We start from the raw sequence: 57,671 nt of genomic DNA, 5'->3' as shown, positions 1-57,671 counted from the left end.
ATTCAATAATTTGGAGGCTAATGGGCTATCTACCAAGGAGGGTGCTATTACATTAACACGAATTTTTGGCGCGTATTCAGCTGCAAGTGACCTTGCAAAACCTTCTATGGCTCCTTTGGATGCTGCGATACTGGTATGAAAAGGCATGCCCTTCTTTACGGCTACGGTACTAAAAAATACCATACTAGAATTTTCTGCCATCCTCGGCATAATCTGTTGAACTACCTTAACCATAGCAAAGAAATTGATATGCATATCCTCCTTAAAACCTTCTAGGTCTATTCTTTTAAAGGGCTTTAAGCTTATGCTTCCTGGTAAATAGGCAAACCCGTGTAACTCTTGGGGCAATAAACCTAGGTCTAAGGTGTCCGCAGTGGCATCAAAAGGAATATGCACCAATTGCAGGCTCCCTAAATCCCCTTTTGTCCTAGAGGCAACGTACATAGTAAAATCTGGCACCAAGCTTTTGGCCAAGTATTGCCCAATTCCATAAGACCCTCCAATAAGTAGCATGTTCTTTTTCATGGATATTATATTTTGTTAACTGCAATAATTTTAGATCTCATCTTTGAGTGATTTTCTGGACCCAAGGGTTAAAATGATTTAAATTCTACAAACGATGCTTGGTTTTCAACTTCCCCAAACAGGGTAATTAATTTATTCTTTCTATAATCAAAGATTTTCTTTAATTGATTTTTCACCAAAAATGGATGGACCATTCTTCCGAAAATTCCCAAAGGGAGTTTGTAATCAATGATATCTTCCATTACCACTCCTTGGGGGACAGCCCTTAAAAAGTGTTTGTGATGCCAAAGGGCATAAGGACCCGCCCGTTGCTCATCCACAAAGTATTCACCTTCCTGTACGTGGGTTATTTCTGTAAGCCAATGGGTGGTATACCCTGGAAATGGAGAAACGGTATACAGTATTATTTTTCCGGGAAACATTGGGGATTCCCCTCCTGTTAAGATATGAAATCCCATGCTATCTGGAGTTATAATGCTGAGATTTTTTGGGTCTGTAAGGAATTTCCAAGCCTTTTCCTGGGAAATGGGAAGGGTTTGTTTGGAACGGAGTTGATAGTGCATTGATAATTTATTTATGTAAAGTTATAAAAATTGTTTAATGAAAAGGTAAATAAGTTAAACAAATTTAATTAGACTTGAAATGGAAAGAAATTTTTTGTTTAAAAGGGTAGGGGGAGTGTCTTGTGAGAACACACTAAGTTTGGGGATTGTTCTGTGATATCTGCTTAAATAATGTTAAATTAGCCAGAACTCAATAAATAAGATTAACATGAAAAAGTATTTAATTTTAACATTAGTATTAGCCATGGGCATGGGCATGCAAGCACAACTCGCTACTCCACAGCCCAGCCCTTCGGCAACAATTGTACAGAAGGTAGGGCTTACCGATGTTTCCTTGGAATATTCCAGGCCTTCCATGAGAGGAAGAACAATTTTTGGGGATTTGGTGCCCTACGACAAATTATGGAGGACAGGAGCCAATGCACGAACAAAAATTAGTTTTACTGATAACGTTATGATAGGGAACCAGGAGCTAAAAGCAGGTTCTTATGCCATCCTAACCAAACCCGGTGTTTCCAATTGGGAGGTTATCTTCTATTCTGAGGCCGATGGCAACGGTGCGCCCGCTACCTTGGATCAAAATAAGGTAGTTGCTAAAGTGAACGCAGCGGTACAATCAATGCCCATGCCTATAGAAACCTTTACCATAAGTTTTGATGATTTATCGGATAACTCGGCCACTTTGGGCATACTTTGGGAGAAGACCTATGTAGGTGTTAAAATTGAGGTGCCTACAGAGCGGAAGGTAATGAAGAATATAGATATGGTGCTTAATGGCCCTAGTGCAGGGGATTACTATGCAGCGGCTGTGTATTACCTAAATTCGGATAAAGATATCAATCAGGCTAAGGCATGGATGGAAAAGGCATTGTCCATGACCAAGGAGCCTGCTTTTTGGCAGTTAAGGCAGCAATCCCTTATCTATGCCAAGGCTGGTGATAAACAAAAAGCTATAGAAACAGCAAAGAAATCCTTGACTGCCTCCAAAGCGGCGGGCAATGCAGATTACGTTAAGATGAATGAAGATTCCCTAAAAGAGTGGGGAGCCAACTAACTGATACAAAGTGTAGTAAATAAAAGCCCGTCCCTTGGCGGGCTTTTATTAGATCAAGAATTTTGGAAGGAGGATAGACAGGAGGTATTATAGGTAATTCCCTTACGATATCTTAAATAGTCGGTCCAAGCTCTCAAGGATAAAGGATAGTAAAATAACGAGGCTACATCCAAAGGCATTGAGCCATAAATAGGACATCCAATCATTATCAAACCCTATAATAACTACCACCTGGGTAATGATAGCAGCTATAAAAACGGCATTTCCCCTTATATATTTAAAGAAGAAAGCAATTAGAAATATGCCCAGTACGTTGCCGTAAAATATGGATCCTATAATATTTACCAACTGAATTAAATTCTCAAAAAGATTGGCATAAAATGCAATCAATATGGCAATTACCCCCCATAAAAGTGTAAAATACTTAGACGCTTTTACATAATGTTGTGGGGAGGCTTCCTTCCGTTTATTTCGTTTATAAATATCCAAAGCCGTAATAGTCCCTAATGCATTTAGCTCTGAGGCAGTAGAGGACATGGCAGCCGATAAAATAACAGCTAACAAGAGTCCAATTAATCCCTTTGGAAGATAGTTAAGAATGAAATGGATAAAAACGTAATCCTTGTCTGTGGGCTCTGCCTTATCATCTGCCTTGGAAATTAGGGCCCTAGCCGCTTCCCGGTTCATTTTTTCCTTTTTGTTGATATTGATGATCTGTTGCTTAGCATCCTGGGTGCTGTCATATTCATGTAAGTCCAAAGCGACCGCAAATTTGTTTTGGGCTATTCTCTTTTCTGTCTCCAACCTAAGGTGCTCTTTTTCCAAGAGCTGGTATTCCTTGGCGTAGGGAGAATTCATCACTGCTTTGGTAGCTGCGGGATTAAAATTTAAGGGAGAATGGTTGTATTGAAAGAAAACAAATACCATCACCCCCACCAAAAGAATAAAGAATTGCATGGGAATTTTTAGAATTCCGTTGAATATTAGCCCTAGCTGGCTTTCTCGTACAGATTTACCTGAAAGATAGCGTTGTACCTGACTTTGATCTGTGCCAAAATAGGCGAGAGCAAGGAACAACCCTCCCGTTATACCACTCCAGAAAGTATATCTACTAGAAGTGTTAAAACTGAAATCCAATATGTTTAGTTTATCGCTTGCCCCAGCAACTTTCAAGGCTTTGCTAAAGGTGATATTATCTGGTAAATAGCTCAAAATAAAGAAGAATGCAATAAACATTCCGGTCATTATGATAAACATTTGTTGTTTTTGGGTGATGCTTACCGCTTTTGTTCCCCCAGATACGGTATAAATAATCACTAAAATACCGATAATGACATTTAGGGTATGAAGATTCCACCCTAACACAGCAGATAGGACAATGGAAGGTGCGTATATGGTAATACCTGCGGCAAGACCACGCTGTATTAGGAAGAGAATGGCAGCCAAAGACCGGGTCTTTAAATCGAATCGACTCTCCAAAAATTCATAGGCAGTGTAAACTTTAAGTCGGTGGTAAAGCGGGATAAATACAATACAAATAATAATCATGGCCAATGGAAGCCCAAAATAGAACTGTACAAAGCCCATTCCATCGTGATATGCTTGCCCAGGGGTGGATAAGAATGTGATGGCACTCGCTTGTGTGGCCATAACGGATAATCCAATGGTCCACCATTTTGCAGATTTGCCGCCTAGCACGTAATCGTTTACATTTTTACTACCCTGTGTTTTCCAAACCCCAAAACCAACAATAAAAAGTAAGGTTCCACCGAGTATAATCCAATCTATGGTTGCCATGCTATTGGTTTGCGGTCATTAATAAATAAAATAAGATAATATATAGTGCATTGAGTACAATGACCAATGTGTACGCTTTTTTCCAAATAAATTTATCCTGCATCCTTAACTTATTTTTTTGATTTTTCCTGCTTCAGGGATAGCATGTTGGTAAATAGTCGGTACGCACCGGGCACACCTGCCGGAAGCTCCCTGAAAAAACTTAGTCCGGTATAAACATAATATCCTTCCCCGTAAGGAGCAACCAAAAGACTGCCTTTCAAAGGTGACTCGTCCTTGTCCCACATGGAAAGGATTGGGGTAAACTCCTTAGACCACTGGCCTGGAAAATAAAGTCCTCGTTCTTGTACCCAACCTTTAAAGTCTTCCTGGGTTATTTTGTTTGGGTAGTTTACAATCGGATGATTTTTATCTAAGATTTCAACATCAGATTCCTCATCGGTTACCCTATTTCTGGAAAGGGTCAAAGGATAAGGGGCCAGATTTTCCATGGAGGTTACCTGCCGGTCGGCAGTATTGTATTGAATAATCAGGTTGCCTCCATTCCTAACATACTCTAATAAGAAACGCTGTTTAAACTTTAATTCTTCTACTACATTATAGGCTCTAATCCCTACTACAATGGCATCATAATGTTGTAATGACTGGGAGCGAATGGAGGCGGGGTCTATGATAGAAACATCATACCCAATTTGCTGTAAGCTGCTGGGAATTTCATCGCCCGCACCCCTAATATATCCTATTTTGTTTCCATTTTTAATAATGTTTAAACGGACCACCTTGGCTTCGGCGGGTAATAAAACGGATTGTTTGGGGATATGGTCATAATCTATTTCTACCAATTCTTTGGAGACTTCCTTTCCATCTAAATGAATTATAGGTGTTATATAGCTTTCACTCTTGGTAGTAGGAGGACTTAAAAGGAAGCGCACAATTTGCTGATCCCCTTTGTTGGAGATTTTAAAAGGTTTACTTTCTTGGTCTACCTGCCAGCCTTTTCCTAGTTGAAGCTGTACCTTCCCTTCAATATGATCCTTGTGGGCTTTTACGGAAATCGCAATTTCCTTTGGTTGGCTATCCGCGAAGATGATTACCTTATCCTTGAAACTAGCCGTGGCCTTTGGTAAAATACTGAATGGCTGGTAAATCTCTCCCTTATCGGGTCTAGAGTATCGGTATACCAGTGGTTTTACTATGCGCACTGGGTATCCATTAAACTCCAGATCAAAGTTTATATTGATGGCTGCGGGGGTTTCCGGTTTGCCAATAAGGTCTTGGTCTTTAACTTGGTACATTCCTAAGTCCCACTTTTCATTTAACCAGTAGGGATTGGTAATAGGGGCCTCGTTGGATATTGGTAAACCAATTTCAATTAGCTCTTTTTTATTTTCCTTCAAAGGAATATTTTTAGCAATGGAGGGCTGGTTGGGCATGGCAATGCTCTTAAGGACGATATCGGAATTACTTCTGTTAAGTGCTTCAATAGAAACGGTAATCTTCCCACCTTGGTACGAGCTAGCCTCCGAGGCAGTAGCTTCCAAAAAAAATCCGCTTACAGAAAGTATGATTTCCTCCAGTTCCTTTAGTTTTATGTTCCTCCAATGATCATCTTTAACATTTTTCAATGCGCTATGGGCTTCTAAAAGCTGAGGTAAATGTGTGGATGGATCCTTAAAATTGAAGTTTTGTTCTAGATCATAGAGGATTTTCCCCACCGCATCACCGCCTTCTACCCTAGACCAAGTGGTATTTATGCCCTCAAAAATGTCGGACTCCTTACTGGGCATCTCACCTTTTAATAGCTCTAAATACTCCATTTCGCTTCCGCGGGTGCGCAATCTTCCAAATCCTTGGCAAAGGTGTTGACTGCTGGCAAGCGCCGCAATCTCATTATTTGATAATCCGCTTAAAGGGTAGTAGGTGCCAACATCTACTTGGAGCATATTGGACTTATCGGCACTTTTAAATCGCTCTTCACTTCCGTAAAACCACCAAGAGGTATTGAAAAATAATCTTGAGGGCTGCCAAATGCTGGTTTTGTTTAGTTGTTCTGGGTAGTGGGCTGCGTTACCAGCCATGTCAAAGGCCGAGACACTCAACATGGCCGAGGAGGTATGGTGTCCGTGGGTTGTTCCAGGGCTGCGATGGTCAAAGCGATTAATAATTACGTCTGGCTTAAAAGTCCGAATAACCCAAATAATATCGCTCAGTACCTCGTCCTTGTTCCATACCTCGAGGGTTTCATTGGGATGTTTGGAATATCCAAAATCGTTGGCTCTGGTAAAAAACTGTTTACCTCCATCTATTCGCCTTGCAGCCAATAACTCTTCGGTACGTAGTACCCCCAATAGCTCACGTAATTCCGGTCCTATTAAATTCTGGCCACCATCTCCACGGGTAAGGGAAAGGTAAGCGGTATTCGCCTTTATTTCGTTAGACAGGTAAGATATTAGCCTGGTGTTTTCGTCGTCGGGATGCGCAGCAACATAGAGGGCCGATCCTAAAAAATTTAGTTTTTGAAGCGCCTGGTAAATGTCAGACGAACTATGGGATGGTGGAGTCTGGGAATAAACAAGCTTGTATGATAGTATTATTAAAGTGAATAATAGCCAGAAAGAGCGCATTTATTATTGTTTTTGAAGTTGGTTCAATATTAAATTTAAACTTGGTATAAAATTGTTTAACAACTATTTTGAGGATTAAAGCTCGCTGCTACTATCAAAGTCGTCCTCATAGGTCCCTACAAGTCCCACTGCTTTTTGAAGCATCAGGTTATTGGGATAGGTATAGAGTTCGCCATTTTTACTTCTTAGGTGAATATGGAAAGCCCTTATATCCTCAATAATAAAAATTTCATCCGGTAATTCCATTTCCTTATCCTTCACACGAATCCTATCCCCAATTTTAAATGGAAAAGAAAAGAACAGTATAATCCCTGCTGTAATATTGCTTAAAATTGACCATTGAGCAAATAGTGCGACTCCGATTACTGCAAAGGCAGAGGAAAAAACAATCCCTATTTGCTCAAAATCCACCCCCCAGATCAGCGTAAGGGCAAGCAGACCCACCCCAGTTATACCAATAGTGACATATTTTATGATTAAACGAGTTCTTATCTCATTGATATCGCTCATTTTGCCAATCTTGCGAATGGTTTTGGCACCAAAATATTTTAATATCATTAATACTATTAGGCATAAAATGGTGCCCAATATTTGATTCATGTACTTCAGGTAAAAGGTCTCCTCCATATTTGCTATAATCCTAAACTATCGCGAAAAATTACGTCTTTATTTTTATTTTCTTGCCAATATGCCCGTTTTAGGGTCTTTATTTTAGTGGCTGTAGACCTAGCTGTTTTTGCATTGTCCCCAGTTCCACTTTTATAAGTTTCAGTCCAACCTTCAACCGTATAGGGGAAATTACTGGAAAATTGGATGGCTAGGGTCCTTTCCAAGGAAGGGTAGGTAATGGTATATGTACTTATACCATCCAATGTTTTCAGACTGCCTTGGGCCTCGTAGGCCTTGAGCTGCTTATGGGCCAATCTTACATATTCCAATGAAGGAATCATCTCCATCTTTCCCGTGGGCAGGTTTTCTGGATTTATTCGGATTTTATTCCATACTTCATTCTCCAAATGTTTTTTTTCCAATTTTAAGAATTGATCCCCATCAGATTCAAAATAGGAAAAGGAATTCACCTCATAATGTAACCTGTTATTTAATTGAGTAAAGACCTGTCCGCACCATTCCTGAATGGAAGAAGTTAACTTTATTGCATGCTGATTGTCGTGCACCGGATAAAAGCTGCTGTTCATAATGGAGTAGGGGTAAATGCCCGTTAGAAACTTTTTGGTGCTGTTTAATTTTAAAACGGAAATTTGGTCGTCCTGGGGAAGATCTGGTTTAACCTGCTTGTCTTTCAAAAAAGGCTCGGTTACATAGATTAGCACCGCTTTGCCATCCCTTAATTCCCCATAACGAGCCTGCTCTAATTTATAGGAGGTAATTTCTGCCTTTCCGGCATACCAGTATTCCTTAAACTCCTGGGAAAGTGGTCTTTTGGTTTCAGTGCTTTGTGAAGGGGTAGTGTTAGCTTTACCAACAAAACCTTCTTCTGCAGATGAACCTTCTCCCTTACAGGAGGATAGGGAAACCATTACAAGGAGTGTAGCTGCCCAGCAAGAAATGGGTGTGGATAATAATCTCATGGCAATAGGATTTGTTATAAAAATATTCAAAATAAGCTAACCTACCATGGTCATTAACGTTTTAAAGACTAAATGGGTGGGCAAGCCAACGACATTGGAGTAGGAGCCCTGAATCTCTTCTATACCAATTAATCCGATCCATTCTTGTATGCCATACCCGCCGGCCTTGTCAAAAGGTTTGTAGTGATCCACGTAATGATGGATTTCCTCCTCGGCTAGCTTTCTAAACTTGACTTTCGTCTTATACGTTGCTGTTTTTTGCGTGCTGCAGGTAGTAAAACAGACCGAGGTAATCACCTGGTGCCAATCATTGGATAGAGTCTGTAACATGCGTATTGCCTCTTCTCGGTCTTGGGGTTTGGCCAGGGAGACTCCCCTATGCCAAACTACCGTGTCCGAAGTGATTACGATTGTTTTATCCCTTAGTTGATCTTTAAACTGCGAAGCTTTTAGGACGGCCAGGTATTCGGAAATCTCTTCTCCTTGAAGGTGCGGGGGGTAAACCTCTTCCACGGGAAGTGTCTGTACCTTAAAAGGTATTCCCATTTCTTTGAAATACTGTTGTCTTCTGGGAGAGGCAGATGCTAAAACTATAGAATGACCCTTTAATTTGTCGGCTATCATAAAATTAGTCGTTTTTGGCGCTAAAGTTATCGGCCCAATGGCCCCTTACCTTTAATACTTGCTCTATAACATCTCGTACGCAACCATCACCACCATTTTTATAGGAAATGTATTTGGAAACAGCCTTTACCTCTGGAACGGCATTTTGAGGGCAACATGGAAGCCCGGCTTCCATTAAAGGGGGAATGTCTGGGATATCATCCCCCATATACAATACATTTTTTGGGTCGATACCGTAAATGTCCAGGTACTCCTCAAAAGGGTCTATTTTATGATGCGCTCCCATGTGGATGTCCGTGACCCCCAACCCCTTTAGTCGTACTCGCACTCCTTCATTAGTACCTCCAGAAATAATGCATACATTATAACCTTGCTCTATGGCTACTTTTAAAGCATACCCATCTTTTACGCTCATGGTCCGTAATAGTTCCCCCTCAGAGGTAATAACAACTTTACCATCGGTAAAGACACCGTCCACGTCAAATATAAAGGTAGTTATGTTGTGTAATAATTCCTTATAGCTCTTTTCCATATTTCTTACTGATCGATTTGCTTAACAAGCTGTAAATATCCTTATTATTTTTGTTTTTTAGTTGATTAAGGTGGTTTTCAATGGTGGTCATGTCATTTCTTCGTGCGGGACCCGTTTGGGCTTTATGGGGAGTCATATAATCTAGCTTTTGCACCGTCTCCCTAATTAATGGGAGTAAAATATGAAAAGGAATATTGTGATCGTTGCAAATCTCATTGCCTATATCATATAGGTGATTAGTGAAATTATTGACGAAAACAGCTGCCAAATGGAGTGTTTTCCGTTGGTCCGAGGATAATTCCTGTACCTGGTCACTAATAGTGTTCCCTAGTTTTTTCAGCAACTCTAAATCGCCCTCGCTCTCTGCCTCCAAACATAGGGGAATCGACTTAAAATCAATTTTTCTTCCTACACTAAAGCTTTGAAGCGGATAAAAAACGCCTCTTCTATTTCTTGGATCCAAAGCCGTTAAGGGTGCGCTTCCAGAACAATGCGCAACTAGCCCACTTTTGTTAATGAGATATTTGGCTACTTCAGGAACGGCATCATCGCTAACTGCAATCAAATATAGGTCTGCATCTACAATGTTATGGAAATCGGTACCTATGGCACCTGCTTTTTTAAAGTAAGCAAGTTGCTCCTTGTTTCGCGCAACTACTTGGCGAATTTCAACGTCTTCCACATCCATAAAAGTATCGAACATATGTTTGGCTACATTGCCCGACCCCAGTATTACTAAAGAAATCATGATCAAAAGTAACCAATCTGTGAAAACTTCTCCGCTTTGCCCTAAAAGAATTGTTGTAACCGCCATTTTTTGAGAAATTGAACCCTTACTAAAAGGTGGGCTAGGGTTTAAAATGTAACCTTGGGGTGAATAATCTATCTAATGGATAACGGCATTTCCAAAAGGGTAATTTTAACTTTCTTAGCTAGGAGTGAGGTCCCGTTGGGATCCATTGTTAATTTTATAGGGTTCCCTTAGTTCTATGTTTTGGAATCCATAAGTATATGGGAGTTTTATGCTGATTTTGGGAATTTTAAATAGGGAGTCAATTAACATAACATTCACTTATTTAACTTATAGAAATATGTATTTTTGCGATTTCAAATCAAACCTTATCTTTCCAAGATGACCGAATTTTTAAAGAAGTTTTTCTTTTCCACTCGATTGATGTCCATTTTATTTATTGTTTTTGCCACTGCCATGGGGATCGGAACCTTTGTCGAAAGCAAATATAGCACCGATACTGCGAGGATCTATATTTACAACGCTACGTGGTTTGAGGCAATAATGGGGTTTTTTGTAATCAACTTTATTGGCAACATAGCCCGATATAGATTGTTGAGAAAAGAAAAATGGGCGGTTTTAATGTTGCACCTTTCTTGGATATTGATTATTGTAGGAGCTTTTGTTACAAGATATATCAGTTACGAAGGAATGATGCCCATCAGGGAAGGAGAGACCGAGAATGTGTTTTATTCGGACAAAACATATTTAACCGTTTATGTAGACGGGGAAATTAACCAAGAACGGAAACGTAAGGTTTTGCAAGATGCCATTCTAGTAACGGCACAGGGAAAAAAATCTAACCTACCATGGAATTCCGATTTTAATGGACAGCCTTTTACCATTTCTTATGCAGGTTTTATTGAGGGTGCAAAGGAAGGTCTGATTGAAGATCCCAACGGAAAGGAATATCTGAAAATAGTGGAATCTGGTGAGGGGCAGCGACATGAACACTATTTGGAGAATGGGACTGTAGCCAGTATTCATAATGTGTTATTTGCCCTTAATAAACATACCCCTGGAGCTATCAATATTTCTACTACCGGGGATGAATATACCATAGAATCCCCGTTTGAAGGTCAGTTTATGCGAATGGCCGATCAGATGGAGGGAGAGGTTGCCAAGGACAGCGTGCAGAAATTTCAGCTCAGATCCTTGTACAATATGGCGGGAATGCAATTTGTAATCCCCGATCCTTTAGTGAAAGGAGAAGAAGGGATTGTACCAATTCCTGAAGAAGATAGAACAGAGAACGATTTAGATGCCTTGGTATTGGATATTACCAGTAATGGGGAGACCGTTCGCAAGAAATTATTGGGAAGTAAAGGGACGTCTAACTTTTCTGGTAAGTTTGAGGTTGGCGGACTGGAATTTCATATGAGTTACGGGTCCAAGGTATACGAATTGCCATTTGGTATTAAATTGAATGATTTTATTGCAGAAAGATATCCTGGGACGGAAAATAGCTACTCTTCATTTATGAGTAAGGTAACCGTTGTAGACGATAGACCATTTGATTACGATATATACATGAACCATATTTTAGACCATAGGGGATATCGCTTTTTCCAAGCTAGTTTCCATCCAGACGAAAAGGGAACCGTACTGTCCGTGAACCACGATTTCTGGGGAACATGGATTACCTATATAGGGTATTTTTTACTGTATACGGGTCTAATGGGGATTATGTTCTTTGGGAAAACAAGGTTTAAGGACCTTGGGGTGGCCTTGGAAAAATTGAAAAATAAACAGGCGAAACTGACAACCGTCTTGTTGCTTGGAGCAGCATTGACCATGACGGCACAGGATGCCGATGGTGTAACCATCCATGCTCATAGCAATACTCCAACGGCCGAGCAGATAGACTCGCTGCTACATGCTATTACGCCTTCTAAGGAACATGCAGCAAAGTTTGCCAGATTGGTTATACAAGATGAGGGAGGGCGCATGAAGCCTATTAACACCTTCTCCTCAGAATTATTGCGAAAGTTAAGCCTACGCGATAAGTACACCGACTTTAACTCGGACCAGGTATTTCTTTCGATGATGTTAAACGCACCGGCTTGGTATAACGCAGAGTTCATTGCATTAGATAAGAAGGGGCAAAATGATAGCCTTAGGAATATTATTGGGGTTCCCCATGATCAGAAGTATGTAAAGGCAACCGATTTTTTTGATGCACAAGGACGTTATAAATTGGCACCTTACTTAAAAGATGCCTATAGTACCAATACGCCAAACCAGTTTCAAAAAGACTTTAAGAGTATAGATGAGCGACTAATTTTATTGAATAGGGCGCTGGGAGGCGATATTGTAAAGATTTTCCCGCTCTTAAACCATGAAAATAATAAGTGGATATCGGCCGTGGAATATAGGGGAGGGCAATACCCAATTGCAGATTCCCTCTATGCTAACTTTGTAAAAAATGCCGTTCCCTTCTATTTAATGAGCCTAGAAAAGGCCGTGCAGACGGGAGATTACACTGAGGCAGATAAATTATTGGCGGCCTTTAAGAAGAATCAGGAGAATCACGGTAGCGAAGTGTTGCCTAGCAAGAGTAAAATAAAAGCGGAAATCTTTTATAATAAAGCGGATATATACAATAGACTTTATAAGTACTATGCGTTGGTAGGACTAGTGATGTTCACCTTGTTGGTATTCCAAATTATTAAGGATAGAAAGGTACTTCGTTATAGTGTTAAAGGCTTAAAGTGGATTGTGTATTTGTTTTTCATTGTCCACACCATTGGCTTGGGCCTACGTTGGTATATTTCAGGACATGCCCCGTGGAGTGATGCCTATGAGAGTATATTATATGTATCCTGGGCAACGGTAGGAATGGGACTGTTATTCACCAAAAAGAGTAATATGACCGTGGCCGCTTCTACCTTTGTAACGGCTATGCTATTATGGATTGCCCATCAGAGTTGGGTAGACCCATCTATTGCCAACCTACAACCGGTACTGGATAGCTATTGGTTAATGGTGCATGTTGCGGTAATTGTTGGAAGCTATGGACCCTTGACCGTAGGTATGATTCTAGGGGTGGTGAGTTTGATACTTATGACCGTTACCAACGAAAGAAATTTGGAACGAATGAAATTGAACATTCAAGAGTTGACCATTATCAATGAGCTTTGCCTTACCGTTGGATTGGCCATGTTGACAATTGGTAACTTCTTGGGCGGACAATGGGCTAACGAAAGTTGGGGCCGTTATTGGGGATGGGATCCAAAAGAGACCTGGGCTCTGATTTCCATTATGGTATATGCCTTTGTTCTACACGTACGCTTGGTTCCGGGACTACGCGGGAGATGGACCTACAACTTTTTAAGCGTTGTTGCCTTTGCCAGTATTATGATGACCTATTTTGGAGTGAACTTTTATTTGGTGGGCTTGCATAGTTATGCCAGTGGAGCACAGGTGATTACGCCTACCTTTATTTACTATACCGTATTTGGAGTATTTGTTTTGGGAGCTGTTAGTTACTGGCGTTATAAGAAGTTTTACGTGAAGTAATAGTTGCCGGACCGAATATGGTTGTGAAAGGAGCGATGCCTAAAGCCGGTTAGTATTTACAGGTATAGTTGAATATTTCTTGGGAATTGGCTATCTATGGTGGATTATATGTGCCATTAGTAATTTTTGTGGGAGTTTGGAAAATAGATTCCCATGAAATGGTATGTAAGCAATTTTTGTAACTTTAAGGACTTAAATCCCTAAAAACAAAAAATGAATCAACATAAAAACGGCTTAAATACGATATGTACACATACAGGGGAATTGGAAGACCTTACTTATAAGGGGGCCATTTCCCCTTTGTATATGGCTACCTCCTATGCCTTTGAAGATGTAGATGTAAAGCGTTATCCTCGGTATTTTAATACGCCCAATCAACAAGGATTGGCAAAGAAAATTGCGGCCTTGGAAAACGCCGAGGGAGCTTTAATATTCGGTAGTGGCATGGCGGCCATCAGTACGTCCCTATTAGCTTTTTTAAGGGCCGGTGACCATATTGTTCTGCAAAACACCTTATACGGTGGGACTTACAACTTGGTTACAGAGGAATTTGAAAAATTCGGTATCTCCTATTCCTTTACGGATGGTTGGAAAGCGAGCGACTTTGAAGCTAAAATTCAAACGAATACCAAGGTGTTGTATATAGAGACTCCTTCCAATCCTTTGTTGACCATCACAGATATCGCAGCGGTGGCGGAGACGGCCAAAAAGCATGGAATTGTATCTATGATAGATAATACTTTTGCCAGTCCAGTAAATCAGAATCCCATAGACTTTGGAATTGATATCGTAATCCATAGTGCTACTAAATACATGGGAGGGCATTCCGATATTTGTGCAGGGGCAGTGGCCGCTTCTGAAGAAAATATGAAACGAATCTTCCATTTGGCAAAAAACTTGGGCGGAAGTCTAAGCGATTACACGGTATGGTTGCTAGAAAGGAGTATTAAAACAATGGGTATAAGGGTGCGGGCGCAAAACGACAATGCTCAGCAAATGGCTCAGTATCTGTTAAACCATGAGGCAGTGGATGCCGTTTACTACCCGGGATTACCATCCCATCCAGACCATGAAATAGCCAAATTGCAGATGAAAGGTTTTGGCGGAATGCTTTCTTTTGAGCTTAAAACTGGATATTGTGCCTCCCAATTTCAAAAATCTTTAAAATTGATAAAACCCTCTATGAGTCTGGCAGGGGTAGAAAGTACTACACTATCGCCAGCACTCACCTCACATTCCCTGTTAAGTGCGGAAGAACGTAAGAGACAGGGTATTTCCGATGGCTTAATCCGTTTTTCAGTGGGAATAGAGGAAACAGCCGATTTAATACAGGATATGGAGCAAGCTTTTAAAACTGCCAAAGCATAGAATGAACTACCCATTACGTCGCACTGCGATAGCAAGTTGATGTTTTTAATTGGGAATCGTTCCATGGTTACAAGAGGTAGTTATCATTGAATAATTGGGAAACTGTTTTTGCTCAGTAGCATATATTTTCCAAGACATAGGATTAGAATAAGAAGTAATGAAATTAGACATATTAGTGTTCGGAGCACATCCGGATGATGCAGAATTAGGCGCTGGTGCTACCATTGCAAAAGAGGTTGCCAACGGTAAAAAAGTAGGATTAATAGATTTAACACGTGGAGAATTGGGAACACGTGGTTCTGCGGAAATTAGGGATAAGGAAGCTGCTGAAGCTGCTAAAATATTGGGGGTTAGCGTTCGGGAAAATTTGGGTTTTGCCGATGGCTTTTTTACCAACGATAAAGAACATCAGCTAGAGGTTATTAAAATGATCCGAAAATATCGTCCAGATACGGTATTGTGCAATGCCATTGAGGATCGCCATATAGATCACGCCAAAGGGAGTAAATTGGTAAGTGATGCCTGTTTTTTAAGCGGATTGCCCAAAGTGGTGACTTCTATGGCGGGTGATTCCAAGTCCCAGGATGCTTGGCGACCAAAATGGGTGTACCATTATATACAATGGAAAAATTTGGAACCAGATTTTATCGTGGATGTATCCGGATTTTTAGACATAAAAATGAAAGCCATTATGGCCTATGGTTCTCAGTTCTATAATCCCAACAGCAAGGAGCCAGAAACACCAATCAGTAGTAAAAACTTTACCGATAGTGTGGAGTACAGGGCACGAGACTTGGGTAGATTAATAGGAGTGGAATACGGGGAAGGATTTACCGCAGAAAGACATTTAGCAGTTAGAAACCTGGATAGTCTAATCTAAGCCGATTTTTTCTGTTGCTGTCTACCACGGGGTACGGTAAAGTAAAAGATGGAGCCTTTCTCCACTTCGCTTTGTACCCACAACTTTCCACCATTATTTAATATCATTTCCTTACATAAAGACAGTCCTAAACCGGTTCCTTTCTCATTATTGGTGCCATAGGTGGTGTAATTGGAATTCTTTTGAAGGATTTTCTCTTGAATATCTTTTGGGATTCCCTGACCGGTATCCTTAACAAATACTTCTATATAATCCTTATTTTCCACGGCCCCAAAGGTAATACAGCCTTGGTTGGGTGTAAACTTTATAGCATTGCTCAATAAATTGCGCAACACTACACTCATTTGGTTTTCATCGGCATAAATCCAGATATCATCAGAAACTGAATTTTTTACTTCGATAGATTTTTTAGAGCTTATTTCATTTAAGAGGTTAATGTTTCGTTGAACCAGATTGGAAAGCATAACATTGGATGGTGTAGTGGTAGACACCTTCATTTGCGACTGACCCCAGCTAAGTAAGTTATTTAAGGTGAAGGATAGGTTGTTTACATCATTCTTTAACTTTGGGACAAAAGCCATAAAGTCTTCCCGTTCCATCTGTCCACTATTTAGCATTGTCAACACACTTTCCAAAGCCCCAATAGGCCCGCGTAGGTCGTGCGCAATGATGGAAAATAGTTTGTTCTTTGTTTCATTGGATGCCTGTAACTCCAATTTTCCTTGCTCTAAAACTACCTTTTGCTGTTGAAGCTTATGATTTAAGTTTTTCTGAATTTTCTGGGCCCTTGCCACAAAGAATCCAACTATTCCCATGATGGCAATTATCAATAGGGAAATGTAGATATAATATTGTTGCCTAGCCAAGGCTTTTTCGTTCGCTTCAATTAAAGCCTCTTGCTGATCTTTATGGGCAATTTCGGTTTTTAATAGGGTTAAACTGTTTCTATTCTCATCCCTAGCTAAGGTGTCCGATATTTTTTGAAATATTTCATGGTACTCCAAAGCTTTCGCATAGTCATTTTCGTCCTTGTATATTTTATAAAGTGTTTTGGATCCGCTTTTTATGCCCTCCATGGATTTTATTTTAGAGGCTATATCATAGGATTTTTGGGCGTACTTTAAAGCTGCGTCGTCATTATTGAGTGCTAAATACGCCTCTGCCATTCCATTATATAAGTCTATGCTGCCTCTTGGATCCTGGAGTTCATTATGTAATTCATTACTTTTATTATACCAAAATAGCGCCAAGGAATGCCTTTTTTGCATTAGGTAAATCCTGCCTTTTACCATATACGAATAGGCAAGCCAATCTTGAACCTTATTTTGTTTAAAGATGGCGATGCTTTTATCAATATGTGTGAGTGCATTTTCATATTGTTGTGTTTCCGTATAGATATTCGCCAAATTGCTCATGGTTTGGGCAGAGTTAATTGGATCTCCAACAATTTTATTGAGGTTTTCTACCTTTTGAAAAAAGTATAAAGCCTGTTCGTAGTCCTTATGGTAGACATATATACTGGCTAAATTTTCGTTGATAACAGCTTCTATTAATTTGTCTCCATGGGCCTGAGCCAGTTGTAAACTTTCCAAATATCTTTTTAAGGCAAGGGAGTAGTTTCCGGTATAGACATATTCGGAGGCCAAATTGTTGGTAATTCTCAGAATTAAATCCGTGTTATCATCGGATTTTGCCAATACCAAGGCTCTTCGGAAATAGGAGATGGACTCGGTGTGTTTACCTCTATCGGAATAGTAGTCTCCTATATTCTTTAGTGCTTCGCCTTGGCCTGATTTATAATTAATTTCTTTGCTCAACAATTCGGCCTCCTTGGCCAGCAGTAACAAGCTGTCTGGATTAACAAACCGCAATTCAAGCGCCAAGTCGTTTAAAAGTCCGATATATAGTTCTTCATCCTTTACTATTTTACCGTCCTCCTTAATTTTCTTAATGGATGCCTTTAGATGGGCAACAATGTTTTCCTGCCCATATAGTAACCCTCCATTAAAATTAAAAAATAGAAACAGAACGATGAACACTACATTTCGTCTCTGCTTTATGTGATTTAATGGCTGGGTATACATGGGGGTATTTTCTTGTTTCAATGCTGGATAAAACTACTTTTCTTTCAATGTACTAGGTAAAAAATGTTGTGAATGATAGCTTTCTTGTTGTTTCAACCATAAAAATACACCTTTTATCGAGGATTTATAAGTAAATAGCTAAGTTTAAACACTAAAGGTAAGATTATTCAACATATCTGAAAAATAAGGTCGATTTTATTTTGTCTGATGAAACAAAAAATCTATCTTTGCCACCGCTTACAAATGGTGGTTGTAGCTCAGCTGGTTAGAGCGCTGGATTGTGGTTCCAGAGGTCGCCGGTTCGAACCCGGTCTTCCACCCAAAAATAACAAGCCTTATTCTTAATGAATAGGGCTTTTTTTGTGGCCTAAAGTGAAGTAGTCCTAAGGAATGCTTAGCGAGAAAATTTCATTATTTAAAGTCTCAAGAGTGGTATTAGTTAATTACTCCTAGACCCAGACTTTGAGATTGATCCTCAATAAGTCAAAGGTAGAGGGATAGTGAGCAGGAAGTATGTTTCCTACTTCAAGGTAATCCGCGTAGGGAATAAGAGATCGTTGGAAGATCCCCTGATGTTAACTAATATAATTCCAAATATTCTTATGTTTTACAATCTGGGCATAGGCTTGTCTAATAACCTGATGCCGTTCTAGGTGAGCATCCTCTTTTAAGAGGGCTTGGGCATAACTCCTAGCGATCTTTAAAATCTCATTATCCTTAACAATATCCGCGATCTTTAAGTTTAAAACCCCACTTTGCTGAGTACCCATAAGATCTCCGGGGCCCCTTAGCTTTAAGTCTACCTCGGCAATTTCGAAACCGTCGGCGGTTCTTACCATAGTTTCCAACCGGGTTTTGGAATCTGCGGATAATTTATGTCCGGTCATCAATATACAAAAACTTTGATCTGCACCACGGCCAACCCTTCCCCTTAACTGATGAAGCTGAGACAAACCAAATCGCTCTGCGCTCTCTATGATCATAACAGAGGCATTGGGAACATTTACGCCTACCTCTATTACCGTGGTAGCTACCATTATTTGGGTTTCACCCCGTACAAATCTGTCCATTTCATAATCTTTGTCGGCGGGTTTCATTTGTCCATGAACAATGGAGATTTGGTATTTCGGCATAGGAAAATCACGTACAATACTTTCATAGCCATCCATGAGGTCCTTATAATCCAACGCTTCGGATTCCTGAATCAACGGGTATACTACATATATTTGCCGGCCTTTTTCAATCTCATCCCTTATAAATCTAAACACCTTTAATCGGTTGGCATCGTAGCGGTGAACCGTCTTGATGGGTTTTCTCCCTGGGGGTAGTTCATCAATAGTGGAAATATCTAAATCCCCATATAAGCTCATAGCAAGGGTTCTGGGAATGGGGGTAGCGGTCATGACCAAAATATGCGGCGGTATCTCGTTCTTATGCCATAATTTGGCTCGTTGGGCAACGCCAAACCGATGTTGTTCATCTACAATGGCTAATCCTAGGTTCTTAAATTGAACCTTATCTTCCAACAGTGCGTGCGTTCCTATCAAAATATGAAGGTCTCCACTTTCTAGCTGTTCATGGATTATTTTTCGATCCTTTTTCTTGACCGAACCGGTTAATAGAGCAATGTTGACCCCTATATCGCTTAAAAGCTCTTTAATTCCCATATAATGCTGATTAGCCAGTATTTCTGTTGGAGCCATTAAACAGGCTTGAAAGCCGTTGTCTATAGCTAATAACATGGTCATTAACGCTACAATAGTTTTTCCAGAGCCTACGTCGCCTTGCAATAACCTATTCATTTGGGCATTGCTCCCTAGGTCTGCCCTAATTTCTTTGATAACCCGTTTTTGGGCATTGGTGAGGTCAAATGGAAGGTGGTTTTTGTAGAATTCATTAAACAGTGTTCCTACCTTGTCAAATGTAAAACCTTTAATTCGTTTCTTGTGGCTAAGGTTCTTGGCAATTAGCTGTAATTGGATGTAGAACAATTCTTCAAACTTCAATCTAAACTGCGCCTTTCCCAATAAATCTTGATTTTTTGGAAAGTGTATATTGAATAGGGCTTCATTTTTTGCAAGTAGTTTTAACCTGTCTAAAATCTCAGGGGATAGTGTTTCCGAAAACCTTCCCTTGGTTTCAATAAATAATTGTTGCACCATTTTTCCAATTACCCTGTTGGTTATTCCAGAATTGGATAATTTTTCTGTGGAAGGGTAAATCGGTTGCATGCCTATTTTAAACCCCTTTTTATGTTCTTCCAGTAATTCCATTTCAGGATGAGGCATGGAAAAGACGCCATTAAACCAATTTAACTTACCAAAAATCACATAGGGCACATTTATTTTAAGATTTTCCCGGATCCACTTATGTCCACGGAACCATACCAATTCCATTTCCCCATGTCCATCGGTAAATTTGGCAACCAATCTTTTACCCCTTTTTTGCTCTACAGTTTTTATAGATACAATTTTACCAACTATCTGTACCTCGGCACTGGTTCGTTGTAGTTGGTTTATTTTATAATATTGTGTCTTGTCTATATATCTATTAGGGAATAAATGCAGCAAGTCTTGGCAAGTTTCTATCCCAAGTTCCGACTTTAAGGTGGCTGCCCTACTAGGGCCCACACCTTTCAAATAGGCTATTGGGGATTGAAGTATGTTGGGGTTCATTGGATTAAATTAATTATTTTGCCAGGGATTGTATCTACAGGTCCGGTATTAGCCGTGCTATTTTATATATTGGACTAAAATAGGACTTACTATAATTAACTGCAATAAACTAAAATGCTAAATTTAGGAAGACTTGGAGCTGCATCTATAAGCCGTATCATTATTTCTTTCTTCCTGCTGTTTGTTTATGTGGGTGACGCCCAACATCAGGATAAGGTGAATTTCACAGAGGCAGCGGTAGAATTGTATCCCGATGCTTACAATAAAAGTATTGCTGGGGATGTAGACTATAAGTTCCGTATCCTTCAAGATGTGGATAGCATTTTTCTAGATGCCCAAAACTTGGATATATCCACCGTGCTTCTCAACAATAAAAAGGTGAAATACAGGAACAACGGAAAAACCTTAACCGTTTATAAACCGTATCGTAAAAACCGCACCTACAACTTAATAATCTCCTATACCGCCAAACCTAAGCAAACCGTATATTTTATAGGATGGGACAGTTTGTCTACCACCCATCAGATATGGACACAGGGACAGGGGAAATATACCAGTCATTGGCTTCCTAGTTTTGATGATATGCAAGAAAAGGTGATTTTTAACCTTAATATTTACTTTGATAAGGATTACCAGGTTCTAGCTAATGGGAAGCTGATGGGGGTCTATACGAAAGGGGAGCTTAATAAATGGGTCTTTACTATGGATCGGCCCATGAGTAGCTATCTCTTGGCCTTTGCCATAGGGGAATTTGATAAAAAAGAACTTAGGTCGTCTAGCGGAATCCCACTTCATCTTTACTACCATCCGAGAGATTCACTCTTAGTAGAACCCACCTATAGGTATACTCGGGAGATTTTTCAATTTCTAGAACATGAGATCGGACTGGGGTTTCCATGGAGAAAATACGATCAAGTGCCAGTGCGCGACTTTCTTCATGCTGGAATGGAAAATACGGGACTCACCATATTTTCCGAGGGATTTCTATCGGACTCCATTGCATTTAATGATAGGAACTATGTGAATGTAAACGCTCATGAAATGGCCCATCAATGGTTTGGAAACCTAGTGACTCAAACAGATAGTAGATCCCATTGGTTACACGAAGGCTTTGCAACCTACTATGCCCTTTTGGCGGAAAAGGAAATCTTTGGTGAGGCTTATTTCCACTGGAAGCTATATGAAACTGCACAAAAGTTAAAACAAGACTCCTTACTCAATGGGGGAGAAGCCTTAACAGATCCTAAGGCCAGTGGTCTTACTTTTTATGATAAAGGAGCCTGGGCAGTTCACATGCTGCGTCAAGAACTGGGAGATTTAGTATACAAGGCCGGTGTGAAACAATTTTTGGAGCGGTATAAATATCAAAATGCGGATATAGAACAATTTTTACGTGAAATGGAGCTGGTTAGTGGGGCTAATCTTAATTGGTTTAAAAAGAAATGGCTTTCTGGTACAACTTTTCCCTATCAGGACGTAAAGGATATTTTAGTAAGTGAATCCACAGAAGTGGCACAATTCTACCATTTGCAGGATGCGTTGATCTCCACTAAAGAAGAACGACAATCGATTATAGAAAATTATTGGAATAAAACGGTGTCGGAGTACCTAAGGGCCAAAATAATTGAAACCTATTTTGAAGATTTGTCCCAGGCATTTCTAAAAAAAGCACTAGAAACCAATAATCTAAAAATTCGTCAAGCCATCGCAATTAACGCTAAAAAAATTCCGTTGGAATTGAAAGCTGATTTTGAATCGCTCCTGAATGATGAAAGTTACCTAACCCAAGAGCATATATTATATAAATTATGGATATATTTCCCTGAAGCAAGGGAAAAGTATTTAAACCATACCATAAATACTATTGGATTTCCGGATAGAAATATGCGGATTTTGTGGTTAACCTTAGCGTTGGTTACCAAGGATTATAATCCTAAAAACCGTACGTCCTATTATGAGGAACTCAATGGATATACAGACCCTAGCTACCCCTTTGAGGTGAGGCAGAATGCTTTTGGGATGTTAATGGAGGTGATTGGTTTATCCGATAAGAACTTGCTAGACCTTATCCAGGCAGCACAACATCATTCCTGGCAGTTTAGACAATTTTCCAGGAAGATGATAGATCACCTTTTGGAAGAAGAAGGGATGCCAAAAAGAATAGAAAATTTAATGGGAAAACTAAATGACGAAGAAAGGCGTTATATGTATACTAAATTAAAGAAGAGATGAGAGCAATGGTAATATCTGGGGGAGGTAGTAAAGGTGCCTTTGCGGGTGGTGTTGCCCAGTACCTTATAGAGGAAATGAACCACAACTATGATATGTTTTTGGGTACTTCTACCGGCAGCTTGTTAATCTCACATCTTGCCCTCAATAAAATTGAAAAAATAAAAAAAGTATATACCTCCGTAGATAAGGATCAGATTTTTAGTAACTGTCCATTTGTTACCACTAAGAAACATGGGATAGATACCATTGCTATAAATCATATGAACGTATTGAAAAACTTTTACAAGGGAAGTAAAACGTTTGGAGAAAGTTACAACCTTCTTAAATTGATTAAAAAAACGCTTACACAAAAAGAATTTGACCAATTAAAATTGGAACGGTCCGATATTATTGTCACGGTTTCCAATCTATCCTTGAATCAGGTAGAATATAAATCCATTAAAGATTGTACCTATGAGGAGTTTTGCGATTGGATTTGGATTTCTTGTAACTATACCCCCTTTATGAGCTTGGCATATAGAAATGGTTGTGAATATGCCGATGGGGGACTGGGTAGTATGGTCCCTATAGAGGAGGCTATCAAAAGAGGAGCTACGGAAGTGGATGCAATTATTCTAAAAACCGAGGTGACTCAGCTAAATAGATTGCCTTCTAAGAATGTATTTTCATTACTTACCAATATGTTTTCCTTTATGCTGGATAGAATAGAGCATCAAAACATACGAATTGGGAAGTATGCTGCTACCCATAACAACGCAATCATTAATTTTTATTACACACCTACAGTTTTAACAACCAACTCGCTTATTTTTGAAAAGGAAAAAATGTCCCTCTGGTGGGAAAGTGGCTTTAATTTTGCCAAATATAAAAATGCAGAAACCAATCAAATAGAAACCGCAGTTGTATGAGAGCATTGGTAATTAGTGGTGGGGGTAGTAAAGGTGCTTTTGCCGGGGGCGTAGCACAGTACCTCATGGAAGTGGAAAAACGTGAATATGATATTTTTGTGGGTACCTCTACCGGCAGTCTTTTGATTCCACAATTGGCCTTGAACAAAATTGATAAACTTCATGAGATATACACCAATGTTAATCAACATGCTATTTTTAGCCTAAACCCATTCGTGGTACGGAAAAAGGAAGGAAGGGAATATGTATCTATTAATTTTCTAACATCAATTCTCCAATTCATTAAAAGGAAACGAACCTTTGGTGAGAGTAAATCCTTACGACGAACTATTAAGAAAAACTTCTCCGTACAAGATTTTAACGAGATTAGAGAATCTGGCAAGGAAGTGGTGGTCACCGTTTCTAATCTGTCTAAAAACATGGTGGAATATAAATCGATAAAAGATTTTACCTATGCCGAATTCTGTGATTGGATATGGATATCTTGCAATTACATCCCCTTTATGTCTTTGGTGAAAAAAGATGGGTTTGAATACGGGGATGGGGGACTAGGCTGCGTAGTGCCCATTAGGGAAGCCATTAAGCGGGGAGCAACCGAAGTAGATGCTATTGTTTTGGAATCGGAGAAAATGGAACGCAATAAGGTGCTGGGTAAAAACCCATTCTCACTAATGCTTAGTATTTACGGGTTTGTGTTGGATCAGATAGAATACCACGATATTTCGGAAGGGGTCTTGGCAGCAAAACATCGTGGTGTTCAATTAAACTTATATTATACACCTACTAGATTAACGGAAAACTCCTTGGTCTTTAATAAAAAACTAATGACCAAATGGTGGCAACAGGGCTTTAGTTATGCTGAGGAGAAATTTGCAGCCTCCCCAGAGCAACCCATAAAGGCTACAAGGAACTAAGCCGCTACCCAGCTATACATTGTCCAAGTTCCATGGTCTTCTTAAAGTTTACCACAGGTCACTAATCTCCTTTTTTACATAGGAAAGTGCTGTAGCAGATGGGGAAGCTTTGTCCATACTAGCACTTAGGATATCCTCCCTAAATTTATCCGAAGAATCGGATTCGCTCATACCCGCTTTACGGATCATTTGTATGGTAGCGCTCTTTGCCGCCTTTATTATATTCCAACACTCATCCGTCATATAAATCTGCTGGGAAAGGTTATGGTCAAATTCATTTTCAATGGTCTTGATCAACAACTTCTCATAATCGTTCTTGTTGGAGGATACAGGCGAAACACGCACCACTAAATTGGGGATGGAGATCCTTTCCAGAAACAATGCCATTCTTTCATAAGCCTGTAACCGGATGGGCAGGGTGTTTTTTTGTGAATCCTTATGTAATAGAAATCTTCTTCTTCCTTCCTCGTTCCTGGTATGTAGCCTAAAAAAGTAAAAGGCCACTACCCCTGTAACCACTGCAGGTAAGAGATAGGCAAAAAGCTGTAAAATTCCATCATCGGTCATAATCGTCTTTGTGTTTAGGTTGATAGTTGAATAAACGGACTAATCCCAAAAAAATTATAGAATTTCTTTAATAATTGCAAGTCATAAGGGGTAATACTAAATCGGTCCCTAAGCGATCCAATTCCCTTAAAGCCCTAGCGCCCCGCCATTTTTATTTCATATTTTCCTTCACCATATTATAGAACTCATAAAACTTAGGCTGAACTATAATTTCCGTTGCGGTGTCTATGCTATAAAGTCCCAGTTCGGATTTTCCGGTGGCAAGCATTCTTTTTGCCTCCACTTCGTATTTATCTTCCAAGAGATATGCTATGGTAGCTGCTTGTTGGGTGCTAATTTTCCAGTTGTCGTGCTTTTTCTGTGCATTGTTCACTAAATTACTATTGCTTACAATGGTAATGTCCAAGCTGGGATCTGCCTTTAATATACTGCCAATTTTACTGATAACAGCCTCACCTTCTGGGGTTACTTTGTTGCTTTTGGTTGGATCTCCAAATAAGAAAGCATTGTCTAAGGAAATCGTAATAGCCCCTTTGCTGATCGCAATTTTTGTATCTGGGCCTAGATTCTTCTTAAATAAGGTTAAAGTTGCAAAGGTTACAGAATCCCTGCTGGTTAAAGCATCGCTAATAGCCCTTAATTGCCCTTCGTTCTTCTGAAGACTGGCTAAGGTACTATTGATATATTCGGACCTTTTGGTAGATGCTTCGGTGAAATTGTTTAAGCTCTGTAGTAGGTTGTTATTGGTAACCCTTAACTCCTCCAACTGGGCTTCGTACGATTTAACTTTAGCAGAACTCATTCGCTCTAGTCGCCTTACCTCAGACAAGGTGGTTTCAGTTTCCCGTAAGCGCGATTCTAGATCTTCCACTTCTTGCATTAACTCCCTTCTGTTTTGGGAATAGGAGATAGTAACGGTCATTAATAAGATTAGGGCGGTAATAATATTTTTTCTCATTTATATAGGTAGTTTTTTCAATCGGATTCCGATAGTTCAATCAGCAAATTTAACCAAATAGTTCAAATCTATATAGTTAATTTAACGCTAGTCCAAGTTAAAGAAGTTTAATAGGGGAAAATGGATAGGAATACCCCTGGCTTTTGATGCAAATACGGGGGAAATTAACAAGAGGCAGGGAATGGTTAACCACTATTCCCTGCCTCTTTCCATGAGGTAGATCCATTATTGATTTAAAAAGTCGAGACACAATTCTGTCATCGCCTTCACGCCCAATAATAGACCATCTTCGTCTATCCGGAAATCAGGCGTGTGATGCGGAAAAGAATCCTTTGTTCCAGGCGTCATACCACCCAGAAAGAAAAAGAAGCCAGGCACTTCTTTTTGGTAATATGAGAAATCCTCGGCTCCGGTTACCGCTTTTTGTGTTTGCACATTGTTTTCGCCAGCGACCCTTTTAAGAGTGGGTAGCATCCGGGTTACCAAGTCAGGGTCGTTATAGGTGATTTCTGTGGCCTCCTTTATCTCGATCGTAGCTTCCCCACCGTAGGCTTTTGCAATGGTGGGAACCATTTCCTTCATTCTGCGATTAATTAGATCCTTCATGTCGTAATCCAAGGTACGGATGGTACCGATCATTTCAGCAGTTTCTGGAATAATATTGAACCGCACTCCAGAATTGATTTTGCCGACGGTAATAACTGCGGCCTCATTGGTAAGCTGCGCTTCCCTACTGATGATGGTTTGCAACCCATCAATAATTTTTGCACTTATCAATATGGGGTCTACCCCTGCCCAGGGTTGGGAACCATGACTTTGTTTCCCTTTTACCTTAATTTCAAAACTTTGTGCGGCGGCCATGGTACCTCCAGACTTATAGCGAATAACACCAACTGGGGTTTGGGAGTTAATATGAAGGCCAAAAATGGCATCCACATCCGGATTTTTAAGGACCCCCTCTTTTACCATCAATAGCGCCCCGCCTTCTTCCCCTGGTGGCGGACCTTCCTCTGCGGGTTGAAAGATGAATTTTACGCTACCCTTGATCTTGTCCTTGTTTTTGGATAAGATTTCGGCGACCCCCATTAGAATGGCAGTATGGGTATCATGACCGCAGGCGTGCATTACGCCCACTTCCTGACCAAGAAATTCTGAGACTTCGGTAGATTTAAAGGGTAGATCGTTTCGTTCCGTTACAGGGAGTGCATCAATATCTGCCCTAAGTGCGATTACCTTTCCGGGCTTATTTCCCTTTAGTACGCCCACGACGCCTGTTTTGGCGACCCCTGTTTCTACCTCTATTCCTAAAGAACGCAGGTGGGTGGCTATTTTCTCGGCAGTTTTAAATTCTCTATTGGAGAGCTCAGGGTACTGATGAAAATCGCGCCTCCACTCAATTACCTGTTTTTCAATTGCTGAGTATTCTTTATCTAATTTATAGTTTTGTGCCGTAAGGCTGTAACAGCCAAGGAACATGGTGGCAATTAATAAATGTTTCATAAAGGGTCTTTTTGTTATCGTGATTTGTTATGTGCTAATCAGGTAGAATCTAAGTAGGTGCCTAACTGTCGCAAACTACCTATTGCTATAGGAAATTATATTTTTCCACTAAATCTGTGCAAATACAGTTTGCCTTTTCTTAGAATCCTAAATTTATCAAAACTGGTATCGTTATAGGTAATATTTATTGTTTAAATTGTATAAATATATCGAAATTTGCCAAGGATTTGGTAGTGGTTGGATTTTTTATTGAACCATCAACTTTTGGATAAGGCCAATAATGGTTACTTTCACCGATCCTTAAAGGACTAAAATTAAATAGACAGTTGGAGAAGTATTTAAATGAGTTGAATGAGGCCCAAAAAGCCCCTGTCCTTCATAAAGATGGACCCTTAATGGTGATTGCAGGTGCTGGCTCGGGAAAGACAAGGGTACTTACCTATCGCATTGCCTATCTTATGAATCAGGGGGTAGATGCGTTTAATATTTTATCCCTAACCTTTACCAATAAGGCAGCACGGGAAATGAAGAGTCGTATTTCCCAAATTGTAGGTTCGTCCGAAGCAAAAAACTTGATGATGGGTACCTTCCACTCGGTTTTTGCAAAGCTTTTACGTTTCGACGGTGATAAACTGGGTTACCCAAGTAATTTTACGATTTACGATACCCAAGATTCCCAGCGACTTATCGCTGCAATCATTAAAGAGATGGGATTAGACAGGGATATTTATAAGTATAAACAGGTGCAGAATAGGATATCCTCCTATAAAAACAACCTAATTACCGTAAAGGCATATTATAATAATCCCGATCTGATGGAGGCCGATGCAATGGCCAAGCGGCCGCGTATGGGAGAGATATATCAGAATTATGTGGATCGATGCTTTAAGGCTGGGGCCATGGATTTTGATGACTTATTATTGCGTACCAATGAGTTGCTTACCCGATTCCCCGAAGTGCTGTCTAAATACCAGAATAGGTTTCGGTATATATTGGTAGATGAGTACCAGGATACCAATCACTCCCAGTATTTGATCATTAAAGCCCTATCCGATAAATTTCAAAATATATGTGTGGTAGGAGACGATGCCCAAAGTATTTATTCCTTTAGGGGGGCCAACATTAGTAACATCCTTAACTTCCAGAAGGATTACGACAATGTGGGCATGTACCGATTGGAGCAGAATTATAGGTCTACTAAAAATATTGTAAATGCCGCCAACTCCATCATTGCCAATAACAAGAATCAATTGGAGAAAGTGGTATGGACGTCTAATGACGACGGACCCTTGATAAAGGTGCATCAAAGCCCCACCGATGCGGAGGAAGGTAGGTTTGTAGCTGGCTCTATTTTTGAGCATAAAATGCAAGAGCAGCTGCCTAATGGGCATTTTGCAGTTCTATATAGAACCAACTCCCAATCCAGGGCTATTGAAGACGCTCTTAGGAAAAGGGATATTCCTTATAGAATTTATGGAGGGCTCTCCTTTTATCAGCGCAAAGAGATAAAAGATGTTCTGTCCTATTTGCGTTTGGTAATTAACCCTAAGGACGAAGAGGCTATAAAGCGGGTCATTAACTTTCCAGCTAGGGGGATAGGTCAAAGTACGATGGATAAACTCACCGTTGCCGCCAATCACTATAACCGATCCATTTTTGAGGTTATAGAGCATCTAGATCGTATAAATCTAAAGATAAATTCTGGAACAAAGAGAAAATTGGCCGATTTTGTGAGCATGATTAAAAGCTTTCAGATAATGAACGAGAGTGAGGATGCTTTTGTATTGGCAGAAAATGTAGCTAAAAAAACTGGTCTCTTGCTAGAGTATAAAAAAGACGGTACTCCAGAGGGAATCGGTAAAATGGAAAACATTGAAGAGCTGCTGAACGGTATTAAAGATTTTGTAGAGGGTCAGAAAGAAGTAGCCGATGCCAAGGGAGATCTAGGGGAGTTTTTGGAAGATGTAGCCTTGGCGACCGATTTGGATAAGGATACTGGTGATGATGATAGGGTAGCATTAATGACCATACATCTCGCCAAAGGATTGGAGTTTCCGTATGTGTATATTGTAGGAATGGAGGAAGATCTTTTCCCTTCCGCCATGAGTATGAGTACTAGGAGTGAGTTAGAAGAGGAGCGTAGATTGTTTTATGTAGCCCTTACCAGAGCAGAGAAGCAGGCTTATCTCACCTTTACCCAGAACCGATACCGTTGGGGGAAGTTAATAGATGCTGAGCCAAGTAGATTTATTGAGGAGATAGACGAGAAGTATGTGGAGAACTTAACTCCCATTAAAAGTAATAGGTATACCCCGTTAATAGATGTTGATATTTTTGGGGATGTGGATAAAAGTAAATTGCGCCAGCATAAGCCGGTGCAGGGGACTCCGCCAAAAGGGAATGCTCCCAATGAGAACCAATTGCGCAAGCTACGCAAGTTAAAACCAACGTTAGACGTCCCTGTAGGAAACACCAATCAGGTAGATCCTGGGCTGGTAGAGGGGGCAAGGGTAAACCATACCAGGTTTGGTAGGGGGCAGGTTATTAAAATAGAAGGAGTTGGCAATGATAAAAAGGCAGAAATAAAGTTTGATAAGGGCGATGTTAAAAAGCTGCTGCTCCGTTTTGCTAAGTTAGAATTACTTTAATCCATTGCTGTTAGACCTCGCTTTTTAGGTCTTCTTCGGGGAAAAGCTGCTTTTAGAAAATAACGCTGTATATTAATATTTCCCCATGAGAGAGTACAGCTGGTACGACTCTCGTGGGGAACGCTGTAGGTGTTTATGTTCTAATTTTTTAGCAGCCACTACTTTTAAATGAGGTGGTTATATAAGCAGGCAATAAATAGGAGGTAAAGGGCGGATGTATATTTGAGAGTTTAGGCATTGTCCCTTTTATGAGGCCTTCGCAATGCTATGGAATCCAATTCCTAGTATTGGTAGCATCCTGTGGCACCAAGTGGGAGTCATGCTCAGGTATATACCACTGGTTAGGGATGTTAGAACACATCACTGGTCTATATTTAAATTAATTATCTTTATAAACCAAAACGTCTATTCTAATTTTAATATGTCTGAATTCATTAAAATTTACCCAGAGAATCCCAATCCTAGGGAAATTAACAAGGTAGTGAAGGTGCTTCGCAAAGGAGGCTTAATTATTTATCCAACGGATACTGTTTATGGTTTGGGGTGTGATATTACCAATACCAAAGCTTTGGAAAAGATTGCCTGGATAAAGGGGGTGAAATTGGCCAAAGCAAATTGGTCTTTTATCTGTGCGGATTTAAGCAATATGTCAGACTATGTCAGGCAAATTGATACCGCTACCTTCAAGATACTAAAAAGGGCATTGCCTGGTCCGTATACCTTTATTTTACCAGGGAACAATAGCCTGCCAAAGGCTTTTAAGAATAAGAAAACAGTGGGGATTAGGGTTCCAGACAACTCCATAGCTAGGACTCTAGTGGAGGCTCTAGGCAACCCAATAGTTTCTACCTCTATTAGGGATGAAGATACGCTATTAGAGTATACCACCGATCCAGAACTGATTTATGAAAAGTGGAAGAACCTAGTGGATATTGTTATAGACGGAGGTTATGGGGACAACGTAGCTTCTACAGTAATAGATTTATCCCAAGACGAACCAATTATCGTTAGGGAAGGAAAGGGGAGTTTAGATGTTTTATAAGTGGTGGCGCTTGGTGGTTTCTTTTGCTATCAACAGCCGTTAATTTTAGTGCCTACTTCTGTTGGGTACGGTGTCATATAATTAATTTAGTGGGAGGTATATTTTTCAGCTTGAACTTATCAAAATAATAGTCAAAAAAAAGCGACCAAATTGGTCGCTTTTTAATTTTATAACTATTCTGCTTAGTTAATTGCAGGATCTTTCATTCCTTCTTCGATCATGCTATAGAACTGATCAATTTTTGGAAGTACTACTATACGAGTTCTTCTGTTCTTGGCATTATCAGTAGCTGATACAGGTAGGTACTGAGACCTACCAGCAGCAGTCATACGTTTTGGGTCTACGTTGTAATCGTTCTGTAGGATACGTACAACAGAGGTAGCACGCTTAACACTTAAGTCCCAGTTATCCAATAACACACCACTTCTGTAAGAGCGAGGGTCAGTATGTCCTTCAACCATAAACTCAAAATCTGGCTTATTGTTTACTACCTGAGCAACTTTTCCTAATACTTCTTTAGCTTTGTTGGTAACGGTATAGCTTCCGCTTCTAAACAATAGCTTGTCTGAAATAGAAACAAATACAACTCCTTTTTCAACACTGATTTCGATATCCTCATCATCCAAGTTTCCAAGAACACCTTTTAAGCTTTGTACCAAGGCAAGGTTCACAGAATCCCTTCTTGTAAGTGCGTCGTTTAATTTTCTAATAGTAAGATCTTTTTCCCTTAAGCTCTCCAAAGATCTCTCTAAGTTATCGGCTCCTTTAGTAGTAAGGGTGGTAAGATTACCCATATTGTTGATCAAATCTTGATTGTTCGCTTTCAAGAATGCGTTTTGTTCTTCTAAGGTCTGCATTTTAGAAAGAGCCGCAGCCTTATCCTCCAAGCAAGTATTAAGTTTAACGGTGGCAGAGTTAAGCAAATCTTGTGTTTCTTTTGCCTTTGCCTCTAGATTAGCGTACTTCTTCTGTGAAACACAGGAGGATAACAATAACGTTGCTCCTAAACAACTTAAAATAATTTTCTTCATAGTGATTCTAATAATTATTAATGGTTTTATGATACTATTCTACTGCGGTTGTAGTCGAAGCCAAAAATATATAAAAAGTCCACATTTAATAGGCTATTTTAGTTAATCTTTTACTAAAATGTTAAAGAATTTAATGTGTTTAATGAAATGCGACCAAACAATGGAGGTAGTGCTATAATATCCCTCTATAAACGAATGTCGTTCACGTTTTTTGAACATACTATTAAAGTTCTTGTAAAAACTGAAATGTGCTTGTACAATGGCCCAACAATGCTTTGGTTTTCCCTGTAATACAAATCGTATCCCAGCAATTCCATCCAATATAAACCGTAAAAAGATGATGGGAAAGCTTTTGTGGGGAGGTAAGTTTTTAAGAATGGAAAATAAGGAGTTTCTAAAGTTAAGAAACGTTTTTTTGGGGTTCATATTACCTAGGGTAGATCCTCCTAAATGATAAATTTCGGAACTGCCTACATAATAAACTTGATGTCCATTGTTTTTGGCCCTCCAACACAAATCTATTTCTTCCTGATGTGCAAAATAAGCTTCATCAAAACCCTTCAGCTGATGAAACACCTCGCTTTTAATAAACATGCAGGCACCCGTTGCCCAAAAAATCTCTATGGTATCATTGTACTGGCCACGGTCTTCCTCTAGTTCCTGAAAAATGCGTCCCCTACAAAAAGGATATCCAAATTTATCTATAAATCCACCTGCTGCTCCTGCGTATTCAAAATAGGTCTTTTTATTATAGTCTAAGATTTTAGGCTGAATGATAGCGGCATTTGGATTATTTGAAAATTCGCTGATAATGGGCTTCAACCAGTCCTTGCTTACCGCTACGTCGGAATTAAGCAAACAATATACATCGGCCTTTACGTGACGCAAGGCATCGTTATAACCCTTTGCATATCCACCATTGCTACTGTTTTGAATAATGGTAATCTCCGGATAGTTCTCCTTAATGAAGGCTATGGAATTATCGGTAGAGGCATTGTCTGCCACATAAATATCTGCCTCTTTTGAAAATGAGGTTACTGAAGGCAAAAACTTCTCCAGAAGTGCTTCCCCGTTCCAATTTAGTATTACAACTGCAATTTTTAACATGTAAGGACTCCCAGTGTACGTTAGGGGATTTTTTAGGTTTGATTAAGGGCGCAAAATAAAGGATTTTTTTATAAGTGAGTGGTTTCTGCGTCAAAGGTGTTACCCTGGTACCCATTTTTCCTAATAAATGCTTGCCCTACCCTCCTAGGGGGTATAATTAGGAATGGTTTTAAGAAAAGTGTACAGTTCATCCTCCAAATCCATTTGGCAATAATAATGATTTTGGCCGTTGGTAACCATGAGGTATTTTGCATTGAGCTGAAGGTTGTATCGGGCAATTTGATCAAAAACATCTTGGGATATGTTGATTTGTGGAGCTTTACATTCTACCAGCAGCAGGATATCGCCATTGGGGCGAAACACCACCACGTCATAGCGCTTTTTTAAATTATTGACCAAAAGTTGCTTTTCAACATTGATGTGGCTCAAGGGATAATTTTTCTCATTTAACAAATAATGGACCACGTGCTGTCGCACCCATTCTTCTGGTTGAAGGAGCACGAATTTTTTGCGGATGACATCAAAAATATAGATTTTATTTTCCCTATTTTTGAAGCGAAACGAATATGTTGGAAAGTTTAATGGCACCATAATGCAAAGTTGAGGATATTTTTTAAATGGATGAGGTTAAAAAGATAGTAGGTGATATAAAAAGAGGAAATATAGCCCCCATATATTTACTAACAGGGGAGGAGCCTTATTATATCGATAAAATTTCGGAGTTTATAGAAAAGAACGTCCTTACCGAGGAGGAACGCGGTTTTAATCAGGTGGTCCTTTACGGTAGGGAGGTAAGCGTTGAAGATATTGTAGGTAATGCCAAGCGATATCCCATGATGGCCGAGAGACAGGTGGTGGTGGTTAAGGAGGCACAGCATTTGTCTAGAACTATTGAAAATTTAACTTCTTATGCGGCCAATCCACAACCATCTACCGTATTGGTGCTTTGTTATAAGTACAATAAACTGGACAAGCGTAAAAAACTATACAAGGCCATTAAAAAATCTGGAGTAGTTCTTGAAAGTAAAAAGCTTTACGAGAACCAGGTGGCAGACTGGATTAAGAATGTGCTAAAATCCAGGGGGTACGATATCACCTTTAAGGCATCCAATCTGTTGGTGGAGTTCCTAGGAACAGATTTGGGGAAGATAGACAAGGAGTTAGAGAAGTTATGTCTGGTTGTACCCAAGGGCTCGCAGATTACACCAGAGGCCATTGAAGTGAATATAGGAATTAGTAAAGATTATAATAATTTTGAATTAAAGCGGGCCATTGGGGAAGGCGATGTGGTGAAGGCCACAAGGATTATCAATTATTTTGGCCAAAATCCTAAAGACAATCCCTTTGTGTTAACCATTACCCTGCTTTATTCCTTTTTTAATCAGCTATTAACCTATCATGGATTAAATGACCAATCCCCAAAAAATGTTTCCAAGGCCTTGGGAATAAGACCCTATTTTGTGGAGGAAATCCAGATCGCAGCCAGAAATTTCCCGATGAGAAGGGTTAGTGGAATTATATCCGAACTCAGGGAGCTAGATCTAAAAGGGAAAGGAGTAGGCGCTAGCATCTCCCAACAAGACCTTTTAAAAGAATTGTTGGTTAAGATTTTTCGATAGCGATATGGCTATCTTTTATCCAAACTGAACTTCCCCGGACCCAATAGTAAAATACTGCCAAAGCCTACCAAGAAGAGAAGTGCTTTTTCCTTTACCGATAAGGGATCTTGGGCGTGCACAATTAATAAGGCTACCAACATAGTTATTATGGTAGGTACGGTGGCCCAACGGGTTCTAATACCTATAATAACTAGAATAGGGCAAATAAACTCCCCGATGACGGCTAAAACCAGGGAGGGGGCAGCTCCGATTCCCAAGGGGTCACCAAACTCAAAATTACCTTGAATAAGTTTAAGAAATTTAGGGATTCCGTGAGTTAGCATTAATACAGCGAAACCAACTCGTAATAGTAATAGGCCAAAATCTTTCATTGGGGGACTTTAGTTTAGGTTATTTCGGACTAAAAATAATTAAATGTTCATAAAAAACTAAGGTTTCTTCTAAAATTATCCCAAACAAGGGATGACTATCTTAATTTCGGAAATTTATTAGGGTTGGTTTCCCGCATGATGGAATAGACCTTTTCAAAAATATCCTCCGCATTTGGTTTGGAGAAATAATCCCCATCCGTAGCGTATGCCGGCCTATGGGGCTTAGCAGTGAGAGTTTGTGGGGCACTGTCCAAATATTGATAAGCCCCCTGCTTCTCTACAATTTCGTGGATTAGATAGGCAGAACAACCACCTGGGACGTCCTCGTCGATCACCAATAGTCGATTGGTTTTTTTAATACTTTTAAGCATGTCTTGGCCCAGATCAAAAGGCAGTAAGCTTTGTGCATCTATCACTTCGGCATCTATTCCTACCTCTTGGAGCTCTATGGCAACTTGCATAACAATACGCAAGGTAGATCCATAGGAGAGTAGGGTAATATCGTTTCCTTCCTTTACGGTTTCCACCACGCCAATGGGAGTGCAAAGTTCTCCTAGGTTGTTGGGTTTGTCCTCCTTTAGGCGGTACCCATTAAGGCTTTCAATTAATAGGGCAGGTTCATTACCTTTCATTAAGGTATTGTAAAAGCCAGCCGCTTTGGTCATGTTCCTTGGTGTTAGAATATACATGCCTCTTAATAAATGGATCAATCCGCCCATTTGTGACCCAGAATGCCATATACCTTCTAGCCTATGTCCCCTAGTCCGAACAATTAACGGAGCGCGTTGTTTGCCCACGGTTCGGTAAAGTAGGGTGGCTAGGTCGTCCGTTAGGGTATAAAGGGCATAGAATATATAATCTAAATATTGAATCTCGGCAATAGGACGTAGTCCTCTCATGGCCATTCCTATTCCTTGGCCTATTATGGTTGCCTCCCTAATGCCGGTATCTGCAACCCTAAGTTTGCCATATTTTTTCTGTAGACCTTCCAAGCCTTGGTTTACATCCCCAATGGCTCCAGTATCTTCCCCGAAAATCAATGCTTCCGGATATTTATCAAACAAGTGATCAAAGTTGTCCCGTAGAATAACCCGGCCATCTACCGCTATAGGGTCTGGATCGTAGGTGGGTTTTACTTCAGGAACATGAAGGGCACTATTTTCTTGCTCATTGTAGAGGAAGGTGCTAAACTTAGCCTGGGATTCTTCCAGAAAACTGTCGGTCCATCTAGCTAAAGCTTCCTTCTCTTCGCTTGTTTCACCTAACAAATAGCGCATGGCTCTTCTTGCCGTAGATGCCAAGTCTTTTTTAATGGGCTCTTCCTTGGCAATCAAATCGTTTTTTAGCTTGGCTATAAAGTTTTTATTGGGGCTAGTATTGGCAACATTGTTTAATAGGTTTACCAAGGTTTTCTTATGTTCCTTGTGTGGGGAAAGGAATTCTTCCCATGCTTCCTTTCTCGCAGACCGCACCTGTCTTTTAATATTCTTTTCAAGTGCCTGTAATTCTTCTTCTGTGGCAATCTTATTGGCAAGGATCCATTCACGGTATCGCTTGTTGCAATCGTTTTCCCTTTCCCAGGTTAATCGGTCCTCACTTTTATATCGTTCGTGAGATCCGGAAGTGGAATGTCCCTGTGGTTGGGTAAGTTCAGTAACATGGATAATCACAGGAACGTGTTGTTCCCTAGCTATATCCGCAGCATTTTCATAAGCGTGAATCAGTGCGGTGTAATCCCAACCCTTTACCTTGATAATTTCATATCCATCATCCTTCTTATCTCGTTGGAAACCAGCTAAAATCTTGGAGATGTCCTCTTTGGTTGTTTGGTGTTTGGCATGGACGGAAATACCGTACTCATCATCCCAAATACTAATCACCATGGGTACTTGTAATACCCCTGCAGCATTTATTGTTTCAAAGAAAGCTCCCTCACTGGTACTAGCGTTTCCTATGGTACCCCATGCAACTTCATTTCCATTTACTGAAAACCGATCGCTATTGATGCCTTTAACATTCCTATAGATCTTAGAGGCTTGTGCCAAACCTAATAGGCGGGGCATCTGGCCCGAGGTACAAGATATATCCGCACTACTATTTTTTTGTTGAGTTAGGTTTTTCCAAGTACCATCTTCATTTAAACTGAAGGTGGTAAAGTGTCCGCCCATTTGCCTTCCAGCACTCATGGGGTCCTTGGTGATATCGGTAGTGGCATAAAGACCGTGGAAGAACTGTTTTGGGGAAAGAAGTCCCAAGGCCATCATAAACGTTTGGTCCCGGTAATATCCACTTCTAAAATCACCATCCCTAAAGGAACGCGCCATGGCGAGTTGCGGTAGCTCCTTCCCATCACCAAAAATACCAAACTTGGCCTTTCCGGTCAGTACTTCCCTTCTTCCCAATAAGCTACACTCCCTGCTGGTAATTGCAATTTCGTAATCCTTTAGAATTTGAATTTGAAAATCATCAAAAGAAATATCGCTGCAGGTTTCGGAATCTATCTTCATTTTGGATATACATGGTTTTACGCAAAAGTATCAAATCATTATGGGTTTTGCAACCAATAAAATTCGATACCTCTTAATAATTCCCTAATATTTAGGGAATTGTAAAAATATTTGTTATCAATATCTCAATAAAATTCGCTCAAACTAAGAATATGGCAATGATTTAAAACCATTTCCTTGTAAATAGTCCGGTTAGTGTACGCGGACTAAAGGTGATGACGAATCTTATTTTTTGATCGTAATTGGGTTGGGCAATTTCCCATCCATTGCTAGAGTATACAGGGAAATAGAGTTCAAAGTAATCGGTTAACAGGTTTAGCCGCACGCCGGTATCATAAACAAATTGTTCTTTTATACCTCTGTTTTTTAACATACCAAGGTCTCCATAGAGCTCTACCCATCTCCAAAGGTTGACACTGGAATTTATGGTGGCCATCCAATCATTGGCAAATGGATTCTCAAATTTTGATTTAAACCCTCCTTCAGCAACAATGATTTGTTGGCTATAAATCCCCGTCCCTTCAGATCTTCCCAAATAATTATAGTCAAAAAGATAATCTGTAGGCCGATCCAATGAAAAACTAAAGAAATCTGAGCTGCCAGCGGTTTTGTTTCTCAAAAATTTCCCTGCAAAGAATCGTATATTAAATTGTGTGTTATTCTGAAATAGCTTGCGGTATTCCATTTCGTAGGCCAACTTGGTAAACAGATTGGATTGCTGTGCGTCTAGGGACCACGATAGATAGTTAAGAATGTTATTGGTAGTATGGGTATACTTTGCATTTAGTACATTGTAATCTGGATCCGTCTCAAAATCTATATTGTCTAGACTGCTGTCTCTGGTCCTAAACACATTGACGGATCTTAATACTAGGGTGTTGCGTTTGTTTAGTAGTAAGTTATCTGGCCTCCATCCAAAGCCTATGCTGGGGCTTAGGGTGGTGTAGCGCGAATTTTTTTGGTAGTGGCTGGTATATCCCCTTAAGGAGTAATTGGTAACGTATAATCCACTTTTCCCGTGATATTGTCTAAAGTTAAAACTTCCGTACCCCACAAAGGTTTTTTCGTTGGGTGCATAGGAAGGAGCTACATCAAATACAAAGGGTCGCTCTAATAAAGTCTTATTGTGAAGGCGCATTCCCGGAGAGAGTCCGTCATATTTGTTGAATCCTATTACAGGAACATAAAACACCTGATTAAAGTACGGGTCTTCCGCATCTTTAAAGAATTGAAGTTTTAACCGTTTATTGCTGGAAAAAAAGCCATTAAGGGATTTCCAATTATCGCGTTGGTTAAATTCTGGAATGGTTTGGTCATAGTTTAATACCAAACGCTCTTCGGCCTTATAGGGAATATACAGCGTTTTTTCGTCGGTGATATCGGTAAACCAATATTGTGAGATTACGGAATCATTTCTAATGCCAAATAAGGAAATGGGTACATTAGTCCCTTGTTTGTTTTTTAAGGTCACCGCTAAGCTGTCGCCACTTCTGTTGACCCTTTTAATCTTGAAATCTATTTTTTTGGTGGTGGACACATATTCGTCAAAAAACCAATTGATATCCTTATCCGAATTTTCTACTACCATAAATTTAAAATCGGCTGCGGTGGATTCCTTTAACTTATAGTATTCATAAAATTCTCTAACACTTTGGTCTACTTTCTTTTTACCGGTATAATCCGCTAAATAGGCCAAACCTAAACCTGCTTTGTACCGGTTCGCTATTTTTTGGTTGAATTTGATTAGGGAATCATTGGGGGTGGTTAATGCTTGGTCTACATTTCTTCTGGCAGATAACATATGCAATAACGGATACTGTTCGTTAAATCCCATCTTAGCTAGATGAAAGTTTCGAATACCCCAAATTCCCGATAGTTTTCCCAGTAATTTTTGATCTGGATAATGTTGCTCTACAAAATTAATCATCAGATAATTCGTAATGGCGTCTGTTACCCATTTTTCTTTTCGGGGATCAAGGTACATGGTCTCCTTTAGGAAGCTGTTGAGGGCTGTTTTCAGAAATTTCATTTCAAATTGAAACTGCTCCTCGTAGGGTCTGATAAATTTTGGCAATTGATTTATACCATATAGGGGTTCCTTGTCATAATCCCATTCACTAACCAATAATTGTTTATGGGGAAATTCCCCGAGACTTTCCTGAAGGAAACTGGAGATGCGGTTGATAGAAATTCCAGCGGATATTTCATCGTAATTAATAGATTCTAAATCCGTAATAAACGTTAGCCCTGGGGTTACATGCTTGGTGAAACGTCGGTTTGGAACAATAATTAGCTCACCACCCTTTTGATCCGTACCTATTAGGGTATGCGTTTGCATATTGCCTTGGGTGGATTTTTGGGAAGTGTGAAAATTGGAGACTAGATAGAGATCCTTGGGAAAAGTAAATGTAATGGTAGTATTGGTGATTTCGGTATAGAGATCTTCCAAGTTTTTGTTGGAATACAGATGCCATTCCCCATCATATACTGCTGGGGTTAAATACCAATCTTTTAAAAAGTATTCCCGGAGGTTGCTATACCCATATGGGGTAAATTTATTGGGGGGTAATTTAACCTTGTAGGTAATAAAAAATTGAAGCGACGTTTCTGGTGGCAAGGGGGCATTTAGATCTATCCTTACAATGTCTCGGGCAGGTGAATGCTCCCAAGTTAACCCCAGATGGTCATAATCTACCGCACTGATGATGGTAGTGTATCCCCGTTCTTCCGCTTTTGCCAAATGCAGGCTTTTTTTAAACTCTTCAGCAAATCTTTTGGCCAATACCGTATTCTTGTCGGCATAAGCACTTGCCCAATCATTGAAATAAAGAGTGTTTAGAGTGTCTTTGGATTGATTGTAATAATTAATTTCTTGCTGGATGCTGATTACATTTGTTGCTTCATCCAACGATGCTATTATCCTGTTGCTATGCTGGGAGTACCCCAGATAGCACCAGGATAATAATACAATCACAAGGGCATATGTTGGATTCTTTGACAAATTCTTCAAGCAAGGTGGAATTTAAAAGTTGGGGGTAAGTAGGTTGCCTTTGTAAAAAGCATCAATAATATCTACTACTTCCTCTTCCGTGTCCACAATTTTAATCAGATCTAGGTCGGTTGGACTAATATTTCCTATTTCTAGCATGGAAGATTTAATCCAATCGATTAATCCACTCCAAAACTCTTTTCCGACCAAAATAATTGGGAATTTCTCAATTTTATTGGTCTGTATTAGGGTGATGGCCTCAAAAAGCTCGTCTAAGGTGCCAAATCCGCCTGGCATAACCACAAATCCTTGAGAATACTTTACAAACATCACTTTGCGAACAAAAAAGTAATCGAAATCTAAACTTTTATCATTATCAATATAAGGGTTGTCGTGTTGTTCAAAGGGAAGATCAATATTTAATCCCACCGAAGTACCTCCGGCTAAATGAGCACCTTTATTCCCGGCTTCCATAATCCCCGGGCCACCTCCAGTGATGATTCCATAACCAGCCTCAGAAATCCGTTTGGATACCTTAACGGCTAACTCGTAGATGGGATCCCCTGGTTTTGTTCTGGCAGATCCAAAAATGGAAACACATGGGCCAATCGCACTCATTTTTTCAAATCCATTTACAAATTCGCCCATTATTTTAAATAGGGCCCATGAATCGTTGGTCTTTATTTCATTCCACCCTTTATGATGTTGTTCTTTTCTCATAATATTTAATAAATCAAACTGTGTTATAGTTTACCAAATGTGCTAAAAATCCCTAGCCCAAGCAAACTTTTGTTGGGAAGGCGAATTTTGTGGCCGGTAAACCTGTTAAAATTACAAACCTAATTCTTTTCTAAGATACTTGGAAGTATGACTTTTTTTATCCATTGCCACTTCTTCCGGGGTTCCTTTAGCGACTACCATTCCTCCTTTTTTGCCTCCTTCATGGCCTATGTCTATAATATAGTCCATCATTTTTATAACATCCATATTGTGTTCTATAATCAATACGGTATTGCCATGGTCTACTAGCTTGTTTAAAACATCCATCAGTACCCTGATATCCTCAAAATGTAATCCGGTAGTGGGTTCATCTAAGATGTAAAACGTATTTCCGGTATCTTTTTTGGATAACTCCGTAGCCAACTTTATCCGTTGCGCCTCTCCTCCAGACAAGGTGGTAGATTGTTGGCCCAAGGAAATATAACCTAGGCCTACATCCTGAATTGTTTTTAATTTTCGATGGATTTTAGGAATGTTTTCAAAAAAGTCTACCGATTCATTGATTGTCATTTCAAGGACATCTGCAATGGATTTTCCCTTGTATCTAATCTCCAAGGTCTCTCTATTAAAACGTTTGCCATAGCATGTTTCACAATCTACATAAACGTCTGGCAAAAAGTTCATTTCAATGACACGCAATCCTCCACCCTTACAAGTTTCGCAACGCCCGCCTTTCACATTAAAACTAAATCTGCCTGGCTTATAGCCCCTTATGGCAGCTTCTTGTGTCTTGGCAAACAAGGATCTAATTTCGCTAAACACCCCCGTATAGGTAGCAGGATTAGATCTAGGGGTACGGCCTATGGGAGACTGGTTTATGTCTATCACCTTGTCTATATGCTCCAGGCCACTAATTTTTTTATAGGTCATTGGTTTTTTTACCCCATTAAAATAATGCGCGTTTAGGATGGGATATAGGGTTTCACTGATGAGGGTAGACTTCCCACTTCCCGAAACTCCGGTAACGCCTATCATTTTTCCCAAGGGGAATTCAACCGAAATGTTTTTAAGATTATTCCCAGTACATCCCGTAAGTTTGATTGACTTTCCATTGCCAGGTCGCCTAGTCCCAGGAACCGCTATGCTTAGCTCTCCAGTAATGTAGGAAGCTGTGAGGGTATGATGGTTTTTAAGGTCTGCAGGGCTTCCTTCGGAAATTATTTCACCCCCGTGTCTCCCCGCCTTTGGACCAATATCTATTACATGGTCTGCACGTTCTATCATGTCCCGGTCGTGTTCTACTACAATAACCGAATTCCCAATATCTCTTAGGGATTCCAAGGATTGTATTAAGCGTTCATTGTCCCTTTGGTGTAATCCAATGCTAGGCTCGTCCAATATATAGAGTACGCCCACTAGCTGAGACCCAATTTGGGTGGCCAATCGGATACGTTGAGCCTCTCCTCCGGATAATGACTTACTACTTCGGTTTAAGGAAAGGTAATTTAGGCCTACATCCAATAAGAATTGAATCCTGGCTCTAATTTCCTTAATTACCTCTTCGGCAATCTTTAATTGCTTGTTTGTGAGTCTAGATTCTAAATTCTGGAAAAACTCCGCTAACTCAGAAATGTCCCAATTAGATAACTGGGAAATATTCTTGTTGTCTATCTTAAAATTTAAGGAAGCTTGTTTTAACCGTGTTCCCTCGCATGTTGGGCATTTAATCTTATCCATATACTCCTTTGCCCACCGTTTAATGCTGGTGGAACTGGCTTCGTGGAATTGATTTTTTATGAAATGCGATATCCCTTCATAATCTATCTTGTACTGTCTTTTTACACCAAGTGCTTTAGAATCTACCTCAAAACTCTCTTTGCCACCATAGAGTAATATTTTAATAGCTTCTTCCGGTATGGTTGCAATGGGATCGTCCAACTTAAACTGATAGCGTTGTGCAATAATCTCTATCTGTTTAAAAGCCCATGATTTTTTATAAGGTCCCAAAGGGGCTATACCTCCAGCGATAATCGATAGCTTTTTGTTAGGGAAAATTTTATTTTCGTTTACCTCATAAACATTGCCCAAACCATTGCAATCCGGACACATTCCCTTTGGGGAGTTAAATGAAAATGTGTTTGGTTCAGGCGCAGGATAAGAAATTCCTGTGGTGGGGCACATTAGATCCCTGCTAAAATAACGAGGTTCTTGGGTGCCTTCCTCCAGAACCATTAAAATATTGTCCCCGCTGTACATGGCCGTATTAATGGATTCTGAAAGCCGTTTGTCTAAATCTGGACTGGGTACAATTTTAAGTCGGTCTATTACAATTTCGATGTCATGGGTCTTGTAACGGTCTACTTTCATACCCTTTACAATATCCTTTATTTCCCCATTGACCCTTACTTTTACAAAGCCCTGCTTGGCAATTTGCTCAAATAACTCTCTATAATGCCCCTTTCTAGATCTTACTACAGGAGCTAGAATGTTAACTCGCTTGTCCATGTAGGTGCTTATAATGAGATCTTTAATCTGTGCATCATCATAACTCACCATCTTTTCCCCAGTATTGAAGCTATAGGCGTCGCTAGCCCTTGCATATAGCAGTCTCAGGAAATCATAAATTTCGGTAATGGTGCCAACTGTAGACCTAGGAGATTTAGAAGTGGTTTTTTGCTCTATGGCGATAACAGGTGAAAGTCCGTCAATCTTATCCACGTCCGGTCGCTCCAGTCCCCCTAAAAATTGGCGTGCATAAGCAGAAAACGTTTCTATATACCTTCGTTGTCCTTCCGCATAAATGGTGTCGAAGGCTAAGGATGATTTCCCACTGCCCGAGAGACCGGTAATTACCACCAGTTTTTCCCTTGGGATAGTAACATCTATATTTTTAAGGTTGTGCACCCGAGCTCCCTGAACCTCAATATTTTCTTCGTATGCCATCATTCGTATAATCAAAACGCGAAGTTACGACAATGACCATTAATAATGAAGACGCACTAATTTAGTTTTTTGTTATGTAAGGGCTTAGCCATAAATTAGCGTGTCAAATAAAAACAAAATAGCATATGCAAATACTAGGTATAGGATCGCGAATAAATCATAAGGAACATGGGAAAGGAGTGGTGACCAACGTCACCTCCCAGCATTATTGGGTGACATTTATGGATAGCGGATTGGAAACTATAGCCATAGATTCAGATTTCGAAATTATTGAGTCACTAGATGGGGAAGTAGATTCCATCAGTTTTTCAGAAGTGGAGCAATCGTTAATTCAGATTCTTAGAAAATGGAGCGACATAAGTTCGGTAACCCCAATTGCGGATAAATGGAAAGGTGGATCTATCGTATTAAAACCAGGGGATGCCAACTTATCGGAAAAAGAAATTCCCATGGATACTTTTTTTCATAAGATAGTGATGGTAAGAGATCGTGTAAGGGTTATGGAGCAGAAAATCAATAGTAATTCCAAATTGCATGATCAGGAAAAGATAGATCTACAGCAATATATCACCCGTATTTATGGTAGTCTAACAACTTTTAATGTATTGTTTAAGAATCAAAGCGATCAATTTGTGGGAGCTAAAAGTAAATAGTTTCGTATGGCTAAAACAACGGAAATATTACAATGGTCCTAGCATAATTTAGGAATTGTAGGTGCCAACCTTACAGAAGCTTGTTAGACGGCAGTTTTTGCCCGGATATAAGAAGTGGTGCTGGGCGTATTTTCTTGTACAAAAAGTTTGTTGTTGAGCAGGGATCTTAGGTTGGTTTTAGGAAGGGATCCTTTGTAATGGAGTTGTGAAAGATCTCGCTGAAGAATCTGTGTTTTTTCCAGATTGTTGTAGAGGGCAAGTTGTCTTTTGCGATCGTAGATAACAAATTCTGTTTGCGGAAACTTTAATCGGTAGTATCTAGAAATCAAGGGTATTACATTATAGTTTGGCTCCACTACAGAGAAGTAAACTGAATCCTTAGAAACTCCGAATTTTGCGCTAGACTCAATTCGGAGTTTCTCCCTAGCAACCATCCCTGTATACTGATAGAGCTTTACATTTATGGCATGTAATTCTTCCAGCTCCTCCTTGGAAAGCGTTCGGTAGAGTGAACAGATATACTTGTAAAGTAGCAGTTCTACCCCCTTAATTTCGCTTAAAAAAGAAAAATAAACGGTTTTGATGGCCCCATTGTTCTTGTTCCGTATTCCGGTCCATACACGCTGGGCTATATCCAAATCTGTAACAATGGTTACGGTTTCTGTAAACAACCCATTTTGCGATTCGTTGGCTGTTTGAATGTCGATGACCTTTATCTTCGTTTCAAAGGCCCGATATATGGCACATAGGAATCCATTGAAGCTTCCATCGTATCGTAAGATTTTTGCATTTTCCATACTTGTTCCAATATATTGATTTATAATTATCTTTCATTTCCTTGTATTGAATCTACTTTACCTCTTGGCTAATCACAAGACCCTTTTAGGGCTATCTTCTTAGGAGGGGGCTTCCTTTACGGAAGGGTATAGCATCCATATCTTTATTGAAATCTCCAAAATTATAAGCTCCATAATGTTGCAGTTATTCCAAATATATGGAATTTTTCCTAAAAATGGAAATAATCCAAAAATTCTATTGGATATAATCCAAATTATGTATATTTGAAAATAATAGATCCGCCTAGGAAGCATAATCCTTTGTGGGAGTGTTAATTAAAATCTTGGGATATGAACGATAATGCAGAGATTGCTATAAAACGATTTACAGAATTACGTAGGGAACTAGGCTTTACCCAGGCAGAATTTGCCAAGTTATTGGGAGTTTCCAATACCACTGCCGATATAGAACGTGGTAGAACCAAGTTATCAGGGACCGTGGTGGCTCAACTCCTTAAACAATTCAACGTTAATCCATTGTGGTTGTTTGGAGAAAGCAATAACAGGCATTTATCTCCTGCCAACAGTAGTGTTATGCCAAAAGTTGTGACCGTTGATGCTTCAGATAATGAAAATATGGTATTGGTAAATGCAAAAGCTGCCGCAGGTTACCCTCAAAACATACAGGATACAAGTTGGTATAAGCAGCTACCGGCCTTTGACATTCCTCTTCCCGAATTCAGAAACGCAACCTATCGAGGTTTTCAAGTCGAAGGGGACAGTATGTTGCCTAATTTAAGACCAGGGGAGTGGGTGCTCGCAAAAGCCGTTGAAGGCCTGGAAGATGTTAGTCCAAATAAAATTTATGTGGTGGTCTTGTATGATGCCGTTTTGGTTAAGAAACTCGAAAGAACTCCAGATCCCACAGAGATGGCCCTTATCTCCTTAAATGAAAATTATCCTCCCTATCGTGTTAAGACCAATCAGATACAGGAATTGTGGCAGGTTGGCAGTAAAATAACCTTTGGTGTAGACGCTACCTCCGAAAATGGACTGCTGCGACAATTACAGGAATCCATGGAGGAATTAAAAAGTCAGATTAGAAGGGTGAATAATTAATGGAAAAATGCTACTTGACCTTCCGTTTTAAATGCAGTCCAAACCCCTTAAAATATGCCAAATAAGGCATACACCACAAATTATTGGGATTACACAACAATATAAAAGCTGTATAAACCAAAAAGTTTAAATTAGCTACCGATAAAAGATCCCAAATCTTATCATGTTACTTATATCGAAAGGCATTGCAAATTATTTGTATTGCCTTTTTTTACATTGTTAGCACGGATGATTATTAGGTTGTTAACTATATTTTGGTGAGTTGTGGGACCTGTGTTGTGGGTCAGGTGATTTTTTAATACTTTACAGCAGCCAAAGACTTCAGCCATAATTGCTTAGTGCAACTAGGTTCTAGATAATAGATTTGTTATTGTGGACTTCATCTTCGCAACAATGCTTCTACTTTTACGTTGGTATATAACTTCATGCTTTAGTAACATTCCCTTGATTAAGGAGGGTGTGGGTATGGATTAATTTAGTGAGATGCTCAACTTTGAAAATGATAAAGTCTGTAAGTAATAAATTGTTGGTTTTTACATTGTGCTTCCTAAATGGGTGGCTGGCCATGGCACAAGATACAGTGGCAGAGCCCCATTTTCTCAAGGAATTTCAGGAATTGGAAAAAGCCGATGAAAGATTTCAGTACTTTTTCAATACCTCTAATCGTTACGTAAAGAATTCTGCTTATGACTGGCAGGCAATGGTGAATAAGTACCAAAGCAATGCCCTAAAGGTCAATGATTCCCTAAGTTTCATGAAGTATCGAATAATGCAGGCGCAGTTATTTTATGATCTAGGCGATTATGGTAAAAGTGTGGCAATCGCCCATGAACTGTATGAGGAGTGGGAAGGGATGGATGTTAAATTTAAAAGCGTATTGCTCAGTTTAATAGACGATAACTATGCGAAACTAGGCTTATACGATCGTCAATTTGATATTCGGAACGAGAAAAGGGAGTTAGGGCTTTCCGATAAGGTAGTGTTTTACGATATCTATTCCAATTTAGGCTTGCATAGAAAGGCGATGGACGACTATATAAAGGAGACCCTGAAAACTTTAGAGGAGCACGATTATTATGGTCAGGCAGAATATCATAATAATGTAGGGACCTTTTTAATGTTAGATATGTCTACTCCCACAGCGCTCACCTATTATAAAAAGGCAGAGGGCTTTATAACGATTTTTTTAATCGATATTACAAGGCAAAAAACAGAGCAGGAATTAAACAAGGGAAAATTACTAAAAGGAATCATTAACGGGAACATAGGGAAGTGCTATGCTAGACTAAAAGAGTTTGATCTTGCCATTCCTTTATTGGAAAATTCTATAGCTACCATTGAAAAGTACAACACAGGGGGTTATTCCACGGAACTAGTGATGAACACCCTGGAGTTATCTGACTGTTTTCTGCAAAAGGAAGAATTTGAAAAAGCGAAAGAATTACTGCTAAAAGTAGTTGCACCAGTTAGCGTAGAAAATGTATTAAGAAGAAACGGACTCTTGGCCGCTTATTACGACCGAACCAAGGATTATAAAGGCGCTGTAGATTACCTGAAAAGAAATGTAAGAATTAGGGATTCTTTGAAAAAGAATGAATCTTCCATGAAAAAGCAACAATTGGCGGCCGTTGCCGGACAGGAAATAGAGTACTCCAAAAAGATGATGGAGGAGCAGAAGCGGGATCTGGAAAAATCCAAAATAGATCTTCAGGCAAAGGAAGAACGGATTAATATTGTCTTTATTTCGCTGATATTCACTTTAATGGGCTTTGCTGGATTGGTTTATGCCTATATAAAAAGTATAAAAAATCAGCGACTTATAGCAGATCAAAAGCAAATTATAGAGGCTTCCCTAGTAGAGAAGGATTCCTTGTTAAAGGAAATACACCATCGAGTGAAAAACAACCTGCAAATGGTCTCAAGTCTACTTAGTCTGCAAACCAAAAACACTAGAAGCAAGTCGGCAATCCTAGCATTGGAAGAGGGGAAGAGTAGGGTAAAGGCTATGGCATTGATACATCAAAAACTCTATCAAAATGATGACCTTTCCGTTATTGAAATGCAGGGATATATAGAAAGTCTTATCAATAGTGTACAATCTGTTTATAAAAAAGGCGGACATACCATCAATATTACCATCGATGCCGAGGGGGTAGAGTTAGATATTGATAGGGCCATTCCGTTTGGATTAATCTTAAATGAGTTGGTTTCCAACTCCTTTAAATATGCATTTCCCAATGGCGGAATAAACGGAGAGGGGGAGAAAATCTATATACATTTAAACAAAAATGGCGACCAGGGATACTTTGAGTATTCCGATAATGGGATAGGTATGCCAGAGGATACGGATTTAGAGAAAAACACCTCAATGGGAATACGATTGATGAATCGACTGGTTAATCAGTTGCAGTCCACCTTAAATATCGATAAAACTACGGAAGGAGTTCGTTTTTGGTTCAATTTTAAATAACTTTGGATGAAAACAACTTTAATATGCAAATTACTTTTTTAGGTCATGCTTCCCTGCAAATTAAGGTGGCAGGGAAAACACTTTTAGTGGATCCATTTATATCTGGAAACGAGAAAGCAAAAGGGATTATTGATGTAAATGAGCTAAATCCGGATTATATCCTGGTTACCCATGCTCATCAAGACCATATTTTGGATGTAGAGGCCATTGCTAAACGAAGCAAGGCCGTAGTGGTTAGTAACTTTGAAATAGCCACTTATTACGAGAACAAAGGCATTGCTGTTCACCCTATGAATCATGGTGGTAGTTGGAACTTTGATTTCGGTGTTTTAAAATATGTAAATGCAATCCACACTTCTTCATTCCCCGATGGAACTTATGGCGGACAGCCAGGAGGGTTTGTATTATCTTCAGAAGATAAGCACATTTATATTGCGGGAGATACAGCCTTGACTATGGATATGAAACTAATCCCATTATTTGCCAAACTAGATCTTGCCATCTTACCAGTAGGTGATAATTTTACCATGGGACCCAAAGATGCCGTGATTGCTGCAGACTATGTTGGCTGTGATAAGGTTCTGGGTTATCACTATGACACCTTTGGTTTTATCGAAATAGACCATGAAAAAGCAAAAAAGGCTTTTGCCGATACAGGAAAAGAACTGGTGTTGTTAAAAATAGGAGAGGAGCTTTCGGTATAATTTGTGTGTAGGGTTCTTAAGAACTTTTTTCACACGCCAACATTTCAGTAAAACTTTTAGGAACATCCCATTTAGAGATAGCTATCAATACGCTCTAGGGATGTTCTTTTATTTTATTGCAATCATGCCTATACAAGATCTTAAAAATATTCCGTTTTGTCCCCCGGTTTTACCTTTGTCATTACCTTATAAAGTGGCAAGTCAAGAATCTTTTATGGAAGATTTAAGGAGGAAAGCCGTCTTTTAGTTTTGGCCTACCGTTATATAAAGATCTTTGTAGTTCTGGTTTATAAGGGGATTAAATTCAATATCAATCTATTAGAGGGGGAGAGGAAAGGTGCGTTGGTTCTATAGCTTTGATTCTGCTTATAATTCCCTCCTAATAGGAAAAAGATAGTTAATTTTGGCTTTATCGATTATGAAAGCAACTTACAATAAATACATTCTAGAATTTAAGAAACCCAGTGGCACCTCTAGAGGCATAATGACCCAAAAAGAGACCTGGTTTTTAATTTTGGAAAAAGACGGCCAGGTTGGTATTGGGGAATGCGGCCTCTTAAGGGGATTAAGTGTGGACGACCTTCCTAACTATGAAGAGAAGTTAAAATGGACCTGTAACAATATCCACCTAGGAAAAGATGCGTTGTGGGAAGCCCTTAGGGACTACCCCAGTATACAGTTTGGATTGGAGCAAGCGTTTCTCACTCTGGAATCTAACGACAGGTTTGGCTTGTTTCCTTCAGAATTTACCAAAGGAGAGCAGCTTATTCCCATTAATGGACTGGTCTGGATGGGAAATGAGGACTTTATGCACCAGCAGATTGCCCAAAAGCTCAAAGAGGGTTTCCGATGTATTAAAATGAAGATTGGGGCTATTGACTTCGAGAAGGAATTGGCCCTTCTAGCTTCTATCCGTGAGACTTATGATCAAAATCAAATAGAATTAAGGGTAGACGCAAACGGAGCATTTACTCCTTCCCAGGCTATGGAGAAGTTGCAAAAATTGGCATCCTATGGTATCCACTCCATAGAGCAGCCCATTAAAGCAGGACAAACGGTCCAAATGAGAGAATTGTGCAGTAATACGCCCATTCCAATTGCTTTGGATGAAGAACTTATTGGGGTTAATGATGTAACAAAGAAAGAAGAATTACTACAAACTATTCGTCCGCAGTATATAATTTTAAAACCGAGTTTAATAGGCGGATTTAAAGGTAGTGAAGAGTGGATAGCCATTGCCGATAGGCTTAATGTTAAATGGTGGGTTACGAGTGCACTAGAGAGTAATGTTGGATTAAATGCTATTGCACAATGGACGTATACCTTGGGTAGCAGTATGCTTCAAGGTTTGGGAACAGGGAGTCTATTTACCAACAACTTCCCAAGCCCTTTAAAGGTTGAAAACGGGCATTTAGGATATGTGCAAGGTGTAAAGTGGGACGAAAAATTATTGGAGAAAATATGTATATAGAGCAAGGGTATAAGGGAAAACATGAGTCTTGGCGGTATGTAGTTGGCGTTTTGATCATATTTGTTGGTTGGCAGGTTATTGGGATGATCCCCTTATTATTTGCTTTAATCTTAAAATCCTTGGAAGCAGATACTATGCCTACGGATATAGGGGAAATGGCTAAGCTGCTTGGGAGTAACTTGTTTTTATTTTTAATGCTATTGTCCTTCGCATTCGGGATGGTCGCTACCTTGGTTACAACGAAAGTATTACATAAACAATCCATCGTATCCCTTACTACCAGCAGGAGTAAAATAGATTGGAGCCGGGTGATATATGCGTTTGCCATATGGGCTGGCATTACACTCGTTATACTGGGGCTGGATATTTTTCTTAGTCCGGAGGATTATGAATTCAATTTTAACCTCAAACCTTTTTTAATCCTATCTGTTATTGCCATTCTCCTTATTCCCTTGCAGACCAGTTTTGAGGAGTATTTTATGCGAGGGTATTTAATGCAGGGGATTGGTATATTGGCAGGAAAGAGGTGGGTGCCTTTAGTGGTTACTTCATTAATTTTTGGTCTCTTGCACCTCTTTAATCCTGAAGTGGAAAAACTGGGTTACGGAATTATGGTCTACTATATTGGGACTGGATTTTTCTTGGGAATAATCACCTTGATGGATGAAGGGCTAGAATTGGCTATAGGATTTCACGCAGCCAATAATTTACTAACGGCTTTATTGGTGACGGCAGATTGGACCGCGTTTCAGACAGAATCTATCTATAGAGATATCTCCGAACCAGAATTGGGCTGGGATGTGTTGGTGCCGGTGTTAGTGATTTACCCTATCCTCTTATATGTGTTTGCCAAGAAATATGGCTGGACCAATTGGAAGGATCGATTAGCAGGGGACGTGAGGTCTAAGGAAATTTTACAACTAGTGGAAGCAGATGAATCCAAGTTATTATAATATTCACCCTAAGTTTAAACTCAACGGGAACCATTATGGTCGCCGGGATCTTTTGGAGCAGGCCTATTGCCTGGTGAAGGAAGGGGAGGATTATGAAATTGCAATAGGTGATTTTTTGCTGGATTGGTTGGATGCCTCCAATGTTGTGCAAGTGAATACCTCTGGATCTACAGGAATTCCTAAAAAAATAAATCTAGAAAAAAAACACATGGTCAATTCCGCATTGGCCACCGGTGCTTTCTTTAATCTTGAAGAAGGAACCAAGGCATTACATTGCTTGCCCACAGGATTTATTGCAGGTAAAATGATGCTGGTCCGAGCCATGGTCTTGGGGTGGGAGATCCAGTTGGTAGCACCCAATGCCCAACCCATGCAATCCGTTAAGGGAGCATACGATTTTGGGGCCATGGTACCGCTACAGGTAGAAAACTCTTTGGTCAGCTTAGATAGAATAGGCACTTTAATTGTGGGAGGAGCTCCCATGTCTGGGGAACTTAAATCCAAGTTGACCGGAATTCCTACACATGTCTATGAAACCTATGGGATGACGGAGACCATTACCCATATTGCCGCAAAGCGAGTAACTACGAAGAAAGTCAATGAGGGTGAATCTAATCTAACCAATAATTTTAAAGCCCTTCCCAAAGTTTCCTTTTCTGTAGATCAACGCGGGTGTTTGGTGATAAAAGCACCCCATGTTTCGGAGCAGGAGGTTGTTACCAATGATATAGTTAGACTTTTTTCTAAATCCGAATTTGAATGGTTGGGCCGCTTTGATAATGTGGTGAATTCTGGTGGGATTAAATTGATGCCGGAACAAATTGAATTCAAGTTATCCACTCTATTGACGAAGCGATTCTTTGTAACCGGAATCCCAGATGCCACTTTGGGACAAAAATTGGTTTTGGTGGTAGAAGGTGAGGAGGATATTTCCATATTACAAGAGAAAATAAAAAAGATTCCTTCCCTCGATAAATATGAAATGCCTAAGCAAATCTACACCCTTCCCAATTTTGTTGAAACAGGCAGCGGTAAAGTAAATAGGGGAGAAACATTACGGGCTTTGGAGTTATAGTATTCAGTAATCAGTTGTCAGTGGGCATTTTTTTTCAGTGATCAATTAACATTTAACAATTACCAATGGTTTAGTATTGAGTAGTGAGATTTGTTCGGTATAAGTCTGCTAACTCTTGAACCTGGAACTGAATACTTGGCAATTGTGAATTATTATCCTTCTCTGATTTTGGGTAAGGTATGTCCCTTATATAGGTTGCCTATTAAATTAGATTTCCACCTCATAACTTCATAACTTCTTAACCTCTTTCTCAGTGGGCAGTTTTTTTCAGTGATCAATTAACATTTAACAATTATCAATGGTTTAGTATTGAGATATTAGTATTTAGTAGTGAGATTTGTTCGGTATAAGCCTGCTAACTCTTGAACCTGGAACTGAATACTTGGCAATTGTGAATTATTATCTTTCTCTGATTTTGGGTAAAGTATGTCCCTGATATAGGTTGCCTATTAAATTAGATTTCCACCTCATAACTTCATAACTCCTTAACCACTTTCTCAGTGGGCAGTTTTTTTCAGTGATCAATTAACATTTAACAATTATCAATGGTTTAGTATTGAGATATTAGTATTTAGTAGTGAGATTTGTTCGGTATAAGCCTGCTATCTCTTGAACCTGGAACTGAATACTTGGCAATTGTGTATTATTATCTTTCTCTGATTTTGGGTAAGGTATGTCCCTGATATAGGTTGCCTATTAAATTAGATTTCCACCTCATAACTTCATAACTCCTTAACCTCTTTCTCAGTGGGCAGTTTTTTTCAGTGATCAATTAACATTTAACAATTATCAATGGTTTAGTATTGAGATATTAGTATTTAGTAGTGAGATTTGTTCGGTATAAGCCTGCTAACTCTTGAACCTGGAACTGAATACTTGGCAATTGTGAATTATTATCTTTCTCTGATTTTGGGTAAGGTATGTCCCTTATATAGGTTGCCCATTTAAAAGTGGAAAACTATGAAAGCAAATGTTTGGAGTATCCGCAAACAGCGTAAATACTCGGAAAAATCCAATAAATATTTCCAATTCCCCTTATTGGTACATCATTTCACTGTTATATTTACACATTGGTCAATCTTCAAATCGATACATTTCCAAATCATTCCAGTCCCATTGGTACATTGATCAATTGTTACATTTTCACATTGATCAATTGCTACCTTAGATACCCCCACATTTCCAAATCTTCAAATTGACACATTTCCAAATTAAACCTGAATTACCCCCAAATTAAAAGGCTTTTCTATAGGAGCATGATTGGCGGCGTCTATGCCCATGGAAATCCATTTCCTAGTATCTAAGGGGTCTATGACTGCATCGGTCCATAATCTCGCGGCAGCATAGTAGGGCGATATTTGATCGTCGTATCGCTGCTTAATCTTATTGAATAATTCCTCTTCCTTCTCCGGGGTTATTTCTTCTCCTTTTTTCTTTAGGGAAGCCGTTTCTATTTGCAGCAGTACCTTGGCGGCAGAGTTGCCGCTCATTACCGCTAACTCTGCACTTGGCCAGGCTACAATCAACCTTGGGTCATAAGCCTTTCCACACATAGCGTAATTTCCAGCTCCATAACTATTGCCAATTACAATGGTGAATTTGGGCACTACGGAATTACTCACCGCATTTACCATTTTGGCTCCATCTTTTATGATGCCGCCGTGTTCGCTCTTGCTACCCACCATAAATCCGGTGACATCCTGCAAGAATACAAGGGGAATTTTCTTTTGGTTGCAATTGGCAATAAATCGCGTTGCCTTATCTGCAGAATCGGAATAGATTACTCCGCCAAACTGCATTTCCCCTTTCTTTGTTTTTACTACTTTGCGTTGGTTGGCCACAATCCCTACGGCCCATCCATCGATACGGGCATAGCCGGTAAGTAAGGATTTTCCATAGCCTTCCTTGTACTGTTCAAACTCCGAGTTATCTACCAGACGTTTTATTATTTCGAGCATATCATACTGTTCTGCCCTCGATTTTGGGAGAATTCCATATATATCCTCTTCTTTCTCTTTTGGTTTATGAGGAGTAGTCCGGCTGTAACCAGCTTTATCATAGTCGCCAATTTTATCCACAATATTTTTTATGGTCTCCAAGGCCTCTTGGTCGTCCTTCGCTTTATAGTCTGTTACCCCACTAATTTCGCAATGGGTAGTAGCGCCCCCTAGGGTTTCGTTGTCTACAAGCTCTCCAATAGCGGCTTTTACCAAATAACTACCCGCTAAAAAGATACTACCGGTTTTGTCTACTATCAGCGCCTCGTCACTCATAATAGGCAAGTAGGCGCCTCCCGCTACGCAACTACCCATAACGGCAGCAATTTGGGTGATTCCCATACTACTCATAATGGCATTGTTCCTAAAAATTCTCCCAAAATGTTCCTTGTCTGGGAAAATTTCGTCCTGCATGGGAAGGTAGACCCCCGCACTGTCTACCAAATAAATTATGGGAAGCCTATTTTCCATGGCGATTTCCTGTGCGCGTAAATTCTTTTTTGCAGTGATGGGAAACCAAGCTCCCGCTTTTACCGTAGCATCATTGGCAACTACTATACATTGTTTTCCTTTAATATATCCAATTTTCACAATGACTCCTCCAGAAGGACATCCACCGTGTTCCTCATATAGGCCATCTCCGGCAAATGCGCCAACTTCAACCTGCTCACGGTCCGAATCCAAGAGGTAATCTATTCGTTCCCTAGCACTCATTTTACCAAGGGAATGTTGTTTCTCTAAACGCTGTTTTCCGCCACCAAGTGCTACCTTGGCAAGCCTGCGTTTTAAATCTGAAAGTAAAAGCTTATTGTGGTCTTCGTTAATGTTGAAGTTGATGTCCATGTAGTAACGGGTTTTCTTTGTGCCCTAAAGATAAGGAGTTATCTTTAGTAACTTAAAAATAAATTAGCAGGGAACGGCACAATTGGTTTTATCATTATTATTGAGTTTAGGGAGACTGGCTGACTATTAGGGGGTTAATCAAAATGATGGGAGAGTGCCCATAGTTCTAAATTATAAAAAATTTTAAAGGAAGTATTTCAGAATAGTATGGATCAAAAAATAAGATGGGGAATAATTGGATTGGGGAAGATAGCCCATTCCTTTGTGCAAGATTTAGCCCTGGTGAACGAGGCAGTTATCACTGCCGTTGCCTCTAGAAGTCTAGAGAAAGCCAAAGAGTTTGCGTCGGAATATGAGGTCTCTTTGGCCTTTGGAAGTTATAGGGAGTTGATGGAATGCGAGGAAGTAGATGTAGTATATATAGCTACACCACATCGTTTTCATGCAAACCTATCCATTATGGCGATGGATTTGGGGAAACATGTGCTCTGTGAAAAGCCGTTGGGTATCAATAAGAAGGAAGTGGAGGAAATGATTGCATCTTCCAAGAAGAACAAGGTGTTTTTGATGGAGGCGCTTTGGAGTAGGTTTAATCCCGCAATACGAAAAGTTAAGTCATTGGTAGATAATGGAGAAATAGGGAATATCGCTTATGTGCACGCAGATTTTGCTTTTTATGCATTGGATAGGGACTTAAAAGGTCGGGTTTTAAACCCCGAATTAGGGGGTGGCTCTCTCTTGGATATAGGAATATATCCAATATTTCTAGCTTACCTCCTCTTGGGTAAGCCAGATGAAGTGTTGTCTACTTCCAGTTTTTACTCCAATGGGGCAGAAATACAAACCTCTATTATTTTTAAATACCAGCATGCCCAGGCTGTTTTATATTCAGGATTTACCAGTAATTCAACAATGCGGGCACAGATTTCG

The 57,671-nt window shown here is 39.7% G+C and carries 42 protein-coding genes and 1 tRNA gene (1 of these 43 running past the window's edge); 19 read left to right on the top strand and 24 right to left on the bottom strand.

Translation table 11 applies throughout. The features are described 5' to 3' along the window. Both F1E73_RS05350 and F1E73_RS05345 read right to left on the bottom strand, forming a co-directional pair. Positions 1-525: the 5' portion of an SDR family NAD(P)-dependent oxidoreductase gene (locus F1E73_RS05350; RefSeq protein WP_086478253.1), read on the bottom strand. It extends 168 nt beyond the left edge of the window; only the first 525 of its 693 coding nucleotides appear in the window; it begins with the start codon at positions 523-525; its stop codon lies off the left edge, out of view. Between the two features lie 68 nt (positions 526-593). After that, positions 594-1,088: an SRPBCC family protein gene (locus F1E73_RS05345; RefSeq protein ID WP_150451326.1), complete on the bottom strand. Its 495-nt coding sequence runs from the start codon at positions 1,086-1,088 to the stop codon at positions 594-596. A gap of 208 nt (positions 1,089-1,296) precedes the next feature. Between F1E73_RS05345 and F1E73_RS05340 the strand changes: the two genes are divergently transcribed. Next, the gene (locus tag F1E73_RS05340) at positions 1,297-2,142 is read left to right on the top strand and encodes a DUF2911 domain-containing protein (protein ID WP_150451325.1); all 846 of its coding nucleotides are present in this window, start codon (positions 1,297-1,299) and stop codon (positions 2,140-2,142) included. A 102-nt stretch (positions 2,143-2,244) separates the two neighbouring features. Here the strand turns inward: F1E73_RS05340 and F1E73_RS05335 are convergent, their stop codons facing one another. From F1E73_RS05335 to F1E73_RS05305, 7 genes are all read right to left on the bottom strand, one after another. After that, entirely contained in the window at positions 2,245-3,939 is a 1,695-nt protein-coding gene (locus tag F1E73_RS05335) for a sodium:solute symporter (protein WP_086478256.1), read from the bottom strand. Between the two features lie 110 nt (positions 3,940-4,049). Next, a complete protein-coding gene (locus tag F1E73_RS05330) occupies positions 4,050-6,563 on the bottom strand; it encodes a PIG-L family deacetylase (protein ID WP_150451324.1) in 2,514 nt (837 codons plus the stop codon). A gap of 75 nt (positions 6,564-6,638) precedes the next feature. Then, entirely contained in the window at positions 6,639-7,163 is a 525-nt protein-coding gene (locus F1E73_RS05325) for a mechanosensitive ion channel domain-containing protein (RefSeq protein ID WP_223883363.1), read from the bottom strand. Positions 7,164-7,195: 32 nt separating this feature from the next. Beyond that, on the bottom strand, positions 7,196-8,152 hold the full coding sequence (locus F1E73_RS05320) for a septum formation inhibitor Maf (RefSeq protein WP_150451323.1): 957 nt from the start codon (positions 8,150-8,152) through the stop codon (positions 7,196-7,198). Positions 8,153-8,188: 36 nt separating this feature from the next. Next, positions 8,189-8,776, bottom strand: coding sequence for a Maf-like protein (locus F1E73_RS05315; RefSeq protein WP_086478260.1), 588 nt, complete (start codon positions 8,774-8,776; stop codon positions 8,189-8,191). Between the two features lie 4 nt (positions 8,777-8,780). Next, a complete protein-coding gene (locus F1E73_RS05310) occupies positions 8,781-9,308 on the bottom strand; it encodes a KdsC family phosphatase (protein ID WP_150451322.1) in 528 nt (175 codons plus the stop codon). Further along, entirely contained in the window at positions 9,292-10,122 is an 831-nt protein-coding gene (locus tag F1E73_RS05305) for a Rossmann-like and DUF2520 domain-containing protein (RefSeq protein ID WP_317132945.1), read from the bottom strand. The genes F1E73_RS05310 and F1E73_RS05305 overlap by 17 nt, the downstream gene beginning before the upstream one ends. 318 nt (positions 10,123-10,440) lie before the next feature. On the opposite strand from F1E73_RS05305, the gene ccsA reads away from it, so the two are divergent. The 3 genes from ccsA (at position 10,441) to bshB1 (ending at position 15,865) form a co-directional block, all read left to right on the top strand. Beyond that, on the top strand, positions 10,441-13,617 hold the full coding sequence (ccsA, locus tag F1E73_RS05300; RefSeq protein WP_086478262.1) for a cytochrome c biogenesis protein CcsA: 3,177 nt from the start codon (positions 10,441-10,443) through the stop codon (positions 13,615-13,617). A gap of 213 nt (positions 13,618-13,830) precedes the next feature. After that, on the top strand, positions 13,831-14,985 hold the full coding sequence (locus F1E73_RS05295; protein WP_150451321.1) for a trans-sulfuration enzyme family protein: 1,155 nt from the start codon (positions 13,831-13,833) through the stop codon (positions 14,983-14,985). Positions 14,986-15,142: 157 nt separating this feature from the next. After that, complete coding sequence (bshB1, locus tag F1E73_RS05290) at positions 15,143-15,865, top strand: bacillithiol biosynthesis deacetylase BshB1 (RefSeq protein WP_150451320.1); 723 nt, start codon at positions 15,143-15,145, stop codon at positions 15,863-15,865. Here the strand turns inward: bshB1 and F1E73_RS05285 are convergent. Beyond that, on the bottom strand, positions 15,862-17,970 hold the full coding sequence (locus F1E73_RS05285) for a tetratricopeptide repeat-containing sensor histidine kinase (protein ID WP_150451319.1): 2,109 nt from the start codon (positions 17,968-17,970) through the stop codon (positions 15,862-15,864). The genes bshB1 and F1E73_RS05285 overlap by 4 nt on opposite strands. A 224-nt stretch (positions 17,971-18,194) precedes the next feature. Here F1E73_RS05285 and F1E73_RS05280 point away from each other — a divergent pair. Beyond that, a tRNA-His gene (locus F1E73_RS05280) sits at positions 18,195-18,270 on the top strand. A gap of 254 nt (positions 18,271-18,524) precedes the next feature. Here the strand turns inward: F1E73_RS05280 and recG are convergent. Next, entirely contained in the window at positions 18,525-20,624 is a 2,100-nt protein-coding gene (gene recG, locus F1E73_RS05275) for an ATP-dependent DNA helicase RecG (RefSeq protein WP_086478266.1), read from the bottom strand. A 114-nt stretch (positions 20,625-20,738) separates the two neighbouring features. On the opposite strand from recG, the gene F1E73_RS05270 reads away from it, so the two are divergent. The 3 genes from F1E73_RS05270 to F1E73_RS05260 are packed head-to-tail and all read left to right on the top strand — an operon-like array spanning position 20,739 to position 24,678. Beyond that, on the top strand, positions 20,739-22,856 hold the full coding sequence (locus F1E73_RS05270; RefSeq protein ID WP_150451318.1) for a M1 family metallopeptidase: 2,118 nt from the start codon (positions 20,739-20,741) through the stop codon (positions 22,854-22,856). Continuing rightward, complete coding sequence (locus F1E73_RS05265) at positions 22,853-23,764, top strand: patatin-like phospholipase family protein (protein WP_150451317.1); 912 nt, start codon at positions 22,853-22,855, stop codon at positions 23,762-23,764. Before F1E73_RS05270 ends, F1E73_RS05265 begins: the two co-directional genes overlap by 4 nt. Next, positions 23,761-24,678: a patatin-like phospholipase family protein gene (locus F1E73_RS05260; protein ID WP_086478269.1), complete on the top strand. Its 918-nt coding sequence runs from the start codon at positions 23,761-23,763 to the stop codon at positions 24,676-24,678. Before F1E73_RS05265 ends, F1E73_RS05260 begins: the two co-directional genes overlap by 4 nt. A 48-nt stretch (positions 24,679-24,726) precedes the next feature. Here F1E73_RS05260 and F1E73_RS05255 read toward each other — a convergent pair whose 3' ends face one another. The 3 genes from F1E73_RS05255 to F1E73_RS05245 form a co-directional block, all read right to left on the bottom strand. Then, a complete protein-coding gene (locus tag F1E73_RS05255; RefSeq protein WP_086478270.1) occupies positions 24,727-25,245 on the bottom strand; it encodes a DUF7935 family protein in 519 nt (172 codons plus the stop codon). Positions 25,246-25,396: 151 nt separating this feature from the next. Beyond that, positions 25,397-26,203 carry an OmpA family protein gene (locus tag F1E73_RS05250; protein WP_086478271.1) on the bottom strand — a complete coding sequence of 269 codons (807 nt, stop codon included), beginning with the start codon at positions 26,201-26,203 and terminating at the stop codon, positions 25,397-25,399. 225 nt (positions 26,204-26,428) lie between these two features. Beyond that, positions 26,429-27,703: an amidohydrolase gene (locus F1E73_RS05245; RefSeq protein ID WP_150451316.1), complete on the bottom strand. Its 1,275-nt coding sequence runs from the start codon at positions 27,701-27,703 to the stop codon at positions 26,429-26,431. 326 nt (positions 27,704-28,029) lie between these two features. Between F1E73_RS05245 and F1E73_RS05240 the strand changes: the two genes are divergently transcribed. Continuing rightward, entirely contained in the window at positions 28,030-30,351 is a 2,322-nt protein-coding gene (locus tag F1E73_RS05240) for an ATP-dependent helicase (protein ID WP_150451315.1), read from the top strand. 421 nt (positions 30,352-30,772) lie between these two features. Then, positions 30,773-31,393, top strand: a complete 621-nt coding sequence (locus F1E73_RS05235) for an L-threonylcarbamoyladenylate synthase (protein WP_150451314.1) — start codon at positions 30,773-30,775, stop codon at positions 31,391-31,393. A gap of 182 nt (positions 31,394-31,575) precedes the next feature. On the opposite strand, the gene F1E73_RS05230 is transcribed toward F1E73_RS05235, so the two are convergent. The 3 genes from F1E73_RS05230 to F1E73_RS05220 form a co-directional block, all read right to left on the bottom strand. After that, the gene (locus F1E73_RS05230) at positions 31,576-32,424 is read right to left on the bottom strand and encodes an OmpA/MotB family protein (protein WP_086478275.1); all 849 of its coding nucleotides are present in this window, start codon (positions 32,422-32,424) and stop codon (positions 31,576-31,578) included. A gap of 102 nt (positions 32,425-32,526) precedes the next feature. Then, on the bottom strand, positions 32,527-33,531 hold the full coding sequence (locus F1E73_RS05225; protein WP_150451313.1) for a glycosyltransferase family 2 protein: 1,005 nt from the start codon (positions 33,529-33,531) through the stop codon (positions 32,527-32,529). 144 nt (positions 33,532-33,675) lie between these two features. Beyond that, positions 33,676-34,122 (bottom strand): type I restriction enzyme HsdR N-terminal domain-containing protein, encoded by a 447-nt coding sequence (locus tag F1E73_RS05220; RefSeq protein ID WP_086478277.1) that lies wholly within the window; start codon positions 34,120-34,122, stop codon positions 33,676-33,678. Between the two features lie 26 nt (positions 34,123-34,148). On the opposite strand from F1E73_RS05220, the gene holA reads away from it, so the two are divergent. Further along, positions 34,149-35,150: a DNA polymerase III subunit delta gene (gene holA, locus F1E73_RS05215; RefSeq protein ID WP_086478278.1), complete on the top strand. Its 1,002-nt coding sequence runs from the start codon at positions 34,149-34,151 to the stop codon at positions 35,148-35,150. Positions 35,151-35,158: 8 nt separating this feature from the next. On the opposite strand, the gene F1E73_RS05210 is transcribed toward holA, so the two are convergent. The 5 genes from F1E73_RS05210 to uvrA form a co-directional block, all read right to left on the bottom strand. Then, positions 35,159-35,521 (bottom strand): DoxX family protein, encoded by a 363-nt coding sequence (locus tag F1E73_RS05210; RefSeq protein ID WP_086478279.1) that lies wholly within the window; start codon positions 35,519-35,521, stop codon positions 35,159-35,161. Between the two features lie 95 nt (positions 35,522-35,616). Then, positions 35,617-38,028 carry an alpha-ketoacid dehydrogenase subunit alpha/beta gene (locus F1E73_RS05205; RefSeq protein ID WP_150451312.1) on the bottom strand — a complete coding sequence of 804 codons (2,412 nt, stop codon included), beginning with the start codon at positions 38,026-38,028 and terminating at the stop codon, positions 35,617-35,619. Positions 38,029-38,191: 163 nt separating this feature from the next. Continuing rightward, complete coding sequence (locus tag F1E73_RS05200; protein ID WP_223883362.1) at positions 38,192-41,038, bottom strand: gluzincin family metallopeptidase; 2,847 nt, start codon at positions 41,036-41,038, stop codon at positions 38,192-38,194. 12 nt (positions 41,039-41,050) lie between these two features. Further along, positions 41,051-41,737, bottom strand: coding sequence for an LOG family protein (locus F1E73_RS05195; protein ID WP_086478281.1), 687 nt, complete (start codon positions 41,735-41,737; stop codon positions 41,051-41,053). 111 nt (positions 41,738-41,848) lie between these two features. Next, positions 41,849-44,683 carry an excinuclease ABC subunit UvrA gene (gene uvrA, locus F1E73_RS05190; protein WP_150451311.1) on the bottom strand — a complete coding sequence of 945 codons (2,835 nt, stop codon included), beginning with the start codon at positions 44,681-44,683 and terminating at the stop codon, positions 41,849-41,851. A 122-nt stretch (positions 44,684-44,805) separates the two neighbouring features. On the opposite strand from uvrA, the gene F1E73_RS05185 reads away from it, so the two are divergent. Next, positions 44,806-45,333, top strand: coding sequence for a hypothetical protein (locus F1E73_RS05185; protein ID WP_150451310.1), 528 nt, complete (start codon positions 44,806-44,808; stop codon positions 45,331-45,333). A gap of 83 nt (positions 45,334-45,416) precedes the next feature. Here the strand turns inward: F1E73_RS05185 and F1E73_RS05180 are convergent, their stop codons facing one another. After that, positions 45,417-46,130, bottom strand: coding sequence for a TIGR03915 family putative DNA repair protein (locus tag F1E73_RS05180; protein ID WP_150451309.1), 714 nt, complete (start codon positions 46,128-46,130; stop codon positions 45,417-45,419). Positions 46,131-46,460: 330 nt separating this feature from the next. On the opposite strand from F1E73_RS05180, the gene F1E73_RS05175 reads away from it, so the two are divergent. The 6 genes from F1E73_RS05175 (at position 46,461) to F1E73_RS05150 (ending at position 53,901) form a co-directional block, all read left to right on the top strand. Then, positions 46,461-47,228 carry an XRE family transcriptional regulator gene (locus F1E73_RS05175; protein WP_086478286.1) on the top strand — a complete coding sequence of 256 codons (768 nt, stop codon included), beginning with the start codon at positions 46,461-46,463 and terminating at the stop codon, positions 47,226-47,228. Between the two features lie 565 nt (positions 47,229-47,793). Beyond that, a complete protein-coding gene (locus F1E73_RS05170) occupies positions 47,794-49,698 on the top strand; it encodes a sensor histidine kinase (protein WP_223883361.1) in 1,905 nt (634 codons plus the stop codon). Between the two features lie 23 nt (positions 49,699-49,721). Then, positions 49,722-50,402, top strand: coding sequence for a metal-dependent hydrolase (locus F1E73_RS05165; protein ID WP_150451307.1), 681 nt, complete (start codon positions 49,722-49,724; stop codon positions 50,400-50,402). A gap of 418 nt (positions 50,403-50,820) precedes the next feature. Beyond that, positions 50,821-51,873: an o-succinylbenzoate synthase gene (menC, locus tag F1E73_RS05160; RefSeq protein ID WP_150451306.1), complete on the top strand. Its 1,053-nt coding sequence runs from the start codon at positions 50,821-50,823 to the stop codon at positions 51,871-51,873. Next, positions 51,864-52,826: a CPBP family intramembrane glutamic endopeptidase gene (locus F1E73_RS05155; RefSeq protein WP_086478289.1), complete on the top strand. Its 963-nt coding sequence runs from the start codon at positions 51,864-51,866 to the stop codon at positions 52,824-52,826. Before menC ends, F1E73_RS05155 begins: the two co-directional genes overlap by 10 nt. Beyond that, entirely contained in the window at positions 52,807-53,901 is a 1,095-nt protein-coding gene (locus F1E73_RS05150) for an AMP-binding protein (RefSeq protein WP_150451305.1), read from the top strand. Before F1E73_RS05155 ends, F1E73_RS05150 begins: the two co-directional genes overlap by 20 nt. A 1,211-nt stretch (positions 53,902-55,112) precedes the next feature. On the opposite strand, the gene F1E73_RS05145 is transcribed toward F1E73_RS05150, so the two are convergent. Beyond that, a complete protein-coding gene (locus F1E73_RS05145) occupies positions 55,113-56,741 on the bottom strand; it encodes an acyl-CoA carboxylase subunit beta (RefSeq protein ID WP_150451304.1) in 1,629 nt (542 codons plus the stop codon). A gap of 180 nt (positions 56,742-56,921) precedes the next feature. Between F1E73_RS05145 and F1E73_RS05140 the strand changes: the two genes are divergently transcribed. Beyond that, on the top strand, positions 56,922-57,671 hold a 750-nt coding region (locus F1E73_RS05140), incomplete at its 3' end, for a Gfo/Idh/MocA family protein (RefSeq protein WP_262714301.1).

This window comes from Arenibacter lacus (assembly GCF_008711145.1).
In the GTDB taxonomy this organism is placed as follows: Bacteria; Bacteroidota; Bacteroidia; order Flavobacteriales; family Flavobacteriaceae; genus Arenibacter; species Arenibacter amylolyticus.
Note: the sequence above shows the minus strand (reverse complement) of the source record. Positions and strands in the feature narration are given on the sequence as shown.

Excerpts from the sequence above, each read along its gene's own strand:
- F1E73_RS05345 (WP_150451326.1), bottom strand. The coding sequence starts at position 1,088 with ATGCACTATCAACTCCGTTCCAAACAAACCCTTCCCATTTCCCAGGAA.
- F1E73_RS05340 (WP_150451325.1), top strand. The coding sequence starts at position 1,297 with ATGAAAAAGTATTTAATTTTAACATTAGTATTAGCCATGGGCATGGGC.
- F1E73_RS05335 (WP_086478256.1), bottom strand. The coding sequence starts at position 3,939 with ATGGCAACCATAGATTGGATTATACTCGGTGGAACCTTACTTTTTATT.
- F1E73_RS05330 (WP_150451324.1), bottom strand. The coding sequence starts at position 6,563 with ATGCGCTCTTTCTGGCTATTATTCACTTTAATAATACTATCATACAAG.
- F1E73_RS05325 (WP_223883363.1), bottom strand. The coding sequence starts at position 7,163 with ATGAATCAAATATTGGGCACCATTTTATGCCTAATAGTATTAATGATA.
- F1E73_RS05320 (WP_150451323.1), bottom strand. The coding sequence starts at position 8,152 with ATGAGATTATTATCCACACCCATTTCTTGCTGGGCAGCTACACTCCTT.
- F1E73_RS05315 (WP_086478260.1), bottom strand. The coding sequence starts at position 8,776 with ATGATAGCCGACAAATTAAAGGGTCATTCTATAGTTTTAGCATCTGCC.
- F1E73_RS05310 (WP_150451322.1), bottom strand. The coding sequence starts at position 9,308 with ATGGAAAAGAGCTATAAGGAATTATTACACAACATAACTACCTTTATA.
- F1E73_RS05305 (WP_317132945.1), bottom strand. The coding sequence starts at position 10,122 with ATGGCGGTTACAACAATTCTTTTAGGGCAAAGCGGAGAAGTTTTCACA.
- ccsA (WP_086478262.1), top strand. The coding sequence starts at position 10,441 with ATGACCGAATTTTTAAAGAAGTTTTTCTTTTCCACTCGATTGATGTCC.
- F1E73_RS05295 (WP_150451321.1), top strand. The coding sequence starts at position 13,831 with ATGAATCAACATAAAAACGGCTTAAATACGATATGTACACATACAGGG.
- bshB1 (WP_150451320.1), top strand. The coding sequence starts at position 15,143 with ATGAAATTAGACATATTAGTGTTCGGAGCACATCCGGATGATGCAGAA.
- recG (WP_086478266.1), bottom strand. The coding sequence starts at position 20,624 with ATGAACCCCAACATACTTCAATCCCCAATAGCCTATTTGAAAGGTGTG.
- F1E73_RS05270 (WP_150451318.1), top strand. The coding sequence starts at position 20,739 with ATGCTAAATTTAGGAAGACTTGGAGCTGCATCTATAAGCCGTATCATT.
- F1E73_RS05265 (WP_150451317.1), top strand. The coding sequence starts at position 22,853 with ATGAGAGCAATGGTAATATCTGGGGGAGGTAGTAAAGGTGCCTTTGCG.
- F1E73_RS05260 (WP_086478269.1), top strand. The coding sequence starts at position 23,761 with ATGAGAGCATTGGTAATTAGTGGTGGGGGTAGTAAAGGTGCTTTTGCC.
- F1E73_RS05255 (WP_086478270.1), bottom strand. The coding sequence starts at position 25,245 with ATGACCGATGATGGAATTTTACAGCTTTTTGCCTATCTCTTACCTGCA.
- F1E73_RS05250 (WP_086478271.1), bottom strand. The coding sequence starts at position 26,203 with ATGAGAAAAAATATTATTACCGCCCTAATCTTATTAATGACCGTTACT.
- F1E73_RS05245 (WP_150451316.1), bottom strand. The coding sequence starts at position 27,703 with ATGAAACATTTATTAATTGCCACCATGTTCCTTGGCTGTTACAGCCTT.
- F1E73_RS05235 (WP_150451314.1), top strand. The coding sequence starts at position 30,773 with ATGTCTGAATTCATTAAAATTTACCCAGAGAATCCCAATCCTAGGGAA.
- F1E73_RS05230 (WP_086478275.1), bottom strand. The coding sequence starts at position 32,424 with ATGAAGAAAATTATTTTAAGTTGTTTAGGAGCAACGTTATTGTTATCC.
- F1E73_RS05225 (WP_150451313.1), bottom strand. The coding sequence starts at position 33,531 with ATGTTAAAAATTGCAGTTGTAATACTAAATTGGAACGGGGAAGCACTT.
- F1E73_RS05220 (WP_086478277.1), bottom strand. The coding sequence starts at position 34,122 with ATGGTGCCATTAAACTTTCCAACATATTCGTTTCGCTTCAAAAATAGG.
- holA (WP_086478278.1), top strand. The coding sequence starts at position 34,149 with ATGGATGAGGTTAAAAAGATAGTAGGTGATATAAAAAGAGGAAATATA.
- F1E73_RS05210 (WP_086478279.1), bottom strand. The coding sequence starts at position 35,521 with ATGAAAGATTTTGGCCTATTACTATTACGAGTTGGTTTCGCTGTATTA.
- F1E73_RS05205 (WP_150451312.1), bottom strand. The coding sequence starts at position 38,028 with ATGAAGATAGATTCCGAAACCTGCAGCGATATTTCTTTTGATGATTTT.
- F1E73_RS05195 (WP_086478281.1), bottom strand. The coding sequence starts at position 41,737 with ATGAGAAAAGAACAACATCATAAAGGGTGGAATGAAATAAAGACCAAC.
- uvrA (WP_150451311.1), bottom strand. The coding sequence starts at position 44,683 with ATGATGGCATACGAAGAAAATATTGAGGTTCAGGGAGCTCGGGTGCAC.
- F1E73_RS05185 (WP_150451310.1), top strand. The coding sequence starts at position 44,806 with ATGCAAATACTAGGTATAGGATCGCGAATAAATCATAAGGAACATGGG.
- F1E73_RS05180 (WP_150451309.1), bottom strand. The coding sequence starts at position 46,130 with ATGGAAAATGCAAAAATCTTACGATACGATGGAAGCTTCAATGGATTC.
- F1E73_RS05175 (WP_086478286.1), top strand. The coding sequence starts at position 46,461 with ATGAACGATAATGCAGAGATTGCTATAAAACGATTTACAGAATTACGT.
- F1E73_RS05170 (WP_223883361.1), top strand. The coding sequence starts at position 47,794 with ATGGCACAAGATACAGTGGCAGAGCCCCATTTTCTCAAGGAATTTCAG.
- F1E73_RS05165 (WP_150451307.1), top strand. The coding sequence starts at position 49,722 with ATGCAAATTACTTTTTTAGGTCATGCTTCCCTGCAAATTAAGGTGGCA.
- menC (WP_150451306.1), top strand. The coding sequence starts at position 50,821 with ATGAAAGCAACTTACAATAAATACATTCTAGAATTTAAGAAACCCAGT.
- F1E73_RS05155 (WP_086478289.1), top strand. The coding sequence starts at position 51,864 with ATGTATATAGAGCAAGGGTATAAGGGAAAACATGAGTCTTGGCGGTAT.
- F1E73_RS05150 (WP_150451305.1), top strand. The coding sequence starts at position 52,807 with ATGAATCCAAGTTATTATAATATTCACCCTAAGTTTAAACTCAACGGG.
- F1E73_RS05145 (WP_150451304.1), bottom strand. The coding sequence starts at position 56,741 with ATGGACATCAACTTCAACATTAACGAAGACCACAATAAGCTTTTACTT.